Annotated in this window: 63 protein-coding genes and 3 tRNA genes (2 of these 66 cut by a window edge); 6 read left to right on the top strand and 60 right to left on the bottom strand. The window is 37.9% G+C overall.

Annotation, left to right across the window (positions count from 1 at the left end; translation table 11 throughout):
* The 29 genes from DWW68_RS07205 to DWW68_RS07350 all read right to left on the bottom strand — a co-directional run.
* Nucleotides 1-124: the beginning of a VirD4-like conjugal transfer protein, CD1115 family gene (locus DWW68_RS07205; RefSeq protein WP_118589274.1), read on the bottom strand. Its footprint begins 2,072 nt before the window's first position; only the first 124 of its 2,196 coding nucleotides appear in the window; its start codon is at nt 122-124; the stop codon falls past the left edge of the window.
* 6 nt (nt 125-130) lie between these two features.
* A complete protein-coding gene (locus DWW68_RS07210; protein ID WP_004611534.1) occupies nt 131-1,249 on the bottom strand; it encodes a PcfB family protein in 1,119 nt (372 codons plus the stop codon).
* The gene (locus DWW68_RS07215; protein WP_077326142.1) at nt 1,249-1,653 is read right to left on the bottom strand and encodes a hypothetical protein; all 405 of its coding nucleotides are present in this window, start codon (nt 1,651-1,653) and stop codon (nt 1,249-1,251) included. Before DWW68_RS07215 ends, DWW68_RS07210 begins: the two co-directional genes overlap by 1 nt.
* Nucleotides 1,654-1,662: 9 nt before the next feature.
* Nucleotides 1,663-2,847, bottom strand: coding sequence for a hypothetical protein (locus DWW68_RS07220; protein WP_077326144.1), 1,185 nt, complete (start codon nt 2,845-2,847; stop codon nt 1,663-1,665).
* A gap of 30 nt (nt 2,848-2,877) precedes the next feature.
* The gene (locus DWW68_RS07225) at nt 2,878-4,296 is read right to left on the bottom strand and encodes a relaxase/mobilization nuclease domain-containing protein (RefSeq protein ID WP_077327771.1); all 1,419 of its coding nucleotides are present in this window, start codon (nt 4,294-4,296) and stop codon (nt 2,878-2,880) included.
* A 10-nt stretch (nt 4,297-4,306) separates the two neighbouring features.
* The gene (gene mobC / locus DWW68_RS07230; RefSeq protein WP_055262787.1) at nt 4,307-4,639 is read right to left on the bottom strand and encodes a plasmid mobilization relaxosome protein MobC; all 333 of its coding nucleotides are present in this window, start codon (nt 4,637-4,639) and stop codon (nt 4,307-4,309) included.
* Between the two features lie 4 nt (nt 4,640-4,643).
* Complete coding sequence (locus DWW68_RS07235; protein WP_077326146.1) at nt 4,644-5,165, bottom strand: multidrug transporter; 522 nt, start codon at nt 5,163-5,165, stop codon at nt 4,644-4,646.
* A gap of 393 nt (nt 5,166-5,558) precedes the next feature.
* Nucleotides 5,559-6,536 carry a DUF3991 and TOPRIM domain-containing protein gene (locus DWW68_RS07245; RefSeq protein WP_118589273.1) on the bottom strand — a complete coding sequence of 326 codons (978 nt, stop codon included), beginning with the start codon at nt 6,534-6,536 and terminating at the stop codon, nt 5,559-5,561.
* 4 nt (nt 6,537-6,540) lie between these two features.
* Complete coding sequence (locus DWW68_RS07250) at nt 6,541-7,080, bottom strand: JAB domain-containing protein (RefSeq protein WP_004611525.1); 540 nt, start codon at nt 7,078-7,080, stop codon at nt 6,541-6,543.
* 109 nt (nt 7,081-7,189) lie between these two features.
* Nucleotides 7,190-8,185 carry a DUF5688 family protein gene (locus DWW68_RS07255; protein ID WP_008395346.1) on the bottom strand — a complete coding sequence of 332 codons (996 nt, stop codon included), beginning with the start codon at nt 8,183-8,185 and terminating at the stop codon, nt 7,190-7,192.
* A gap of 14 nt (nt 8,186-8,199) precedes the next feature.
* On the bottom strand, nt 8,200-8,547 hold the full coding sequence (locus DWW68_RS07260) for a helix-turn-helix transcriptional regulator (RefSeq protein ID WP_055306798.1): 348 nt from the start codon (nt 8,545-8,547) through the stop codon (nt 8,200-8,202).
* 69 nt (nt 8,548-8,616) lie between these two features.
* On the bottom strand, nt 8,617-13,995 hold the full coding sequence (locus tag DWW68_RS07265; RefSeq protein WP_199641182.1) for a SpaA isopeptide-forming pilin-related protein: 5,379 nt from the start codon (nt 13,993-13,995) through the stop codon (nt 8,617-8,619).
* A gap of 91 nt (nt 13,996-14,086) precedes the next feature.
* Nucleotides 14,087-14,875, bottom strand: coding sequence for a hypothetical protein (locus DWW68_RS07270; protein WP_242950293.1), 789 nt, complete (start codon nt 14,873-14,875; stop codon nt 14,087-14,089).
* 235 nt (nt 14,876-15,110) lie between these two features.
* Complete coding sequence (locus tag DWW68_RS07275) at nt 15,111-15,284, bottom strand: hypothetical protein (protein ID WP_172622380.1); 174 nt, start codon at nt 15,282-15,284, stop codon at nt 15,111-15,113.
* 5 nt (nt 15,285-15,289) lie between these two features.
* Nucleotides 15,290-15,739, bottom strand: coding sequence for a hypothetical protein (locus DWW68_RS07280; protein ID WP_008395352.1), 450 nt, complete (start codon nt 15,737-15,739; stop codon nt 15,290-15,292).
* A gap of 8 nt (nt 15,740-15,747) precedes the next feature.
* Nucleotides 15,748-16,710: a ParM/StbA family protein gene (locus tag DWW68_RS07285; RefSeq protein ID WP_330394027.1), complete on the bottom strand. Its 963-nt coding sequence runs from the start codon at nt 16,708-16,710 to the stop codon at nt 15,748-15,750.
* Nucleotides 16,711-16,719: 9 nt separating this feature from the next.
* A complete protein-coding gene (locus DWW68_RS07290) occupies nt 16,720-16,974 on the bottom strand; it encodes a hypothetical protein (RefSeq protein ID WP_077326156.1) in 255 nt (84 codons plus the stop codon).
* Complete coding sequence (locus DWW68_RS07295; RefSeq protein ID WP_227135588.1) at nt 16,961-17,107, bottom strand: hypothetical protein; 147 nt, start codon at nt 17,105-17,107, stop codon at nt 16,961-16,963. Before DWW68_RS07295 ends, DWW68_RS07290 begins: the two co-directional genes overlap by 14 nt.
* A gap of 549 nt (nt 17,108-17,656) precedes the next feature.
* Nucleotides 17,657-17,941 carry a DUF6462 family protein gene (locus DWW68_RS07300; protein ID WP_005340582.1) on the bottom strand — a complete coding sequence of 95 codons (285 nt, stop codon included), beginning with the start codon at nt 17,939-17,941 and terminating at the stop codon, nt 17,657-17,659.
* A gap of 3 nt (nt 17,942-17,944) precedes the next feature.
* Nucleotides 17,945-18,403 (bottom strand): DUF6462 family protein, encoded by a 459-nt coding sequence (locus DWW68_RS07305; RefSeq protein ID WP_008395356.1) that lies wholly within the window; start codon nt 18,401-18,403, stop codon nt 17,945-17,947.
* A gap of 8 nt (nt 18,404-18,411) precedes the next feature.
* Nucleotides 18,412-18,633, bottom strand: coding sequence for a DUF6462 family protein (locus DWW68_RS07310; RefSeq protein WP_008395358.1), 222 nt, complete (start codon nt 18,631-18,633; stop codon nt 18,412-18,414).
* A gap of 239 nt (nt 18,634-18,872) precedes the next feature.
* Entirely contained in the window at nt 18,873-20,417 is a 1,545-nt protein-coding gene (gene lysS / locus DWW68_RS07315; RefSeq protein ID WP_118589271.1) for a lysine--tRNA ligase, read from the bottom strand.
* 25 nt (nt 20,418-20,442) lie between these two features.
* A complete protein-coding gene (gene greA, locus DWW68_RS07320) occupies nt 20,443-20,928 on the bottom strand; it encodes a transcription elongation factor GreA (RefSeq protein ID WP_021952225.1) in 486 nt (161 codons plus the stop codon).
* 120 nt (nt 20,929-21,048) lie between these two features.
* The gene (dusB, locus tag DWW68_RS07325) at nt 21,049-22,002 is read right to left on the bottom strand and encodes a tRNA dihydrouridine synthase DusB (RefSeq protein ID WP_118589270.1); all 954 of its coding nucleotides are present in this window, start codon (nt 22,000-22,002) and stop codon (nt 21,049-21,051) included.
* Between the two features lies 1 nt (nt 22,003).
* Nucleotides 22,004-22,774 carry a type III pantothenate kinase gene (locus DWW68_RS07330; protein WP_021952223.1) on the bottom strand — a complete coding sequence of 257 codons (771 nt, stop codon included), beginning with the start codon at nt 22,772-22,774 and terminating at the stop codon, nt 22,004-22,006.
* Nucleotides 22,774-23,103, bottom strand: coding sequence for a DUF6145 family protein (locus DWW68_RS07335; RefSeq protein ID WP_021952222.1), 330 nt, complete (start codon nt 23,101-23,103; stop codon nt 22,774-22,776). The genes DWW68_RS07330 and DWW68_RS07335 overlap by 1 nt, the downstream gene beginning before the upstream one ends.
* Nucleotides 23,104-23,115: 12 nt before the next feature.
* Nucleotides 23,116-24,030, bottom strand: coding sequence for an SPFH domain-containing protein (locus DWW68_RS07340; RefSeq protein WP_118589269.1), 915 nt, complete (start codon nt 24,028-24,030; stop codon nt 23,116-23,118).
* 65 nt (nt 24,031-24,095) lie between these two features.
* The gene (locus DWW68_RS07345; protein WP_021952220.1) at nt 24,096-24,521 is read right to left on the bottom strand and encodes an NfeD family protein; all 426 of its coding nucleotides are present in this window, start codon (nt 24,519-24,521) and stop codon (nt 24,096-24,098) included.
* A 261-nt stretch (nt 24,522-24,782) separates the two neighbouring features.
* Nucleotides 24,783-25,304, bottom strand: a complete 522-nt coding sequence (locus DWW68_RS07350) for an SH3 domain-containing protein (RefSeq protein WP_118589268.1) — start codon at nt 25,302-25,304, stop codon at nt 24,783-24,785.
* Between the two features lie 400 nt (nt 25,305-25,704).
* On the opposite strand from DWW68_RS07350, the gene DWW68_RS07355 reads away from it, so the two are divergent.
* Entirely contained in the window at nt 25,705-26,181 is a 477-nt protein-coding gene (locus DWW68_RS07355; protein ID WP_118589267.1) for a DUF6465 family protein, read from the top strand.
* Between the two features lie 66 nt (nt 26,182-26,247).
* Here DWW68_RS07355 and DWW68_RS07360 read toward each other — a convergent pair whose 3' ends face one another.
* The 6 genes from DWW68_RS07360 to DWW68_RS07390 all read right to left on the bottom strand — a co-directional run bounded on the left by DWW68_RS07360 (nt 26,248) and on the right by DWW68_RS07390 (nt 33,835).
* Nucleotides 26,248-26,466, bottom strand: a complete 219-nt coding sequence (locus DWW68_RS07360; RefSeq protein WP_021952217.1) for a DUF1858 domain-containing protein — start codon at nt 26,464-26,466, stop codon at nt 26,248-26,250.
* A 137-nt stretch (nt 26,467-26,603) separates the two neighbouring features.
* Entirely contained in the window at nt 26,604-27,128 is a 525-nt protein-coding gene (locus DWW68_RS07365) for a peptidylprolyl isomerase (RefSeq protein WP_021952216.1), read from the bottom strand.
* A gap of 1,039 nt (nt 27,129-28,167) precedes the next feature.
* Entirely contained in the window at nt 28,168-30,261 is a 2,094-nt protein-coding gene (locus tag DWW68_RS07375) for a glutamine synthetase III (RefSeq protein ID WP_118589265.1), read from the bottom strand.
* Nucleotides 30,262-30,538: 277 nt separating this feature from the next.
* A complete protein-coding gene (locus DWW68_RS07380; RefSeq protein ID WP_118589264.1) occupies nt 30,539-31,414 on the bottom strand; it encodes a class B sortase in 876 nt (291 codons plus the stop codon).
* Nucleotides 31,415-31,542: 128 nt separating this feature from the next.
* Nucleotides 31,543-32,409, bottom strand: coding sequence for a class II fructose-1,6-bisphosphate aldolase (gene fba / locus DWW68_RS07385; RefSeq protein WP_118589263.1), 867 nt, complete (start codon nt 32,407-32,409; stop codon nt 31,543-31,545).
* 82 nt (nt 32,410-32,491) lie between these two features.
* Complete coding sequence (locus DWW68_RS07390) at nt 32,492-33,835, bottom strand: family 16 glycosylhydrolase (RefSeq protein WP_118589262.1); 1,344 nt, start codon at nt 33,833-33,835, stop codon at nt 32,492-32,494.
* A 172-nt stretch (nt 33,836-34,007) separates the two neighbouring features.
* Here DWW68_RS07390 and DWW68_RS13735 point away from each other — a divergent pair, with 172 nt between their 5' ends.
* The 4 genes from DWW68_RS13735 to DWW68_RS07410 all read left to right on the top strand — a co-directional run bounded on the left by DWW68_RS13735 (nt 34,008) and on the right by DWW68_RS07410 (nt 36,711).
* Nucleotides 34,008-34,400 (top strand): spore coat associated protein CotJA, encoded by a 393-nt coding sequence (locus DWW68_RS13735; protein WP_243053053.1) that lies wholly within the window; start codon nt 34,008-34,010, stop codon nt 34,398-34,400.
* Complete coding sequence (locus tag DWW68_RS07400) at nt 34,397-34,657, top strand: spore coat protein CotJB (protein WP_118589261.1); 261 nt, start codon at nt 34,397-34,399, stop codon at nt 34,655-34,657. The genes DWW68_RS13735 and DWW68_RS07400 overlap by 4 nt, the downstream gene beginning before the upstream one ends.
* A complete protein-coding gene (locus DWW68_RS07405) occupies nt 34,657-35,262 on the top strand; it encodes a manganese catalase family protein (protein WP_118589260.1) in 606 nt (201 codons plus the stop codon). The genes DWW68_RS07400 and DWW68_RS07405 overlap by 1 nt, the downstream gene beginning before the upstream one ends.
* 204 nt (nt 35,263-35,466) lie before the next feature.
* On the top strand, nt 35,467-36,711 hold the full coding sequence (locus DWW68_RS07410; RefSeq protein WP_118589259.1) for a 6-phosphofructokinase: 1,245 nt from the start codon (nt 35,467-35,469) through the stop codon (nt 36,709-36,711).
* A 159-nt stretch (nt 36,712-36,870) separates the two neighbouring features.
* On the opposite strand, the gene DWW68_RS07415 is transcribed toward DWW68_RS07410, so the two are convergent.
* The 9 genes from DWW68_RS07415 to DWW68_RS07455 form a co-directional block, all read right to left on the bottom strand.
* Nucleotides 36,871-36,943 (bottom strand) — tRNA-Gln (locus tag DWW68_RS07415).
* Nucleotides 36,944-37,056: 113 nt separating this feature from the next.
* Nucleotides 37,057-37,485 carry a S24/S26 family peptidase gene (locus DWW68_RS07420; RefSeq protein WP_021952204.1) on the bottom strand — a complete coding sequence of 143 codons (429 nt, stop codon included), beginning with the start codon at nt 37,483-37,485 and terminating at the stop codon, nt 37,057-37,059.
* Between the two features lie 17 nt (nt 37,486-37,502).
* Entirely contained in the window at nt 37,503-37,766 is a 264-nt protein-coding gene (locus DWW68_RS07425) for a PqqD family protein (RefSeq protein ID WP_118589258.1), read from the bottom strand.
* A gap of 29 nt (nt 37,767-37,795) precedes the next feature.
* Nucleotides 37,796-38,506, bottom strand: a complete 711-nt coding sequence (locus tag DWW68_RS07430; protein ID WP_118589257.1) for a hypothetical protein — start codon at nt 38,504-38,506, stop codon at nt 37,796-37,798.
* 13 nt (nt 38,507-38,519) lie between these two features.
* Nucleotides 38,520-39,824 (bottom strand): ATP-binding protein, encoded by a 1,305-nt coding sequence (locus DWW68_RS07435; RefSeq protein WP_118589256.1) that lies wholly within the window; start codon nt 39,822-39,824, stop codon nt 38,520-38,522.
* A gap of 155 nt (nt 39,825-39,979) precedes the next feature.
* Entirely contained in the window at nt 39,980-40,222 is a 243-nt protein-coding gene (grcA3, locus tag DWW68_RS07440; protein ID WP_021952200.1) for an autonomous glycyl radical cofactor GrcA3, read from the bottom strand.
* A complete protein-coding gene (pflA, locus tag DWW68_RS07445; RefSeq protein WP_021952199.1) occupies nt 40,197-41,000 on the bottom strand; it encodes a pyruvate formate-lyase-activating protein in 804 nt (267 codons plus the stop codon). Before pflA ends, grcA3 begins: the two co-directional genes overlap by 26 nt.
* A 29-nt stretch (nt 41,001-41,029) precedes the next feature.
* Entirely contained in the window at nt 41,030-43,105 is a 2,076-nt protein-coding gene (gene pflB, locus DWW68_RS07450; protein WP_118589255.1) for a formate C-acetyltransferase, read from the bottom strand.
* 57 nt (nt 43,106-43,162) lie between these two features.
* The gene (locus DWW68_RS07455; protein WP_118589254.1) at nt 43,163-43,699 is read right to left on the bottom strand and encodes a nitroreductase family protein; all 537 of its coding nucleotides are present in this window, start codon (nt 43,697-43,699) and stop codon (nt 43,163-43,165) included.
* 771 nt (nt 43,700-44,470) lie between these two features.
* Here DWW68_RS07455 and DWW68_RS07460 point away from each other — a divergent pair.
* Nucleotides 44,471-45,121 carry a Crp/Fnr family transcriptional regulator gene (locus tag DWW68_RS07460; RefSeq protein ID WP_118589253.1) on the top strand — a complete coding sequence of 217 codons (651 nt, stop codon included), beginning with the start codon at nt 44,471-44,473 and terminating at the stop codon, nt 45,119-45,121.
* 110 nt (nt 45,122-45,231) lie between these two features.
* Here the strand turns inward: DWW68_RS07460 and DWW68_RS07465 are convergent, their stop codons facing one another.
* The 16 genes from DWW68_RS07465 to dltB all read right to left on the bottom strand — a co-directional run.
* The gene (locus tag DWW68_RS07465) at nt 45,232-45,444 is read right to left on the bottom strand and encodes a hypothetical protein (RefSeq protein ID WP_118589252.1); all 213 of its coding nucleotides are present in this window, start codon (nt 45,442-45,444) and stop codon (nt 45,232-45,234) included.
* 331 nt (nt 45,445-45,775) lie between these two features.
* Nucleotides 45,776-47,164, bottom strand: a complete 1,389-nt coding sequence (locus DWW68_RS07470) for a uracil-xanthine permease family protein (RefSeq protein WP_118589251.1) — start codon at nt 47,162-47,164, stop codon at nt 45,776-45,778.
* Between the two features lie 40 nt (nt 47,165-47,204).
* On the bottom strand, nt 47,205-47,696 hold the full coding sequence (gene trmL / locus DWW68_RS07475) for a tRNA (uridine(34)/cytosine(34)/5-carboxymethylaminomethyluridine(34)-2'-O)-methyltransferase TrmL (RefSeq protein ID WP_347497894.1): 492 nt from the start codon (nt 47,694-47,696) through the stop codon (nt 47,205-47,207).
* A gap of 49 nt (nt 47,697-47,745) precedes the next feature.
* The gene (locus DWW68_RS07480; RefSeq protein ID WP_118589249.1) at nt 47,746-48,912 is read right to left on the bottom strand and encodes an aminotransferase class I/II-fold pyridoxal phosphate-dependent enzyme; all 1,167 of its coding nucleotides are present in this window, start codon (nt 48,910-48,912) and stop codon (nt 47,746-47,748) included.
* Nucleotides 48,912-49,394: an Lrp/AsnC family transcriptional regulator gene (locus DWW68_RS07485; RefSeq protein WP_118589248.1), complete on the bottom strand. Its 483-nt coding sequence runs from the start codon at nt 49,392-49,394 to the stop codon at nt 48,912-48,914. The genes DWW68_RS07480 and DWW68_RS07485 overlap by 1 nt, the downstream gene beginning before the upstream one ends.
* Before the next feature lie 41 nt (nt 49,395-49,435).
* Entirely contained in the window at nt 49,436-50,404 is a 969-nt protein-coding gene (locus DWW68_RS07490; protein ID WP_118589247.1) for an AIR synthase-related protein, read from the bottom strand.
* A 12-nt stretch (nt 50,405-50,416) separates the two neighbouring features.
* Nucleotides 50,417-51,868, bottom strand: a complete 1,452-nt coding sequence (locus DWW68_RS07495) for a VanW family protein (protein ID WP_158576832.1) — start codon at nt 51,866-51,868, stop codon at nt 50,417-50,419.
* Nucleotides 51,869-52,117: 249 nt separating this feature from the next.
* A complete protein-coding gene (locus DWW68_RS07500) occupies nt 52,118-52,831 on the bottom strand; it encodes a 3'-5' exonuclease (protein ID WP_118589307.1) in 714 nt (237 codons plus the stop codon).
* 10 nt (nt 52,832-52,841) lie between these two features.
* Nucleotides 52,842-54,596 (bottom strand): B12-binding domain-containing radical SAM protein, encoded by a 1,755-nt coding sequence (locus DWW68_RS07505; RefSeq protein ID WP_118589245.1) that lies wholly within the window; start codon nt 54,594-54,596, stop codon nt 52,842-52,844.
* A gap of 47 nt (nt 54,597-54,643) precedes the next feature.
* Nucleotides 54,644-54,714, bottom strand: a tRNA-Gly gene (locus DWW68_RS07510).
* Nucleotides 54,715-54,722: 8 nt separating this feature from the next.
* Nucleotides 54,723-54,795: transfer RNA gene (locus tag DWW68_RS07515), tRNA-Phe, on the bottom strand.
* Nucleotides 54,796-54,848: 53 nt separating this feature from the next.
* Entirely contained in the window at nt 54,849-55,445 is a 597-nt protein-coding gene (locus DWW68_RS07520) for a CDP-alcohol phosphatidyltransferase family protein (RefSeq protein ID WP_021952185.1), read from the bottom strand.
* Between the two features lie 83 nt (nt 55,446-55,528).
* A complete protein-coding gene (locus DWW68_RS13455; RefSeq protein WP_021952184.1) occupies nt 55,529-55,690 on the bottom strand; it encodes a hypothetical protein in 162 nt (53 codons plus the stop codon).
* Nucleotides 55,650-56,822: a D-alanyl-lipoteichoic acid biosynthesis protein DltD gene (dltD, locus tag DWW68_RS07525; RefSeq protein ID WP_118589244.1), complete on the bottom strand. Its 1,173-nt coding sequence runs from the start codon at nt 56,820-56,822 to the stop codon at nt 55,650-55,652. Before dltD ends, DWW68_RS13455 begins: the two co-directional genes overlap by 41 nt.
* Before the next feature lie 15 nt (nt 56,823-56,837).
* Nucleotides 56,838-57,068: a D-alanine--poly(phosphoribitol) ligase subunit DltC gene (gene dltC / locus DWW68_RS07530; protein WP_021952182.1), complete on the bottom strand. Its 231-nt coding sequence runs from the start codon at nt 57,066-57,068 to the stop codon at nt 56,838-56,840.
* A 40-nt stretch (nt 57,069-57,108) separates the two neighbouring features.
* On the bottom strand, nt 57,109-57,671 hold the 3' end of the coding sequence (dltB, locus tag DWW68_RS07535) for a D-alanyl-lipoteichoic acid biosynthesis protein DltB (protein ID WP_118589243.1). It continues 583 nt past the right edge of the window; 563 of the gene's 1,146 nt are visible here — the last part of the coding sequence; the start codon falls outside the window, past its right edge — the gene reads right to left on this strand; the stop codon is at nt 57,109-57,111.

A 57,671-nucleotide genomic window follows, 5' to 3' on the forward strand; every position in this document is an offset into this window, starting at 1 on the left:
CCATAAATTCATTAAAGGCAATCCCTTCTGCCCACGCACCATTTATCAGATAACCAAGATACCCGGCTAACACTGCACCCACAAGGATGAATATCAGTGACGGCTTTTTCTTTGTTGTCTGCATAGGCTGCTACCTCGCTTTCTTCGTGGTAACAGTTTTCTTCTGTGTGGTCTTTTTCTGCTGCTTCTGTACTTTCTCGTAACGCTCCCTGACAGATGACTCCACCTTGTCGTAGTGAGTATAAAGCTCGGTTCCTTTCTGGGTTGTCACCACACGATTCTGCTCATCGTAAAGCTTATAATCCTTGGTGGAATCAAGGAAAGTAAGCATTGTCTTTCCACCATGAATCTCCATGATGTTTTCCTTACGGAGCCATACATATCTTGCCTCTTCTCCCCATGTGCCGGGAACTCTGGTCTTAACAGCATGGTCATTCTCTTCGATAATCAGCTTCTTGCTGATAGTCACATCTGATAAGTTCGCATTCTTTGATGCTGCAACTGCCCTCATTCTCTCAGCAAGGTCCTGATAGCCTCTAACACGATTGATAAATGCATCCTTGTCCATCATGACTGTATGGGTGCCATCCTCATTTTTCTTTCCAAGCACACCGATTGTCTCTAGCTGTTTGATAACACTTTCAGCCTGCTCACCATTGATACTGAAATTCTCCTTGACCTGATCCACACTGATAGCTTTCTTTTCCATTGCAAACATTCCGACCTTTTCGATCAGTCCGTCAATAGCGGTATTAACCCTATCCCCTTCTATCGTGTGGCTTTTCTCGTTTCCCTGCTGTTTCTTCAAAAAATCCATCAGCTTGCCAAGGGATTTTTCATCTCCATTCTTCAGATAATCGTCAAATGTGGCAATCTTACCAAACTTGAGCTTCTGTATCATCATATTCACACGGGGAACTGCCTCTGTATGAAAGATTACCTCACTCAGTCCATCTTTCCTGTTACAGTCTGGAAGTACCGAATACAGGATTCCATACTTCTTTGCCATCTTTTCAACCTTTTTCATATCTTCGGTATTAAACTGTAACACCTGTAAATCGCCACCTTTTAAGATCAGCTTTCTCATGGATGTCTTGCCAAGTGACTTTTCATAATCAAGCATCCCTTTTAAGAAATCTATTGCCTTCTGCATGGCAGCAATGCCGCCGCTTCCTACCTTCATGGCAATCTCAATGCCATCATAAGCTACACGGATGATCTGCACCGCTTCCTGAATCTCTTCTGCCATTATCGCACCTCCACTTTCTCTCTAACTGTTGTTTTAAGCGTTTCTGTCTCTGTAGTACGGATTTCCTCGGCTGATACATCAATACCATAAGTAGTCAAAATATCTGCCAGATGATTGATTGCTTTCTCCTCCTCGATACGATACATTTCAAGTGCCACAAGCAGGTTTTCCACCTGTTCCACCCATGCAGGCTTCATATCATATTTAGACCTGTATGTGACCATAATCTCGTCCGACTCAGCCTTATCCGCTGAATGTGCCAAAGCTTCAATAAGAGAAATCGTGTCTTCCTTGCTGCCGCTTCTGAATGCGAACTGGACAACAAAGTTTTTCTCTTCCTCTGTAAATTGATGCTCCACACCATTCATCTCTGTTACTGCTTCATTTACTACTGCTAAATTCATAAGTTCCTCCTAATCTGCCATGCTGTTTTCAAGCACAGCAATCTCAATGATCTCCTTCATCTTTTCCGCTGAAATGTTGTTGTTTATAAGCTCTACAAGCTGTGACTCAGTAAGTCCCTTTTCTATTGCACTCTTAATCTGCACAAGCTGCGCCGGAACAAGGTCTCCCGATGCAACCAGCTTTACAATGTCTGCTCTTGACTTTTTCTTAAATGACAGTCTTGCAAAAAGACTTGCCACTCCGCTGTTGCTGCTCTTTCTCACACTTCGCTCAATCGGAAGTCTCTGCACCACATTTCCAGTACCATCAACTACCGGAATCTGATAATAGACCGGAATTCCATTTGCCACAGCCTGCATATTCTGAGGAACTGCAACTGTATCAACCATCTTTTTATCTGCCTGTGATACGGACTGGCTTTCCTGCGGCTCTGCCTTACTTTCTGCCTCTTTCTTATTCTCTGTGGCAACACTTATGATCTTATCTTCCAATGACTCTATTCTGTCTCCCATACGCTTCATCTCCTTATCCTTTTTCTCAATATCATCCCTAAGTCTTGCAATTGTACTGCTTGCCTTATTCAGTTCATTCTGCTGACTGTTGATAAGAGCGTCCTTATCCTGGTTCTCCTTGACCAGACGCTCCCTGACTTCCTCGTCATCTTTGGAAGTTTCTATTTCAGAAAGCTTCTTATTCAGGGCATCATACCTTTCATTCTGATGATTGATCTTTGCAACCACTTCATCCATCTGAGCTACAAGACTTTTCACATACTCTAAATCCTGTGGCATCTGCTCTTTGGCTTTATTAAGCTTTTCTAATACCACATCAAACATCCTGCGCATGTTTACTGCTGTATCATCTTTTTGGACTACCTCTCTGATTGCATCAATCGGCACACCTTTTTCATAGTAATCCAATGCTGTCTGCATCTTAGGTGCTGCCATCCTGCTATCTTTCAGCAGCGTTAACAACTCTTCTGATACACCCTTATGCAGGCATTTTGATAACACCTTCATCTGCTCAATGTCATAACTTTTGTTAAGATACAGACCGATTTCATCATCAGTCAGTCCATATTCATAATCGCTTTTGACAAGAGCAATAACCTCACTGTCCATATGCTTATTACGAAGAATCTGTATCTTTCTCTCAATCGCCATTTCACTTAATGGCTCTCTTTTTTCTTCCATATATGCCTCCTAACCACTAAAAAAAACAGCCTAACGTACCGGCTGTTCTTTTCTGTCTCTTATTGTTTCTTTGTCATACTGCTTCTCTTCTGCCGAAGCTGATACCGTAAGTTCCTTCCATATTGATCTTCCAAGATTAAGTTCCTTTGATACCGCCCGTTCTGCCTTACAGTCCTGTGCATACTTGCTCTCATATTTTTTTCTAAGACTCTCGACCTCTTCCACACTGTATCCCTGTGCCAGAAGCTCAGTGTTAAGCCTTTCCCATGCATTGTGCTCATCTTCAAAAAAGGTATCCCCACTCTGATAACACGATTCCGCATCATCAAGCCCCCGGATCTGTTCAGCCTTGTCAAAAATATCTTTGAATCTCTCCTTAGCCTTATAGGTCTTACTCTTTTCCTTTGATGCTTCTTTTTTCTTATCCGTCAGATTATCAAGTACCGATACAAGTTCTTCCGCACTCTCAATCTTATGCCTTACCAGAAATAGATACTGCTCCTGCAGCTTATGCATCTTTCGGATATCATCCTTATACTTCCATACCTGACTATATGGCTTCTTTTTCAGCTTTCCAATCCGGTAAAGCTTTGCATAATATCTTTTCTGCAAGCCTGACATCTTCGCCCTGCGGTATCTTTTGACATAGCACTTTACTATCGCTGCCTGCCTTTCCTCATTCTGTGACTGGTAAAAGGATAAATCTTCCTTCGCAATACGCTCCACAATAGCTTCCTGTGAATAATTCTCGCCAAGAGTCTTACATCTTCTGAATCTTGTCATCCCCTGTGGTCTGACTGCCAGATACTTTCCCTGCTTGACCTCATATCCTTTTTCCGACAGCAGCTCCAGAAATCCACTAAAATCATTTGCCTGTAAAATGCAGGCATCAAAATCTCTTTTTATCATATCTGCCCACACAAAGCTGCCTTCACGATATTCGCTCCAATCCTTATAATTCTCGTGCTGTTTCTCTTTGCTGCCATCCTCCACATCTATAATGGAAAGACCATACTCCTGACACAGCTTATTGGTAATTGGCTGGATATACTTTGCCCAGTCACCTTTCTCGTAGCGATACTTTTTCCCATCCACAAAGCTTACACTGTTAAATACAATGTGTGAATGAACATGGTCTGTATTATCATGAACCACAAATACCGCTTCATAGGCATCACCAAGATATTCTGCTACAAACTTCTGTGTTATCTCAAAAGCCCTATCCGGTTCCACCTCATCCTCTTTGAAAGAAAGAATGATGTGATACCCCTGTCGCTTGTCTGTTTTTCCAAACTGCTTCTTTGTATCCATCATCTGTTCAAAAGCCATATCTGCCTGGCAGTTTATAGCTCCCACAAGTCTTCCTCCCTGCGTTTTCTCAGGATTCATCACATAATCCAGTGCCCGTTTCAAATGCCTTGCATGAAAAGAATTCCCGCTGTCCTTCATATGAAGTATCTTACTGATTGCCAATCTTTACCACCGCCTCGCTGACAGACTGATTCAGCTTTTTCATATATGCCACAAGCTGTTCCTTATCTTTCTTGGAATACAGCTGTGCATTGCTGTTAAATACAATCTGATTGATGTTAATGCCGATTCGGTTTATCTCATTGATAAGCTCTTTAAGAAGTTTCCTTACTTCCGGATAGTCATTTGGTTTCTGACTGATTAGAAGCCTGATATATTCGGCTTCATTCATTCCATTTGCCTTTGCCTTATCAGAAAGTACCTTCGCTTCCTGTGGCATAAGTCTTAGTGTTTTCCTTATACAATGAACTTTATCAGCCATAGAATCACCTTCCTCTCTTACCCGTACTGTATTCTCTTACTCCTTCTGCTACTGTTACAGCAGCTTTTTCCAGTTCTTTATTACCCAGCTGGGCAATAACCCTGTCTGCAAGCTCTGTAGCAACTTCTATAAGTTCCTTACCATAACTGGTTTTATCAAACAATCTGTCCAGTCTCTTTTCATCTGCTTTCAGACTTTCATACTTGCTCTGATACTCGTTATAGTCGTTAAAATCCTTTGGATCACTCCTGTGTGCTTCCGCATCAAGTATCAGTTCATAGTTCCATTCACAGACAATATCTATAACATCATCAATCAAATATGGTTCTATCTCGCCATTCTCTTCAGCAATATCCTGCCTGTACATCTTCCCATCTGAATCTATGCCAATGGCATAATCATGTCCTTCCATATAGTTAAGCAGAATTGCAGCATCTTCTATCGAAGGGTTTAGTAAGATATCAAATGTGTCTGCCCAAGCAATAAGTTCCTCTGGTTCTGCGATTATTGTAAGTTCTTTATCCATTGCTTTCCTGCACCTCCCTTATCCGTGTTTTGTATATCTCTTCCACCCACACGCCTGTCTGAATCTCTTAGGTTTACGGCTAGATACGCATTAGAGACATCTCTGTCCTAATGCCATCTAGTTAGGGAGAAAATCTCCCTAAAACCCTCTGTTTATGGAAGTGGGGGCGCTTTTTGCCCCCACTTTGCTACTTTGGGGGCGCTTTCTGCCCCCACTTTGTTATTTTGGGGGCGCTTTCTGCCCCCACTTTTATACTGAATTCAATCCGGTTTTTATCGTGTCCGAATTGCGGGGGCGCTTTTTGCCCCCACTTTGACATTTTGGGGGCACTTTCTGCCCCCACTTTGCTGTTTTGGGGGCGCTTTCTGCCCCCACACATCAAAATCCGGTTTCTCATGCCCTGACTGGTTCATCTGCTCGCTTATTCATCCTGTTCAGATTAAGCTTTGCCGCCACAAGCCACTCGTTGTAATCCTTATATCCGGCTGGAGGCGGACAGTCTTCTACCTCATATCCAAGCTCATAATACTTTCTCATAAGTTCAGCTGCTGCTTTTCTCCCCGGCTCATCTCTATCAAGGCAGAACCGGATGGAAGTAATCTGCGGATGTTCCCGAAGAAAAGTCTCAAGTGGTGCATCTGCAAGCATCCCAAGTGCCAGCTTATTTGATTCATAATCCGTGAAGATATCCACATAACTCATAAGGTCGATTGCAGCCTCAAATACTACAAGCTCTGTACTGTTAACATTTACTACATTAAATCCATAGTTTTTATCATTGCCTGTGACATCACACTTGAATGGCTTGCCCTGCTTATCAAACACGCCCCTCATACTTGCAAATCTTGTCACTCCATTTTTATCATTTCCCTTGAAAACAACATTGTGGTAATGCCTGCTCTCATAAATCAGTCCGTCTTTTAAAAAAAGATCTATGACTGCTCTGCTGATTCCTCTCTCCTGATTCAGATATGAAATAAGATAGGAATTATCTCCTGCCGGTTCCGGTAGGACAAACGGCTTTCTCTCCTCTGCCTGCTTCTGCGATACCTGATGAACAAGAGGCTGCTTTACAGGCTTCTCAATTCTTCTGTATCCTGCGAAATCTAAAAGCCAGAACACAGCCTCTTTTACACTCATTCTACAAAATACCCGTAAGAAATCTATCTGTGAGCCGCCATTGTTGCCTTTGTCAAACTGCCTTGACCATCTGTACCAATGGCTTCTGTTATAGATACGGATGGAATCCATCTCCTTTAAAGTGTGGTATTTGCCAATCCTCTTTACCGTATACCCAAGGCTTTCTGCAACTGCACACAGGTCAACACTCTTTGCTATGGCAAGCTCTTCATCCGTAAATCTTCCATCCATGCTTTCACCTTGCCTTTCCCTGCTCTGCTACAAGCGGTGACTTGATATCAAGTGTCCGGTAATCTGTGCTCAGGGTAATCTTAGGATTATCAATCATGCCTTTTTCCCTGAAACTGAAAAATTCACGATTGTCTCCACCGACTATGATATGGTCAATGAGCGGTATTCCCATCAGTTCACACAGCTTGTTCATGCGGTCTGTCATCATCGTGTCTGCCTTGCTTGGGAATACATTTCCGGATGGATGACAATGGATTAACATCATGCTTGCAGCATTGCTTAAGATACTTGATTTAAACAGCTCTCTCGGATGTGCCATTGCCTCATTTAAAGAACCAACACTTGCAAAATGCACATTGATAGGTTTTAAATCTGACCTTAGATTGACCACACACACTACTTCCCTGTCAAACTGGCACATACAGTCTCCCATGACAGCAGCTATATCCGCCGGATTGTTAAAGGTGTGCTCCGAATAAATCGGAGCATCCTTTACAAGTCTTACCGAAACCACATCAAGCTTGAAGTCATTCTTCTTTGGCATCAGACACCGCCTCCTCTCCAAACTCGACACGGATAACAAAGTCACCTTTCTGGCTGTTTATGAGAGCAATGAGTTCTTCCATTGTAAGTTCCTGCTCCATAACTGCCTCCTATCTGGACTTTTCCTTCGCATCATATACAAGGGGAGGTTCTGCAACGATACCATCAAGTCTCTTGTTAGGTGTATCAGTTGCAAGTGTGAGTTTTCTTAAATCCTTATCATAGTGATATACCTGATTGGAAAGTCTCTCGTCCAAAGACACCTCCTGCATATTTACCTCGACTACCATCTGTGCAAGCATCTCAGGGCTTCCCATATCTGAAGATACTGCAATAACCTCATGCACGCTCGAAGGGAGAATATAAAGGTCACTCTCTAAACTCTCTGCCAGCTCATGAAGCTCATTCTCATAAAGCATGGATGCTGCACCATTGATACCCTTTTCATTGGAAATCACCCACATCGTCTGCTCCGGTGGAATCTCAGCTATCATCATCTCTGCGATCTCCTGTGGCATCCCATCCCTTGCGAACATTTCTTTCATAATGTCATTCATGCTACGAACGACAGGTGGGAAGAGTCTTCTTGTGTTTTCCGCTGCACACTTAAAGAGCTGTTCCTCGCTCATTCCAAGTCTTTTTGCAAATTCATTTGTAATTTTTGAACTCTGCACCGCATCCTTATCTGCACTGATTATTACCTTATACACAATAGAAAGATCCTGGAACTCCCTGTGCGGCACCTGTTCCAAAAATGTCTTATTCTGCTCTGTATTGATGAGCTGGAATACAATCTTCTCGTTAGCATCCTTCATAATGCTGTCCACATCAACAACCGGAACCTGCTCATATGCCCTTTCCATAAAGTCACATGCAGCCATAAGTGTTTCCTCAAGATCACCACAGTCCTGATACTTCTTATACATGTCATTGATATAAATCGTAGGCGAAATGTTCCTGCCTTCTTCTCTTAAGATGATGCCATCAAGAGTCACATTCACCTTTTCCACTGGCTCTGCCACAAGCTCCATTCCTTTGAACTTCTCAGGCATATAATCCATAAACTTTTCTTTTACTACTTCCTTAAAAATCTCATAATTCATCATATTACGGTTCCTCCTTAATCTAAATTGTCATACAAAATCCCTTCATCCTCGGGATTTTTGTGTTCTCTGTAACTGTTGTCTTCTTCGATTCCCATATCAAAAGTGGTATGAGATTTTCTTTTCTTTCTGTAATAATTCTTGAGAAACATGCACTTTCTACAGTCCTCACAGAATAATTCTTCCGGCGGAATGCCAAGTGCCTTTGCAATCCTGTTCAACGTTCCCGTCCTTGGAACTCTTGAACCATTTTCGTATTGGGCAATTCTTACATCACCTCTATTTTCAAAACCACTTTTCTCGCCCAGTTCCCTGAGTGTCATTTTTTGTCGTTTTCTGTAATATCTGATTCTTTCTCCTACCACTGTTTGTCCTCCAAATCAAAAAAGCGGAGAACATAAGTCACTGGCTTACATTCCCCGCAAGGTTAATTGTTACTGTTTATTCTTTTTCTTTCTTCCACGAAGTCCGACTCCAACACCTGTAATAAGTGCAAGTGCACCAATTCCAAGATAAAGAAGCGGATTTGCATTGTCGCCTGTCTGTGGAAGCTTAGGCTCTGTCGGTACATTGACAAGCTTAAGAGTTGTTACAACAACATCCGGTGCATTGTCATCATATCGAAGAGTTACATCATGAGCTGTTTCATCAAGGATATATCCGTCAGCTGCTTTAGTCTCAACAACTGTATAATGGATATCTTCTTTGAATGATCCATCCTCGTTGTAAGTACAGATAGGAAGCTCCTTGCTCTCTGCATGACCATTCTTGTCAGTAGTGAGTGTATCAAGCACCTTTCCGTCCTTATCCCTTACTTCAAATACAACACCCTCAATCGGCTTTCCGGTTACTTTGTCAGTTTTCTCAATGACAATCTTACCTACTGCCTGCTCATCCTTCATGGATACCTTCTGAATCTCGGCAGTCTCCTTTACCTCAAAGGTCACATCCTTCGCCACCTTGTATCCATAAGGAGCTGATTCTTCACGAAGTGTGTACTTTCCAACAGGAAGTCTTTCGATCATATAAGTCTTTCCAGCCTCAGATGTCCAGCTTTCTACAAGCTTTCCATCAGCATCAATTACTGAAAGCTTTGCTCCAGGCAACTCTTTCTCTCCTGTGATATCAGTCTTTGAAATTTCTACCTTAATAGGTGCATTTTCAAATGCTGCCTCAAACTCGATAACCTTTACCTTATCTCCCTGATATGAAGCATCCACATCAAAAATCTTATCAGACTTCACATAGCCCTTTGGGGCCTCAATCTCTTTGACATAATACTGTCCAAGCGGAAGGTCAGAGGTAAATGCAGCCTTTCCATCCTTGCCTGTTACTGTTCTCTCAATCTGTGTATCAGCTTTTACGATTACCTTGCCATCTTTGTTCACAATGTCTTCTTTCGCAAATAAACCGAATACTGCTCCCTCAAGTGCTTCCTTAGTCTCTGAATCAGTCTTGGTTACAGTAATCTGCACTTTCTGACGCTCATTTGTCACATCCATTCCTGCAAACACAACCTTTGTATTCTGGTCGATATAGGAAAGGTCTGCTTCAATCGGTGTATCATCTAATACAAATCCATCAATGGTCTTTGTCTCAACAAGATAATATCTGCCAAGTGGAAGGTCATCAATTCTTGCGATACCCTTATCATTTGTCACGATGGTTGCCACCTTGTCTCCTGCCTTATGATATACAGTGTCAAGTCCGTCAGCACTTACGATATCCTCTTTTGCATATACATCAAAAGTTACTCCTGCAAGGCTGTCCTTGAAGAAATTGAAGATAAAGTCGTACCAGTACCCCTTCATAAGAGTGGTATCTGTTACAAATTCGCCGTCCTTATTGATAACGATGGAACCTGTAGGAACTTCATCCTTCATCTCTACATGCTGCACTTTGCCTGTGTCCTCAACTGTAAACTGGATATCTGCTGCCTTGAGATATCCGTAAGGAGCAAATTCCTCACGAAGAGTGTAAATCTCTCCAACTACAAGTCTCTTGATCACATGTGCTTCCTTAGCATCAGATGTCCATGTGTCTACCACATTTCCATCCTTATCAAGTACAGTAAGTGTTGCACCTGTAAGCTCTGCACCGCTTGTGATATCTGTCTTTGTAAACTCAAAGGTTGTAGGAGTGTTCTTATACTCGCTGTTATATACAGCAGTCTTAACATCCTGTCCCTGATATTTTGTATCAAAGTTTACTGCTTCCTCATTTGTCACATATCCGGCAGGCTTTACAAGCTCCCTTGCAACATATTTTGCAAATGGATAATTCTTAACAAAAGCAATCTTTCCATTCTCATCAGATGTTGCCTTCTCAAGAAGTGTGCCTTTCTCGATAATAACTCTGCCATCAGCATTCTTGATATCCTCATCTGCATAAAGACCAAATACTGCACCTGCAATCGGTGTGTTATCTTCTGCATCAAGCTTAGTCACTGACATATCAAGCTTCTGTCTGTCATCTGAGAAAGTAAGGCTTTCCTTGATAACAGGTGTCTTATCATCCACATATGTGAATGTCACTTTCTGCTCATTCGGATTTAATACATATCCGTATGGAGCTTCCACTTCCACAACTCTGTACTGTCCAAGAGGAAGATTCTTTGCTGTTGCCTTTCCATCCTTGCCAGTTGTAAGAGTTGTCACAAGGTCTCCCTTGCTGTAATACTTAATGCGGTTTCCGTCTGCATCCTTCTGGTTGTCTGCTGTGTAAATATCTTCCGCAGCATAAACTTTGAATTTTGCTCCGGCAAGTGAGCCTTCCTTATAAACAAACTCTTTCTCATATGAGCTTGCAAGAAGTCCACCCTTGAATCCGTCAAGTACCTCTCCCTTCTTTTCTACAGTCAGCTCTCCGACTGCAGGGGCATCGGAATATTCCACGGTGATGATTGCATCATTTGTATCACCATCTGTCTCAAATGCTGTATCAGTATCAACCGAGATGTTGACATACTTATCATTTACAACATATCCAAATGGTGCAGACACTTCCTCAATGCGGTAGTTACCGATTTTAAGTGCCTCCGGTAAGATTAAATCTCCGTCCTCATCAGTAAAGAATGAAGTATGCTCTACCTTTGACGGATAAGTTGTGTACTGCTTTACATATTCGTTCTTATCAATATTGAAGATTTTAAACTCTGCATTTGGCACAAGTACTGTCTGCTTTGTATCGGAATCCTTCTTGATTACACGAAGCTTTGCTGTAAACTCTCTGTCCAAGAAAACTCTCCATGTCTGAGGCTCTGTTGGATGATTCTCCTTTATCTTTACCTCAAATGGCTTGATTGTCTTCATGTTATGCGGAGTCTTTGATTCAACTACCACATAAGTTCCATAAGGAATTGCAATGGAAACTGCATGTCCCTTATCATCGGATGTGATTGTTGTTGCTCCGTTTTCCCCGATTACTACCGGAGTTGCCTTGTCAAAGTCATAACTTCCATCTGCCTTTACAGGTAAAGATGATTTCAAATAAGCTGTAAACTCTGCACCTGCAAGCAGTCCTGCTTCAGTATCATCGCCATTGTCAGATACCTTGATAAGCTGGAATGGCTGCTTGATTACCTGCTCTGCTGAAGTTGTACTTCTTGATACCTCTGCTACAAGGTCTCCCTCATAATCACATACCACATCATGTTCCTCTTCGTCTAAGAGATACCCCTCTGATGGAGTGATTTCCTTTACATAATAATTTCCAAGGTAAAGGTTATTGACCTCTGCCTCTCCATTCTTATCTGTTGTAAGTGTTGCTACAAGGTCACCTGCTTTGAATACGACTCCTGTTGCTCCGTCCGGATGCACGATATCGTTTCTTGCATAAAGACCATAAACTGCACCTTCAAGGCTTGCATCTCCCTGGGCAACTGCCTTGCCTGATTCCTTGTCTACCTTGTAGATATGAATCTTTGCTGTCGTTCTGTCATTCACAAATGTATGACTGAATGATGCCTTTGCCTGTGTTTCAGGTAATACATTGAAATTGAAGCTGTAAACATCTTTACTGTTTCTGATATACGCATATGGTGCCTGTGTCTCTGATACATAATATCCGTTAGAGATTGGCAGATCCGCGCTGTAGCTTGCCTTTCCGTCCTCACCTGTAGTTACTGTCTCAAGAGCTGTACCCTTTGTCACAATAACCTGTCCGGCATAGTTTTTGATGTCATTTCCGGCATAAAGTGTGTACTTGCCGCCTTCAAGAGGGTTCTCTGTGTCAGAGTCCTTCTTTACGACAGATACATCCGCTTTCTGTCTTGTATTCTCAATCGTAGTTGATTCATACTGGACTGTCACAGTCTGGTGCTTATACTCAACTGCTACTGTCTGAGGTGTGGTATTGATTGTATATCCGTCAATGCTCTTAATCTCAGTAATCACATAAGTTCCAAGATGAAGGTCAGATAATACCACCTGTCCGTCAGTTCCTGTTGTTAGGCTTTCTGCTACAACATCGCCAGCACTATACACCTTTGTACCATCTGCCTTGTAGATATCTGCCCCGGCAGTTACCTTGAATGCTGCTCCGGAAAGCTTCTTTTTCTCATAGGTGAAATTGCTTCCATTCCATGAGCTAAGCACCTCACCCTCTTTATAGATTGTGATTGCTCCAAGCTGCTCTTTATCTGTTGCAGAGATTCCCGTTGTCTGTCCTGCTTTTACAGTAAGTGTATGAACCTTACCGGAAAGGACATATCCCTTTGGTGCGGTAATTTCTTTTACATAATAAGTGCCTGCAACAAGTGCAGCTGACTTTGCATATCCGTTTCCATCTGTTGTCATGGTCTGTACTCTGTTTGTGCATCCGCTGTCAGAATAGATTCCATAAACTGCACCGGAAAGCTTCACTCCGCTTGACTCATCTGTCTTTGTAAGCTCACCATATCCGATGTTCTCTGTCTTGACCTTGATATAGGCTTTGACAGGATCTGCTGTCGGTCTTTCAGAAATAAACTCCTGATATCCGCTTTTTCCTGTAAGCCAGAATACACAGCTTGATGTTGTCTCAACCTTGCCTGCATTGGATGTGAATGTTCCTGTTGTAGCTGTAGTATTCACACTCGTTGAAGATATGGTAATACTGTTGCCATTCTTATCAACAGAATATCCGCTGATGCCAAAATCAAAATCCGATAAAACACCATTGCTGTCATATAATGTTGTTTCAAATCTCTGACTTCCCTCATTCCACTTCAGCTCATAAGTTGGTGCCTCACTGGTTCTGCGTGATGCAAAACTTGGAAGTGTTGCATTGTAGGAGCTGCTGATATTGTCCCTGAGTCTCTCATAATAACTGTATGAAGAATCAGGACTTGGTGCTGTGTTGCAGAGCTTTCTCGCTGCCGAATCACCACTTCCAGTTCCAAAAATATCTGCTACAATTACCCATACCATTGCCTGAGTTGCGATATACTCATCACACTGGCTGTTGCTTGGTGCCGCCTTTTGTGTACTGTTAAACCCATAATAAAGGCAGTAACTTAAAAGCTTTCTCTGCTGTGCTGACATTGATGTGCTTGCATCATCGTAGCTGTTCATAAGCTGACCGCCATCTGCTCTTAATCCGAAATTCATACAATATGCCGAATTTCCGTCAAGAATTGAATACAGAATCTTGCCATGATTAAATCCGGGCTTTAGCTCACTTACTTCTCCGGAATTTTTGACTGATGCATTCCAGAACGCAATATTTGCCTGCGGACTGGCTGCAAATGCTGTTGTACCATTCGTAAAGAGTGTTCCAACCAGTGTGAGCATAGCCATAAATCCTGCCATAAAACGCTTTAGTTTCTGTTTCATGTGCTCTTTCCTCCTTAATTTACGCATAAAAAAAGAAAGACATAAGTTTATGGCTTACATCTTTCTTCCTTCTGCTTCTATTCGTTTTTATTTATCTGTGACATCGAAACTCGTAATAGTCTGTGCCGCCTGTCGTGTAAACTCCATCATAACTGATGTAGAATACCGGATCTGTTTCCAAAAGTAACATACTTGCAATATATTCTGCGATTGCATCCTCAGATGATAACCGCTGTCCATCAATGGTACTTGCTTTGTTAAGGTCTGTCTCTACAAACACACTATAATAAGAGCCTTCCATACCATCGTAAGGATAATACTCATTGTACTCTTCCTGCGTGATACTGCCATCATTCAAATGGTTCTGTAAATTCTGCTGTGTGGTAATCATTCCTCCTGCCTGACACTTTGCTGTTGCAAGTGACACAACATTCTGTGGACTGTATGCCACGGATGCAGGCTGTGGGTTGCTCACATTGTCTTTCGGACTGTCTGTAGTCTGACCACCATTACCTGCATTACTCTGATTTCCGCCAGCTTCCTCATTATCATTTACAGGAGCTTTCTGTTCCGGCTCGTCATTCTGCTTTGGCTTTTCTTCCTGCTTTGAAGCAGTTTTATTATCTGCGGATCGGTTATCTTCTTTATCAGTCTTCTCTTCTGAATCTTTAGCCTCGGCAATATCTTTCTCTGTCTCATCACTTCCAGCTTCGGTTGTGACCTCTGTGACAGCTTCCGTTGCCATTGCTACTTCTTCAGTTGGCTTTACGCTTTCCGTCTGTTTCTCTGTCTGATTATCAGCCTTTTCCTTACCACCATTACAGGCAGCCATTGAAAAGACCAGTACTGCGGATAATAAGATAATACTTATCTTCTTCATAGTAATCACCCATCCCTTCTCCGCAAGAGGGACGGGCTTTGTGTTCCGTGCCATCCACCCTTGCAGTGAACTATTTATCTGTAATGCACGGGACACATAGGACTGTCCCGTATTCTGTGCATCTTAAACTCCTTTCATTATACCAGCTCTCTTATTTTAAAGAAATACTGCATAAGTCTTCTGTTTTTCTTATAATTTAAGAATAAACCCTTTACCTGCATTCGCTCACCTCCTCTCAGAATGTGCCCATTCTTACGAATGAAAGAAATACCCTTGCCACCATTGCGAATAGAAGAAGAATTATTCTGGCAAGTCCTAAGACCAGCTTCAAAGCTCCAAGAATTATCCTTAATATCCACTTGAGTATCTCTAAAATCACTGTTCCTACGGCTCCCATAACTCTTCTCATAATAATCAGTCTCCTTTCGACATCCATCCCATTGCAAGACCTGCAACATCTGCATCGTCCATAACATCTTCTGTAAGTTCTTGTGCTTCACTATTGGCTGCCTGCATAATTACCGGCTGACCAACATTCATCCCGGATATCACTCCGCCTAACAGCTTTATTACCTCTTTTCTAGCCTCATTGGTTGCTGCTTCAATGACTTCTTCCTTAATGTCATCAATATCTTCTGACCGGATATATTCAGCCCTCTCTTTTTCCTTCTTCTTGATAACAAAGGTTTCTTTTCCATAATTATCAATGTAAAACTGAATCGCATCTATGATGAACTGATTCTTAGATTTGAAAATCTTTGGATCAAGGTTCTGAATCACATCATTGATTTTCACATGCTGAGGATTGCTCATGTTGAGGCGGACAGAAGTTTTTACTTCATATTCAAGTCTTCTTCCCATCATCTGCCTCCTTATGATAATCGCTTAGTGCTTTTAAGTCCCATCGTGGCAAGCTGTTCATATCCTCTTGCATTTGCCTTTACATCAAGGTTATAGGAAATGTTCTTTGCATCGTGACTGCCAAAATTCTTCATCACAACTGCCCCGCCACCGACAAATACAATCGGTGTAGTCTTTAAGTTATATCCAAACTCACGGATTGAGTTATATACCTTATCAACAAAATCCTCTATCTCTGCCTTGATAATGGCAAAGTATTCATCATCAATATCTGACCTGCCATATCGCATGATGTTCTGTATCTCTGACTCGTCTACCTCTCCGTTAAGCTGTCTTACACACTGCTCATTGATAGAACGCATACAGGTAATAAGACCTTTTGGAATCGTCACACACTTTGATTCATCCGGTGACTTGTTGATTACCGGCATAATGTCGATTGTCCAGCTTCCAATATCTACTATCAGTGTTTTCTTTGCCATAGCAGGAATCTTGTCCACTACTGCTGCATAGCACTGAGGAAATACTGCCACATCATCAATTTCAATATGATATGACTCATTCTCATATTTGAAGCTTACACGCTTATTCTTTGTCAGGTACTTGATAAAATCATTCTTCTCTGCTCCAAATCTTGTAAGTGGAAGTCCTACAGCAAGAAATACCTTTGCCTCTGCAAGACCTCTTCTTTTAAGTTCCTTGGCAACTGCTGCAAGAGTGAGAAGATAAAAGCTGTCATCTTCGACCTTTGTATCCTTTACTTCCTGCCTCACAGCTCCAACCTTATAGAACTTTCCTTCATACTCAAGTACATCGCCGAAAAGTGCCGGAGTTGTTGTAATCTCCTTAACACCTGTGACAAATACCTGAGAGATTGTTTTCATCATTGACCATCCATGATCAATGCCGATTACTTCTAACTTGTTATTCATGTGTTTTGCACATCCTTTCTTCTTAAACAGCCACTTGAACATCTTAACCACCTACTTTCCTATCAGCTTTCGCATACAAGGAAAACAATAACCATTCCCTCGATAATATGGACATCCGACACATTCCGTCGGAAGTTTCTGTTCCTTTTTCTTAGATGGTTTACAACATGTTCCATTGGCACATCTGTTGTTATGTCCCCAGAAGAATCTACAATGCATACAATCTTTTAATTCTCTTTCAAGCTTTTCTTCTGGAGATACAAACCTGCGTTTCTTATGCTTATCTCTTTTTTCAACTGTTCCCACCAGAGCTCTCCTCCCTTCCAAGGAGTGATTGCTCTCTTATCTGTTCCATTGTCCTGTCCGACTCTCCTGCCGTCCTAGCTAACGAATACAATACGATAAGAACAATAATTATTAATGCTATGCTAAATCCCATCACCACTTTATCCTCCTTCAAATTAGTTGCCATATAGACAGAATTTGAATTTGGAAGTGATATAGTCTACATGGCTATGCTTAACGCTAAGCATGTAGGTACACGCCAGTCTTCTAGACTCCTATATCGCCCCGTGTACAAAGAGGTGTTCTCACCTCCGGGAGTTACAGACGAGCCACAAAATGTGTTTCACGACGCCCTTCTGAATTATCAGAAGCACTATCTCCTCTTTTAGCCTTTTGAGGATAAGGACGAACTTCTCGCCCTCTGTGGTTAATTATCCTTACGCAACATGCCTATTCCTTTTACCAGATTTCCATCCAGCTTCTCGCCCTTCATCTTTCAATCCATCAGACTACTAATATGATAGCTGTGACTTTCATCCTCCAGGTACATGCCCCGTAATTTTACTACCTACAGATACTCTGCAGTGCAAACTACTTTGCAAATCTGTAACTGATTATTCAATTGTTATGTCCAATCTCTCTTGGACAATTGATATTCTACAATGCACTTTAATTTTACGGAAGTGACACCACTGGTGTATTTTTACGAATTTTCACCAGTTTTTGGTGTATTTGTCATTTCCTTTAATTTGTTCCATGTATGCTTAGGCAGTTCTCTTGCCGGCTCTCTGAATCGTTCAAGATATTTTTCAAATAATTCCGTATTGATTAATGCTGAATTACCGACTTTATAGACTGCTCCTGCCTCTCTCGCAATTACTATGATTCTAGATTTACTTATCCCATAAATAATCGCTCCTTCCTCTGCATTTACAAATTTTTTCATAAAATCCTTTGTATCTGAATAGCACTTATATGAGTAACTCATTCATCAGTCTCCTTTCACATTTGGCAATGGATGTTTCATTTCTGTTGGCGGTTCTCTGAATTGCTCCATATAATCATCAAAAATTTCCAAATTTATTAATATAGTATTTCCCTTAGCTGTTCCAATCTTATATACAGCACCCGCTGCTCTAGCCATTTCAATAAATCTATGATGCCCTATGCTATATGTCATTGAAGCTTCCCCAATTCTTACAAACTTCTTTTCTACGATTTTGTTTGAACTAGGCACTCTTGCAAAATGTTTCATAAATTTCATCAACCTTTCCTTATGTACTAATATAATCTTTGCAAGCTGATATCTTGCTCCAGCAGCTAATGCTATATCCATTGCCTCATCTCGTGTTACATCTAATAAAGCCATTACTTCATCAATACGAATAAATCTTGGTTTTACAATTTCTTTTCTATAGGCACTAACTGAACCACTCAATGTATTTACCATAACATCACCTACTTATAAAACTCAGAATCTGTAATATGAAAAGTTTCAAGATACTTATCCAATATTTCTGTATTAACAAGTACAAGCTGACCAATCTTATAACAAGCCTTGGCATCCTTAGCCACTTCTTGAAATTTTGTCATTCCCATACTGTACATCTTTGCACCATCTGAATATCTTACAAACTTTTTTGCATCCTCATATCTATCTTTTTTCTTTGATTCATCCATTGCTGTGCTCCTTTCACTTTGACTTCATAACAAATGACGTATTTTCTCCATAACGCAAAAAAGAGGACATCTTCTAAATTTCTTTAGAAAATGTCCTCTTAGTAGTTCATATTCGATTGAGTCTTATTCTTTTCAGATTGTGTACTCTTTCATACTGATGTAAATGACTATGCCAAAATACGTCTTTTAATGCGTCCTTTGACGTACTCAAATGCCTCAATCCCGCATAAACACTAGGTTTATTTATCCAAGCTCTTCATTGTCGGGAACAACAGCACGTCCCTAATTGCTGCAGAGTCTGTAAGTAACATTACCATTCTGTCGATACCAAAGCCGATACCGCCTGTAGGTGGCATACCAATTTCAAGGGCATTTAAGAAGTCCTCATCTGTATGTTCTGCCTCATCATCACCTGCTGCAAAAGCCTCTTCCTGTGCTGCGAATCTTTCTCTCTGGTCAATTGGATCGTTAAGCTCTGAATAAGCATTAGCCAATTCCCATCCGTTCATAAAGAACTCAAAACGTTCTACATAATCAGGATTTTCCGGTTTCTTCTTTGTAAGTGGAGAAATCTCAATTGGGTGATCCATAATAAATGTAGGCTGAATCAAATGTTCCTCTACATATTCCTCAAAGAATAAGTTTAGGATGTCACCCTTCTTGTGACGTTCCTCAAATTCCACATGATGCTCTTTAGCAAGCTCTCTTGCCTGTTCTAATGTTTCAACTTCATTCCAGTCAACACCTGCATACTTCTTAACAGCATCTACCATGGTAAGTCTCTCAAACGGCTGACTTAAATCCATCTCAATACCATTGTATGAAATCTTTGCGCTGCCACAAACCGTTTCAGCCAGATGTCTGTAAAGATTTTCTGTTAAATCCATCATACCGTGGTAATCTGTATATGCCTGATATAATTCCATAAGAGTAAATTCCGGATTGTGTCTTGTATCAACACCTTCATTACGAAATACTCTTCCAATTTCATAAACCTTCTCAAGTCCGCCTACAATAAGTCTCTTTAAGTAAAGCTCCAATGAAATACGAAGCTTAACATCTTCATCTAAAGCATTAAAATGTGTCTCAAAAGGACGGGCAGCCGCACCACCTGCATTGTGAACAAGCATAGGTGTTTCAACTTCCATAAATCCCTGTCCGTCTAAGAACTTTCTGATTTCACTTATAATCTTTGATCTCTTAATAAATGTATCCTTTACTTCCGGATTCATAATAAGGTCAAGATATCTCTGACGATATCTTAAGTCTGTGTTTGTAAGACCATGATGCTTTTCCGGAAGAATCTGAAGACTCTTTGATAAAAGTATAACTTCTGTTGCGTGGATACTCTTTTCACCTGTCTTAGTAGTAAATGCGTATCCCTTTACGCCAACGATGTCACCGATATCCATCTTCTTAAAGGCTTTATATTCGTCAAAAGGTTCATCTCCTAATTCATTTCTGGCTACATAAACCTGAATATTTCCTGTTTTATCCTGGACATTACAGAATGATGCCTTACCCATAACACGTTTAAGCATAATACGTCCTGCAATAGAAACAAGTTTAGCATCATCTTTAATGAGCTTTCCTTCCTCGTCATGCTGACATTCAAACTGTTCAAAATTATCCTTAATTTCTGTTGTATGATTTGTAACATCATACTTTGTAATCTGGAAAGGATCCTTTCCCTGTGCCTGCAAATCAGCAAGTTTCTCGCGACGTACCTTTAAAAGCTGATTTACATCCACCTGCTGGTTATTATTCTTATTCTGCTCTGCCATTTTTAACTCCTAATATACAAATATTTTATCTCTCTGTCTTAATTTCAAGAACTTTATATTTTGAAACAGTATCACCCATTTCAACTTCAACTTCCTCACCAACTTCTTTTCCAATAAGTGCTCTTCCAAGAGGTGATTCATTTGAAATAAGTCCCTTTAAGCTGTTAGTCTGTGTTGAACCAACAATGCTGAATTCCAATTCCTCATCATATTCAAAATCATAAATCTTAATATGACAACCAACGTTAATCTTCTTATCATCAATGTCATCTGCACCAACAACTTCAACGTTTTTAAGAATCTTCTCTATTTCTTCAATTCTTGTTTCAATATCTCTCTGCTCATCCTTTGCAGCATCATATTCAGCATTTTCTGATAAGTCTCCCTGCTCTCTTGCTTCCTTAATCTTTGCTGCAACTTCTTTACGTTTATTTACTTTTAAATCTTCTAATTCTGCCTCTAATTTCTGTAATCCTTCATAAGTAAGAATATTTTTCTTTGCTTCTGCCATTTTCTATTCCTCCAATCGGCTACTGGTTCAAAACTTTTACACTTTATAATAGCAAGGTGACTGTTTATTGTCAACCTTAACGCCCTATTTTACTGGGGATTTTGCCAAAATTCCCCCTTGTTATAACCTGGATTCTATAACCTCTTTTAGAGACTCCCAGCTTACTATTTCATTACATCTGCGTCTAAGCTCTGCTGAATGTGGCAGACCCTGTGTGTACCAGGCAATATGTTTCCTCATTTCCCGCACTGCGGTATATTCGCCTTTGTACTCAATAAGCATAGATGCATGTTTTAAAATCATGTTTTTCACCTCTTCTGCCGAAGGCTTCTCAGGCACTATTCCTGTTTTAAGATATTCATTAATTTCCTTAAAAATCCACGGATTTCCTCTGGCAACTCTTCCTACCATAAGTCCGTCGCATCCGGTATATTCCTTCATTGCCTTAGCATCCTGTGGTGAAAAAATATCACCATTTCCTATAACCGGGATTTTCACCGCCTCTTTCACTGCCTTAATAATATCCCAGTCAGCCTTTCCGCCGTAATACTGCTCCCTTGTTCTCCCGTGAACAGCTACAGCTGCCACTCCACAGCTTTCAGCAATCTTTGCAATTTCTACCGCCTGAGATTCCCCATCCTTAAAACCTTTCCTTGTTTTAACAGTTACCGGTTTGTTAATGGCTTTAACCATTTTTGTAAGGATTTCCTCAACTAATTTAGGCTGTGTCAAAAGGTATGAACCCTCATGGTTATTTACAATTTTAGGCACCGGGCATCCCATATTTATATCAATAAAATCACAGTTCCCTTCCGCCACACGGCTACCTATTTCAGCCATTATATCCGGATCGGAGCCAAACAGCTGGATCCCCACAGGATGTTCTCTTTCGTCAATGTTAAGAAGTACATCTGTATTTTTATTTTTGTATAATATAGCCTTGGCACTTACCATTTCCGAATACAATATGCCGCATCCCTGTTCCTTGCAAAGCAGACGAAATGGCAGGTCTGTTACACCTGCCATTGGTCCTAATGCCAAACTATTTTCAATTTCAACATTACCTATTTTCATATTATTTTCTGTTCTTTTCGTAAATTATTCGCATTCCCTGAAGTGTCAGTTCGTTATCATATATATCAATTCTGTCCGTATTTTTATAAATTATACGTCCCATTCCCCCTGTAGCAATTACCTTAAGATTGTCAAGACCGCTTTCTTCCTTTATCTTATCAATAATATACTCCGTCTGTCCGATGTATCCGTATACAATACCTGCCTGCATGCTTGAAATGGTATCCTTTCCTAAAATAGATGACGGCTTTTTGATTTCCACCTCAGGAAGTTTTGCAGTACAATCCCAAAGTGCCTTGGCACAAATCTTTATTCCCGGAGATGTAACCCCCGCTTCAAAAGTTCCGTCCCCTAAAATCAAATCATATGTAGTAGCTGTTCCGAAATCCACCACGATACATGGTCCGCCGTAAAGTTCATAAGCTGCCACTGCGTCAACTATTCTGTCAGAGCCTACCTCCCTAGGGTCGGTTCTATTAATTTTTATACCTGTTTTAGTACCGATACCTACGATTATAGGCTCAATTCCAAAATATTTAATAATTCCACTGTTAAGGGAATACATAACCTTAGGCACAACAGATGAAATAATAACATCTTTTATGCTTTTAATATTAATTCCCTTTCTAACTATCATTTCAGCAATCAATGAACCAAATTCATCTGATGTTCTAACCGCCTGAGTGGTAATTCTGAAAGTAGAATGTATGTCTTTTCCCTCAAACAATCCCAGTGTAATATTTGTATTTCCTACATCAACTGTCAACAGCATTACGCATCTTCTCCTAAAACAAATACTTTATAATACATTTCCAAAGATTCCAGCAATTCAGCCTTTTCCAGCTGTATCTGTCTGATTTTCAGTCCGCTTCCGATATCATCATATAATATGTCTCCTTCGTCTGCTTCCGTAATCAGTCTGAGACTTCCGTCCTCCTGAAACTCCAGTAAAAAAATTCCTCCTACGTCTTCCGTGAACAACACACACATTATTTGTAATTCCTGCTTAATCTGTTCCGGGAGATTAGAAAACTGTTCATTTAAATAATATTTCTTCTCATATGCACTAGCGCCACACAAGACCATCTTTTCATTAAACATTTCCAAGTACCTTTAATCTTTAATAACTTCTGCTAACGCTTTCACTGAACCGGCAATTCCCTGAATTTCAGATGGAATAATAATCTTTGTTGCCTGACCGTCAGCTGCTGCGGCAAATGCTTCAAGGCTCTTAAGTGTTATAACCTTATCATCAGCACCTGCTTCTTTAATAGCTCTGATACCATCAGCTGTTGCCTGCTGAACCTTAAGAATAGCTTCAGCCTCACCGTCTGCCTCAAGAATTTTCTTCTGCTTATCAGCTTCTGCCTTTAAGATAGCTGACTGCTTATCAGCTTCTGCATTAAGAATGGCTGCTTCTTTCTTACCTTCTGCAATAAGAACTGCTGATTTCTTTTCACCTTCTGCTCTAAGAATCTGTTCACGTTTTTCACGTTCAGCTCTCATCTGCTTTTCCATTGCTTCCTGAATATCTCTTGGTGGAATAATATTCTTAAGTTCAACTCTGTTAACCTTAATTCCCCATGGGTCAGTTGCAACATTAAGCTCTGTTCTCATTCTTGCATTTATTGTTTCTCTTGAAGTAAGTGTTTCATCAAGCTCTAAATCACCAACAATATTTCTAAGAGTTGTTGCTGTAAGGTTTTTAATGGCAACAATAGGATTTTCAACACCGTATGCATAAAGCTTAGGGTCTGTAATCTGGTAGAAAATAATTGTATCAATCTGCATTGTTACATTATCTCTTGTGATAACAGGCTGAGGTTCAAAATCAGCTACCTGCTCTTTTAAATTAACTCTTCTTGAAATTCTATCAAGAAATGGCACTTTAAAGTGAATACCCACAGACCATGTCTGCTTATAAACACCTAATCTTTCAATAACACATGCATGTGCCTGCGGCACAATTTTTACACATGTAGACACTAATAAAATTGCCAATACTATTACGATTAAAAATGGAATCATACTTAATCCTCCTAAAAATTATTATTTATGATAAAACAGTGGTTCTCTCCAACTGCCAACCAACATTATACCTGCTTTACAATAGCCTTTACCCCTTCTATGGCAACAACCTCCACTAAAGCATCCTTTTTGATTTCACTTCCGTCTTCACTTCTTGCAGTCCATTCCATACCGTCAATGGATACCTGTCCCTTTGCATTTAAGTTATCAATATCCTCAAGGACCCTGGCTTTCTTCCCAATAAGTGAATCTACATTAGTTTTTTCAGCCTTATTATTTATATACTTAACAGCTATAGGTCTTAAGAAAACCAAAACCACTACCGTTACTATTATAAACACTATTGACTGAATAATCCAATTATCCGTAATAAGCGCCGTAATACAACCTGCTAATGCTCCCACTGCGAACCATATGCATGTAAGACCTAATGATATAAGCTCAAGCACTGCAAATACTACAAATAAAATAAGCCATCCTATATAATTCATAGCTCTAACCTCCTTATATAATATGTATCTCCTGTAGTCAAAGGCATTTCACAGGGAACATTTTTGAAGGGACTTTCCTTCATCCGTTTCCCTCTGAGATAGTAAAAAACATTATAACATATACTTTACATTTTAACTAGTAATTCCCGAAATGTCAGGAATTTTTACAGGTGTACGTTTTTATAACCGTCATTGGCTTCTGCATAACCTCTATTATTTAGACAAAAAGAAACCCATATATGCGTGGATTTCTTTTATTAATTACTGTACATTATTTACATTTTCAACATATTCAGATTTTACAAATCCGTTATTTCCATTATAGTTAATTTCCACCCAATCTCCCTGCTGTGATATTACCTCAAAGACTTCGTCCTGATCTACCATTCCCAAAACCTCTGCGTCTTCATTGGCCTGATCACGTACGTTAAGAGTATCAGCAATAACCTTAACCTGTGTAGCTGGCACCGGCTCCGTAGCCACTTCTGTAGTTGCTGCCTCAGTTTGTGCTTCCGTAGTTTCCTCCTGAGTCTGTGCATTATCTTCTGTCACTGTTTCAGTAGTTGATTTTCCCGCTGCCACCTTTTGTGCGTCTTTATTATTAAAAGCCACTGATTCATTTACCATAGCCTGACTTTCATCTATATGGATAATATCATCCGTTCTGTTAACAGCTGCTGCTATGGTAATTATAGAAGCTACTGTAAAAATACATACATATGTCAATGCATTTACATGTCTGTAAAGACCTGTTTTTATTTTTCTCTTTTCAAATCTATTCATTATTTATCATTCCAATTACAAATATTTGTCTGTTATTAACCTATATACCTACTATTGCTTGTGAATTTTAGCAAAATTTCGACTTAAAGTCAAATTTTTCGACCACACGCATAATGTAATTTTGCTATATTTTCAGTTATTTTTCAACCCCTAATTGTGATTTTTTACTAATATTATTTTTATTTTATTTTTTAGCAAGTAGTTTTTATTATTATTTTTGGCTAACTACTGTGGATTTTGTCTGTTTTTCATAAACTTTTTTCAACTCATTGCATAATTTAAAATGTAGTTGTATTATAAAATCTGTGAAAGAGATACATATAACACTATTGGGTTGATATTACGAACTTAATTTTATAGACTTGAATCGACCTACTTATTTTTAAGGAGGATTAAAATTATGGCAAGTAAGAAAGTAACAGCAACATCAACTGTGAAAAAGGTTGAACCGGTTGCTAAAGCTACAGAAAAAAAGGTTGAAGTTAAACCTGCTGCTAAGGTTGCTGAAAAGAAGGTTGAAGCTAAAACGGCTGCTAAGGTTGCTGAAAAGAAGGTTGAAGCTAAACCTGTTGAGAAAAAAGTTGAAGTTAAAGCTACTGAAAAGAAAGCTGAAGCTGAAGTTGCTAAAAAGAAGGCTGAAACAAAACCTGCTGCTAAGAAAACTACAGCAAAAAAAGCTACAAAGAAAGAAAATAACGTTTATGTACAGTTCCAGGGAATGGAATTTGACACAGCTGCAATTGAAGCTGCTGTAAAGGCTGACTACACAGCAAAGAACGGTAAGAAGACAATGTCATCAGTTTCTATTTATATTAAACCTGAAGACATGAAAGCATATTATGTAATCGATGGAATCATCGGTGACGTTGCTTTATAAGACATAATCTTATATGAGAAAAAGCTGCCATGAATTTGGCAGCTTTTTCTATATTTCAGGATTCTTCTATGCTTCTTTTGCTTCAACGCTTTCAACAAAGTCGTTTAACTTCTTTGCTAATGCATCAGCATCGATTCCATGAACCATACATGCTTCTTCAAGAGATTCTCCCTGTGAAGCAGGACATCCTATACAATGCATTCCTTCATTTAATAAAATAGGAACACATCCCATATTTATTTTAATGATATCACCGATAATCATATCTTTAGTTATCTTTGCCATAACTATTCCTCCTATTTCCTAGCTTTCTACAGTGAATTAATCACTACAGTATTTTATACAACGAATTTGTAATTTTGTAAATAGTATAAATTCTCCCAAAAGTTACAAATATGCACTTTATAATATTCTCCGTAAAATTAGCATTTTTCCGGTTCCGGATAATCCACCCCAAATGTTTCAACCGTAACCTTCTTCATAACCTGTGGTTCTAACGGTTTATCCATATAGTCTGTGGCACACTCAGCTATTTTATTCACTATATCCAAACCTTCGCAAATTTTTCCAAATGCCGCATACTGTCCGTCAAGATGTGGTGATGTTTCATGCATAATGAAGAACTGTGAGCCTGCTGAATCCGGCATCATTGTTCTTGCCATTGAAAGTACACCTGGCGTATGCTTTAAATCATTGGCGAAACCGTTTCCTGAAAACTCACCTTTAATTGAGTATCCCGGTCCGCCAACACCTGTTCCCTGAGGATCTCCACCCTGAATCATAAATCCTCTTATTACTCTGTGGAAAATTACTCCATCATAAAATCCCTTGTTTACAAGACTTATAAAGTTGTTTACTGTATTAGGTGCAATTTCCGGATAAAGCTCCGCTTTCATAATATCTCCATTATTCATTTCAATTGTTACTATTGGATTCTTTTCTGCCATTTTATTTCTCCTTTAACCATTTTATCAGGCATTACCTAAAAAGTACGGATATGCCTTATTTTTTTGTATACTATACAACGTTATTCCACTTTTTTCAATGACTTTTATAGGGTTTGCCTTTTTATATCATTTTTTCCAAAATGCTCCTATTGATTAAATGTTACAAAATTGTTACACTTGTTTCATGTTCAGCTGATACAAATATTCGAGAGAATAAGGAGGACAAAACTATGTGTTTTAATTTCAATAGCTGTTCCGAGTTATTTAACGCATTTTGCAAAATTTTTAAATTCGGTTGTTAGTATTTATAAGGTTGCCCCTTTGACTGTTTAATGTCACAGGGGCAACCCTTTTTTCTCCTTTTGCTCTAAATGATGCACCTCTACCACCATAATTACTTACTAACATATTTTCTACAAACTGCCTTATCCGAATCAAATAAACTTTATAGGAGATGAAAAACGTATGCCATACGTTAGCTTTGTTGGGAACTGAACACCTACCACACGACACAAGATACACATTTGCAACATTAATGCACAATGCAAAGGCAGATGATATTACCCCTAAAAAAATTATGGGGCACAAAATAGATGATATTACCAAAGGTGTATATACACAGATAGCTCTAAAAAATGCTACTAGAAATATCTAAAATCGACCATTAATTTATATTCTACGAGCGTTATTTTTTACGTTTTTTCATAATTTTTAAAAATAAAAATCCCCATAAGCACTGGATTTATGAGGAACTAAATTTTACATCACGTTCATAAATTATTTACAAGGAAAACACTCTTTTTTCACGATTTTCTTTTATCATAATAACATAAACAAAAGTTATTACTTTTTTGTTTATGTTTTTTCATAATTTTTTTAGAATCGGATAAATCCGATTCCCTCCCTTTTTTATTATTAGAATATATTTGCGGAAAGGATGCAGACATGCATCCTTTTTGTGTTGTGTAGTCATTTAAAAAGGACTGCCACCATACAGTGGCAATCCTTTCATTAATAATCAATTAATTATCTATGTTCTTTACAGTTCAAAAACAAGATCTCCATATGTTGGCATTGGCCATAATTCCTTAGGCATTATAAGTTCAAGTTCGTCAGCCGGCTTTCTAAGCTCTGCCATAGCTGCCATAACATCATCCTTATATTCTTCTGCTTTGCACTTTATACATTCAGCATCTGCTGCCTTAGCAGTAACTTCCTCTAATGCCTTAACAGCTGTTTTCATTTCAGCTAATTTTCCTGAAACTTCTGATAACATATCTGCCTGTACTGAAGCATCTGCTCCTGCTTCTTTTACTGCAATTACAGTATCTGCAAGCTTCTTAGTATACTTAACTGCTGCAGGAATAATCATCTTGTTAGCCATTTCAATCATTGTTAATGCTTCAATGTTTCTAACACCTGCATACTGTTCAAATAAAATATCCTCTCTTGCTTCAAGTTCAGCCTTTGAAAGGACGTTAAACTTCTCATACATTTCAACTGTAGTGTCATCAACTAATGCAGGAATTGCATCAACAATTGACTTGCAGTTTGGAAGTCCTCTCTTTTCTGCTTCAACAGGCCACTCCTCTGAATATCCGTTACCGTTAAATACGATTCTTTCATGTTCTCTCATTAACTTAGCTGTATATTCTTCTACTGCCTTGTTAAAGTCTTCTGCTCCCTCTAATGCATCACATGCATTGCTGAAAGCTTCAGCCATCATTGTATTAAGTACTGTATTTGTATCACCAATTGAATTAGATGAAGCAACCATTCTGAACTCAAATCTGTTGCCTGTAAATGCAAATGGTGATGTTCTGTTTCTATCTGTAGGGTCTTTTTCAAGTACAGGAAGCTTCTTGATACCAAAATCAAGTGTTCCTGATGAAAGACTTGATGTAGCCTTACCATTCTTAATTATCTGGTCAACAATATCACCAACCTGATCTCCAAGATACATTGAAATAATAGCAGGAGGTGCCTCGTTTGCTCCTAATCTGTGGTCGTTACCTGTATTAGATGCAGCAAGTCTTAAAAGAACTGCATGTCTGTCAACAGCTGCCATTGTACAAGCTAACACTAACTGGAATAACTTGTTGTTTTCAGGTTCCTTTCCCGGCTTAAACAAATTGATTCCGTCATCAGTTGTAAGTGACCAGTTGTTATGCTTACCTGAACCGTTAATTCCATCAAAAGGCTTCTCATGTAATAAGCATACAAATCCATGCTTTCTTGCTGTTTTCTTTAAAATATCCATTACTAAAAGGTTGTTATCAAGGGCAACATTTGAAACTGAAAAAATTGGGGCAATTTCGTGCTGTCCCGGCGCAACCTCACGATGCTGTGTTTTTGCTGTAATACCTAATTTCCAAAGCTTAACATTTAAATCTTCCATAAATGCCTTTACATTTGGAGCAATTGAGCCAAAATACTGGTCATCCATTTCCTGTCCCTTAGGAGGCATAGCACCGAAAAGTGTACGTCCCGTGTAAATAAGGTCAGGTCTCTTCATATATTTATCTTCATCCACAAGGAAATATTCCTGTTCCGGTCCAACGTATGAGAAAATTCTCTGAGTCTTTTCATCACCAAATAATCTCATAAGTCTTACACCCTGCTTACTTACTGCATGCATTGCTTTAAGTAATGGAGTCTTTGTATCCAATGACTCACCTGTGTATGAGCAGAATGCTGTAGGTATGCAAAGAGTTCCTTCCTTAATGTAAACAGGTGATGTGATATCCCATGCTGTATATCCTCTTGCACTACATGTAGCTCTAAGTCCACCTGATGGGAATGAAGATGCATCAGGTTCACCCATAAGTAAATCTTTTCCTGTAAATGTATTCTCAATCTTTCCGTCTGTTACAGTTGAAGAAAATGAATCATGTTTTTCAGCTCCTACTGAAATAACATATGGCTGGAATACATGTGTAAAATGTGTAGCACCCTTTTCCAATGCCCATTCTTTCATAGCCTGTGCAACCACATCAGCTAACTCCTCTGTAATTTCTCCACCCTGGTACATAAGGCTCTTAACCTTCTCATAATCGCTTTTTGGTAAACGGACTTTCATGACTGCATCATCAAAAACATCTTCACCAAAAACTTTCTCAATATTTACTCCCATAGTTTCTGTTCCTTTCTTCTACTAACATATTTTTCCGCCAATTTCTTATGGAGCTACCATAAAAAAAAGGACACTTCTCCAAATATACTGTTTTGAAGAACGCCCTTGTCCTTAATCTCATTTAGCGGTGAGGTACTACCTCATTCGCCCTATAATCTACATCATTTCTTTATAAAAATCAATAGCTACCAGGTATTTATCTAATTTTTTAAACCTTTTTCTTAATAAAATTAAGTTTAAGGCTTATTTTTGTAATTTTTTGTATTTTTTTGGCATTTTAATCCACTACTTCCTCACCTCTGTAGAGACAAACAATCTGTCTGTTTCCATAGTCGTCCACGCATGTTGAACACATTATAATTTTGTCGGAAGTGTCAGGTTTTCTAACTCCAAAATTGTATCTGCTTCTGGAAGATACAGTATTTATCCAGTTCTGAAACTCCCCGTCATTGGCAAATCCATATTTATATATATTTTCATTATCATCCTTATCTGAAAACACGGAAAATACATAATATATATAATGCCTATACCCTACATATATATCAAACGTAGGATGTTTCCTGCAAAAATCATCATCCCTAAAGTTCATCAGTTCCTTAAACATAGAGCCGTCTAACATATTGTGACCATATAAAATGCACATTTTTCCATCCAGTCCGGCAGTTCTGTAGTCCAAAAAGATGGCTCCTGCTCCATTGTAGACCTTGTCAGAGCCTCTCTTTAAATAAAAATCATTGTCACTATGCTCCACTATAGGATACTGTATTCTGGTTCCGTTAAGCTTTATATAGCCCTTAGCCTCGTCATTATATTGAAGCATTTCTTTATAATCCCATTTCCATGTGGGAACAGATTTCGTGTATCTTATGGACTTATTGTTCTGACTTTTTTCAGTGGTTTTCTCTTCGTTGTCCTTAATAAACATCTGATTTATCTGGGCATATTTTTTCTCGTCCTCTTTGTAATTCAAGTAGGATTCCGTGAGGTTATATGAGGCATAAATAAGTATCCCTCCTGCAAATAATATGGCAAACACTCGCACTACATTATATATTGCATTAGGGATTTTTTTATGTTTTTTCCCGGTGATTTCGTTATTTAATTGTTCCTGTTTGCTATCCTTTGCCTTGTCCACTTTGTTACCTGCCACACTTTTTTTCTAAACATAATTATAAAATTATTTCCCTTAAAAATCAACAAAAAGAAGGCTACTACCTAAAGTAACAGCCTTCTCTTGTTACAACGCCCCATTAAGAGCATTATACAAATATTATTTAATTATTCAGCTTTTCCAACTGAACCGAAAAGTTCCATCTTTTCTTTTACTGTAGCCTTAATAGCTTCAGCACCAGGAGCAAGAAGTTTTCTAGGGTCAAATCCCTTTCCTTCTAAGTCCTTTCCGGCTTCAATGTATTTTCTTGTTGCGTCAGCAAATGATAACTGACATTCTGTATTAACGTTAATCTTTGATACGCCAAGGTCAATAGCCTTCTTAATCATATCTTCAGGAATACCTGTACCACCGTGAAGAACTAATGGCATAACTCCTGTCTTCTGCTGAATAGCATCTAATGTTTCAAAGCTAAGTCCTTCCCAGTTTGCAGGATATTTTCCATGGATGTTACCAATACCTGCTGCAAGCATATCTACACCAAGATCTGCTACTGCCTTACATTCGTCAGGATCTGCGCACTCGCCTCTTCCGATAACGCCATCTTCCTCACCACCAATTGAACCAACTTCTGCTTCAATTGACATGTCCATGTTATGTGCTACTGAAACTAATTCCTTAGTCTTTGCAATATTTTCTTCGATAGGATAATGTGAACCATCAAACATAATTGATGTGAATCCAGCTTTAATACACTTATAGCATCCTTCATATGTTCCATGATCTAAGTGAAGTGCTACAGGAACAGTGATTCCCAATTCTTCATCCATAGCCTTTACCATAGCTGCTACTGTTTTAAATCCTGTCATATACTTTCCGGCACCTTCTGATACTCCTAAAATAACCGGGCTCTTTAATTCCTGTGCTGTTAAAAGGATTGACTTTGTCCATTCAAGATTGTTGATGTTGAACTGTCCAACAGCATAATGTCCTGCTTTTGCCTTTTCCAACATTTCCTTAGCTGATACTAACATAATGTACCTCCATAAAATTCATTAATTGTTATATTCTAAACAACCGTAATTAGTATACTCCATTTTACTTAAAATGCCAATACTATTTTATGGTAATTTTTGCGGTTTTACTCCATTTTCCGAAAATTTTCTTACCCCTTGAATCAATGGAATAGGCACGTACTTTTACCTTGTAAGTTTTCCCGGAAACAAATTTTCCAAAAGTTACGATTTTAGATTCTGAATATTTTGTTTTTTTGCCTACTTTTATCTGATAGCCGTCAACCTTACCCTTTACTTTGTACTTAACTGTCGCCATTTTTCTGTAAATCTGCTTAGTTGAAGTGATTTTTGTCTGCTTAACTGAGATTTTCTGCCATTTAGCTTTGGCAGTTATATCTGACTTTATCATTGTTGATTCAGTTAATTTTTTATCTCCATTATACCAACCTAAAAATTTGTATCCCTTACGTTTAACATTTGGCAGAATTATTGTTTCCCCTGCTAATACCTTTTGCTGATTTACCACCTTGGTAATGTTACTAAACTTCACTGAATAAACCGGTACGCTGCTTTTTTCAGATTCTTCCCATACACCGTCATATGAACCGTTATCACATTTTCTCTGATAAACTCTCACATAATCAACCATCATTTTTTCAGATACAAAATCGTCTTCCGGTGGGAAATAAGGTAAATTGCCTCCCACTGCCAAATTAAGAATAATGTAAAACGGCTTTTTTAATTCTGATTTGTGGCTTTCTTTTAAGCTAAATGTTTTGTAAACCTTTCCGTCTACCGTCCATTGCATTTGTTTCGGAGTCCAGATAAGACCATATGTATGCCATGCTGTTTTATCCTTGAAATTTTTAGTGCTGGAAGCCTCATAAGTATCTCTTCCCGGTCTGTCTTTTTCATTTTCCCAGTGAATTGTGCCCTGAGCAAACTGATAGCTGTTCCATGTTTCAAGAATATCTATTTCTCCGCAGTACGGCCAGCCTTTGTCATTGTATCCCAACATCCAAAATGCCGGCCACATTCCTGTAACTGCCGGCACTTTCATACGTGCCTCAATTTTTCCATATTTAAAGGACTGCAAATTTGATGTTTTAATTCTTCCTGATGTATACTTTGTAGCCTTTTTCATTCCCGGACCTTTATAATTATCCGCTCTGGCTGTTATAACAAGGGAACCGTTTTCCACCTTTACATTATCTTTCCTGTCCGTATAATACTCCAGTTCATTGTTTCCCCAGCCGAAATTTGCGCCACCATTTCCTATATCATAAGTCCAATTTTTTAAATTAAGTTTTGTGCCGTTAAATTCGTCGCTCCAAACCATTTTGTACTGTGTGGATTTTGTAGCTGCATTAATATTTTTAACACCAAAACCTAACAATGTGCCTATTAATGTTATCATAAATATCCTTTCTGCTATTTTTCCCATATTTCCTCCTTTAAAATATTTTACCACTTATGTTAAGTTTATAAAAAAATGTCACTGCTATAAAGGTGTCTTTTTTTTAATTGGTGCATTTTTTATAGCAAATATATTCAGAACCATACGTTTTTTTTAGCATACATTAATAATGTAAATCATAAAGGAAAAGGTATGTTAAATGGCTTGTAATATGAATAACAATATGGGAAATTCCCCTATAAACAGTCGTGGCTGTTTAAACTCAAGGTGTGGAAATACCCGCAATATGAACTGCAACATGAATACAATGCATAATGGCACCAGTTGTGGTATGAATCGTAGCTTCAATGCCGGTAACAGGCAGATGCCTCCGTCCCACCGTGATTCTGATAATTCCACACATGAATGTGGATGTAAAAGGAATGAAGGTTGCGACCGCGGCAATGAACCTGTAGATTCCATGGTTCCTGCTATGTCATATGTTCCGTGGCAGATTTGGAGAAATATTTACTGTATAGAAGAAGGACTGGAAAAAGGCACCATTTTTGAAGATATGGATAAACCTTATATTGGGAGGTGTGGTAAAAAATGAAAAACATGTGCAAAGAAGATTTAATGAAAATTATTACTCAGGCAAGCTTTGCCATGGATGATACCCGATTGTTTTTAGACACTCATCCCAATTGCACTGAAGCTATTGCGTTCCATCAGAAGATGGAGAAGGTGCGCCAGGAGGCATGGGATGAGTATACTAAGAGATTTGGGCCGCTAAGATTTTATGAAACCGATAATTGCGATTATTGGGAGTGGAATAAAGGTCCTATGCCTTGGGAAGGAGGTAATTGCTAATGTATGTTTATGAAAAAAGACTCCAGTACCCGGTAAATATTAAATGCAGGAATCCTAAAATGGCACAGGTGATTATAAGCCAGTATGGTGGACCCGATGGCGAAGCTAGTGCTGCCATGCGTTATATGTCTCAAAAATATGCCATGAAAAATTCCCGTGTTGCCGGATTGTTGAACGATATCGCAACTGAAGAAATGTCACACCTCGAAATCGTCGGAACCATAGTTTCCCAGTTGGTTAAAGATCTTCCATGTGATGAAGTAGATGTGGCAGGCTTTGAGAAATACTATGTTGACCATACTTTAGGAGTGTGGCCACAGGCGGCAAGCGGAGTTCCTTTTACAGCTACTGAATTTCAGTCTTCCGGTGACCCTATTGCAGACTTAGTGGAGGATATGGCTGCGGAACAGAAAGCCAGAAAGACTTACGATAACATTTTAAGTCTTGTAAAAGATAACAAAGTAGCAGATCCAATACGATTCCTGCGTAAACGGGAAATTGTTCATTTCCAGCGTTTCGGTGAAGCTTTAAGACTTATTAACGAAGATTTGGATAAAAAGAATTTCTATGCTTTCAATCCAAGCTCCTGCGTAAAAAACTGCTAATTTAAAATCCGGGCAGATTTTCAATTAAAAACTTGAATGTCTGCCGGATGATTACATAATTGTTATAAATTCCGTTAAAATAATATACACTTGATTTCCGGATTTCCATTACAAATTCTCTGTTGGTTTTTACTCTAATCTGGGGTATACTGTACGTATATTCATTTTTTAAATTTAAAAATTTTTACAGCGAGAGGAGAAATTATGAAGAATTGTCTAGTTGCCCAGTCAGGCGGGCCTACCGTAGCCATTAATGCCAGTCTTGCCGGTGTTATACAAGGGGCTATTGATAGCAAACAATTTGACAAAATATATGGTTCTTTAAACGGAGTTCAGGGGCTTTTAAACGGGAGGCTAATGGACTTGTCCCAAAAATTTGAAGACACCCCTATGTTTATTGAGCTTTTAAAAAAATCGCCTTCCATGTATTTAGGTTCATGCCGTTATCAGCTTCCTGATTACTCAGAAGATGATGCGCCATATGCCTACATTTTTAACAAATTTGAACAGTATGACATTGATGCCTTTTTCTATATTGGTGGAAATGATTCAATGGATACGGTGGACAAGCTTAGCACCTATGCCAAAGCTATTGACAGGGACATAAAGATTATTGGAATTCCAAAAACAATTGACAATGATTTATGTATTACCGACCACACCCCGGGATATGGTTCTGCGGCAAAATATGTGGCGTCTACTCTTTTGGAAATCGGTCATGATACCTCAATTTATCCTATTAACAGTGTAACTATTGTGGAAATAATGGGACGTGATGCCGGATGGCTTACAGGGGCTTCAGTTTTAGCAAGAAATAAGTACAATTTTGCACCGCATCTTATTTACCTTCCAGAGGTCGCTTTTGACGAAAAGCAGTTTATCAAAGATGTTCGTACTGCAATGGACAGATATAATAATGTTGTTATTGCAGTATCCGAGGGAATAAAGAATGCAAAGGGACAATATATAAGTGCTACTTCTGCCGTGGAGGATACATTCGGTCATAGTCAGCTTAGTGGTACGGGAAAATGCCTTGAATATATTATCAAGCAAAATATTCAGGTAAAAGTTCGTTCCGTGGAAATCAACATTCTCCAAAGATGTGCAGCTCATATGTCCTCAATTACCGACATTGGTGAGGCGTTTCGTCTTGGCAGGCATGCTGTTGAAGTTGCACTTCAAGGTAAGACTGCTGTTATGGTTACTGCCATCAGGAAATCAAATTCTCCATATTCCGTAGATATGGGAGATACTGATGTTAAAAATGTTGCAGGTCTTGTAAAACATGTACCAAGGGAATGGATTAATGATATGGGCAATGATGTTACCCAGGAGTTTATTGATTATGTATATCCGTTGATTTTAGGTGAGCCTGTTGTAAAATACCAGCGTGGTATTCCTGATTATCTGGATATTTCGCATTTATTTCCAAATAAAATAGGTGAATAAATATGTTTAAAGGAGTAGGATATTGCTTTCTACTCCTTTTTATTACAGTGATATTTTCCCAATAATATCTATATATCACCATAGTATTTTTTCAAGATTTTAATTCCAGATGCTATTGTATGCAACAAAAAAACAGTACCGGAAACCGATACTGTTTAGCTGGCCCACAAGGATTCGAACCTTGAAAATGCTGGAGTCAGAGTCCAGTGCCTTACCATTTGGCGATGGGCCATCGTCTTGCGACAGAGAATATTCTATCACACCCCATTTTATATTGCAAGTGTTTTTTTAATTATTTTAAGGTATTTTCTGTTTTTTCACCTTTTCCAATATAAATATTGCCATTTACCTGTTTTTTATACATAATTTGCATTTTTTAATAATATGCTTAACTCTGCGAATCCAGTATTTTCTGCAGGTTTTCTTCACATATGCCACATATTCCCGGTTGTCAGCAGTAATTTCCTTTTGATCCCTGTAAATCAAATCCGTAACTCCTATTATCCAGTCAAAGGGAACTTTTTCCCTCCATCCCCTATTGTCACCACTTATAACATAATGGTCTTTTTTTACCTTAACTATTCTGTGAAGCACATATTTTCCGTCAGGTCTTTTGTATAATGGTAAATCATATTTTTTCAATCTGCCACTAACAGGAATAATCTTAACGGTATCCCTTCTGTTTCTTAAAAGTGGCATCATGCTATCACCTACAATGGTTGAAAGATAAAACCCATTCTCTTTAATAGCATTTTCTATTGTGGTCTTTTCCATAATACCTCTCAAATAATTTATTCTATAATTCCGGGAGTCTTTAATGAAGTAATAAAATTATCAACATCCTTTGTTGCTAATTCAATATCTACATCATATTTTTCCAAAAGTGAATTTATTAAATCATTTCTACTTGCTCCATCAGAAATTTTTCCCCAAAGATATTCACCGGTTTCATTTAATTTAACCATACCGTTAAATACTTTACTGGCGGAACCAATTGAAACAACTACAGCCTGTCCTCCCATGTTTCTTAACACAAATCCTTCTTTTATTTTCATTGTCTTCCTCCATATTATTGTATATTTGCTTATTCATTTTTCATGGCATCATATGCCATTTGTGCAGCCTCTTTTGAAATGTTACATCCCATGGAATACATTGGAACTTCTTTTAATAACATATCTCCATAGTCTAAGGTTTTTAAGATAGCCTTAGCATCCTGAGGTCTGTATATCTGGTTCATTAACAATTCAACAGATTTGTCCGCACCTATCCTTTCAATATGGTTCGTTTCTGCCTGATACAAAAAACATATTCCTGCAAGTTTTGCACACCTGTTAGTAGAAAGGCAATGTTTTCCATCCCAGGGTGTTCCATAAGCATACACTCCATCCTCTTTAAACTTCAAAAGTGGCTTGTCATCATTTATCATAATAACGTCTTCGCCAAAATTTTCCCGCCAAAGTCTTGCATGGGTGGACTTACCGGTTCCACTTGGTGCCGTAAACATATACGCGTTGCCTTTATATTCTACCACACTTCCATGGCATAACACCACCCCATAATCTAAAACTTTTTCGCAAAACTTTCTATATATGGCAATGTACTCCAAATAATCCTGAGGATATCTTGTATTATCTTCTGCATGTTCCTGCTCATACATCAAATCCTGCAAATTAACTGAAATACAAAATTTTGGCGTTTCACCATCAGCTAAATACTCCTTGCTCTTCTTTTCAAAGTATTTCCCCCTAAACTCGATACCCACCGGCACCTCTGCGAATTTGTATACGTTCATATTATTCTCCATTTTATAATTGCTGTCCCGCTAAATAATTAGCAAACTGTTGAGCTGTTCTTCCTGATATTCCACCATGGCTAAGCTCCCATTTGTTTGCCTCTGCCTTTATTTCATCATCAGACAATTTAACACCCAGTCTTCTACACAATTCAACGGCAATTTCAAAATACTCTTTTTGCGTTGGTTTAGAATAGTTAATTGTAACACCAAATCTATGTACCAATGAAAGTTTCTCTTCCATTGTATCTGACTTATGCATACCGTTTTCAACCTGAACATCACTTCTGTCATTCCATGTTTCCTTTATCAAATGACGTCTGTTGGATGTAGCATAAATTAATATGTTTTCCGGCTTTGTTTCCACGCCGCCTTCAATAACTGCCTTTAAAAACTTATACTCTATTTCAAAATCTTCAAATGACAAATCATCCATATATATAATAAATTTATAATTTCTGTTTTTAATAGCTGCTATTACGTTAGAAAGATCCTTAAACTGATGCTTGTATATTTCTATCATTCTAAGTCCCTGCTCGTAATATTCATTGACTATCGCCTTAATACTTGTAGATTTTCCTGTACCGCTATCGCCAAAAAGAAGACAGTTATTTGCCTTTCTTCCCTGAACAAAGGCTTCTGTATTGTCCACCAATTTCTTCTTCTGTATCTCATATCCAACAAGATCATCTAAAACTACCTTGTCCATATTATTAATTGCGTGAAATTCTAAAGGACCGTCTCCATCCTTAATTCTGAAGGCTTTATTAAGTCCAAACATTCCTACGCCATATTGCTTATAAAATTCAGTAACATAATCAAAGAATTCATTTTCATCCTTTGCATTTTCCAGCTTTAAGCTCAAACTCTGTACCTTTTCGCTTACATTTTTGTTGTACATTAATTCAGTCTTACCAATTGCCTTATAATTCTGGAGCCTTTCAAAACAATCTATTCCTAATTCTTCCTCCATTGGTTTAAAATCATAATCAAACAATTTCATAAACTGTTTAAAGTCATTTTTGGCAAAATAGTTTACACTACCATCATTTGCCCCAACTTTCTCGCATGTAAGACTAAATGGATTTTCATTTGTAATCAGAAGATATGTAAGATAATTATGCCATAAATTTCTATCAAAACCGTAATCTGTTGATACTTCCAATATTCTCTTTACCTGATGATAAATTCTCGTGATAATCTCGTCTTTTTTATAATTTTCACCTTTAAATTCTCTTATTATACTGCTTAATTCCATTAATATAGAATCTTTAGGCATATCACCATATATTAATAACTTTGATACTATGTTATGCATGTTCTTTCTCCTGACCATTAATTATTTCATATTTTATGTACATTAAATATGAGTTTTTGTTACAAAAGCAACCACTAATGGTTGTTACACCAATAGTGGTTGCCTTTTAATTTATATATTTAAATTAAGAATTAACAATATCCGTTAATTTCGTCTTACAGATTAGCGTGGAATGTTCTGTGAATAACATCATCCTGCTGTTCTTTTGTTAACTTGATGAAGTTTACAGCATATCCTGATACACGAATTGTAAGCTGTGGATATTTTTCAGGGTGCTTCTGAGCGTCAAGTAATGTATCTCTTACTAATACGTTAACGTTAAGATGATATCCGCCTTCCTCTGCATATCCATCTATTAATGAAACTAAATTGTCAATCTGTTTTGCACTTGCTGCCATCTTTATTACCTCCTGTTTTTTCTTTTAATAACTCGATTCTGGATTCCTTAAATCCCTGCAACACAATCTTTTTTGCTGCTATTGCCATCTCTTTCGTGGCCGGCTGAATATCCTTTAACGGATAATCTATACCAAGCTCAGCATATTTAGGCTTTGCCATATCATGATACGGAAGAATGTCCAGCGCTTTTACCATCTCTAACTTGCCAATAAAAAGTCCTAATTTGTAAAGATACTCTTTATTTAATGTTATGTGAGGCACAACCACGTGTCTTATCCACATCTTTATACCTTTTTTGTTAAGATACCTGGCAAATGCCAAAATATTATCATTTGGCTGCTTGCATAACTTCATGTGTTCTATTGGATCAATATGTTTAATATCCAGCATAACTAAATCAGTTACTTCAAGTAATTTATCAGTTTTCTTCAAATACTCCGGATCATCAGGTCTAAAAGTTACACCTGATGTATCCAGACAAGTATTAATACCTCTATTGTGAGCTGCTGTGAACAGTTCTGTAAGGAAATCTATTTGAACCATTGGTTCTCCACCAGTGGCAGTGATTCCTCCGGTCTTATAGAACGGTGCTTTCTTATCATATTCCTCAAGGAGTTCCTGAACAGTCATTTCCGTTCCTCCGGCCATAGTCCAGGTATCCGGGTTATGACAATATGCACATCTCATCGGACATCCCTTAAAAAATATTACGAACCTTACACCAGGACCATCTACAGTACCACAGCTTTCAGTTGAATGAATAATTCCAGTCGACATCCTAATCTTTCCTTCTCTCTAATTTCTAATTATGACTGCTGTAATTTAATAAGCTCGTCAATGTCAATTCCAAGTTCGTCAGCATCAAGGTCACCTGTAAATACTTCACAGTCTTTTCCAAGTGCGTCAGGAATAACTGTAAATGTATCTGAGATACCATCTCTTGCATTTTCAAATGGAATCTTAGCTACTGATGCAAGTGATGAAACTGCACCGTGAGTATCTCTACCATGAAGTGGGTTAGCACCTGGTGCGAAAGGCTCACCTGTCTTTCTTCCGTCAGGTGTGTTACCTGTGTTCTTACCATATGTTACGTTTGATGTAATAGTAAGAATTGACTGTGTAGGAATACTTTCTCTGTATGTGAAGTGCTGTCTTAAGTAACCCATAAACTTGTCAACGATCATTACTGCAAGGCTGTCAACTCTGTCATCATCGTTACCATACTTAGGGAACTCTCCCTCTGTCTCATAATCAACAACAATTCCGTCTTCGTCTCTGATAGCTTTAACCTTAGCATACTTAATAGCTGAAAGTGAGTCAGCTACTACTGAAAGTCCTGCAACACCTGTTGCGAACCATCTCTTAACGTGTGCATCATGTAATGCCATCTGGATTCTTTCGTATGAATATTTATCATGCATATAATGAATGATGTTAAGAGCATTTACATATACTCCTGCTAACCATTTCATCATATCTTCATATCTTTCCATAACCTCATCATAATCAAGATATTCTGATGTGATTGGTCTGTACTTAGGTCCTACCTGTACCTTTGTCTTTTCATCAACACCACCGTTAATAGCGTAAAGAAGACATTTAGCAAGGTTTGCTCTAGCTCCGAAGAACTGCATTTCTTTACCGATTCTCATTGAAGATACACAACAAGCGATTCCGTAGTCATCACCATTGTATACTCTCATAAGGTCATCGTTCTCATACTGCATTGATGAGTATTCGATTGAAAGCTTAGCACAGTATCTCTTAAATGCTTCAGGTAATCTTGTTGACCAAAGAACTGTAAGGTTTGGCTCTGGAGCTGCACCAAGGTTCTCTAATGTATGAAGATATCTGAATGTTGTCTTTGTAACCATGTGACGTCCGTCAATACCAACACCACCAAGTGATTCTGTTACCCAAACAGGGTCACCAGCGAAAATCTGGTTGTATTCAGGTGTTCTTGCGAACTTAACGCATCTTAACTTCATAATGAAGTGATCAACGAATTCCTGAATCTGCTCTTCTGTAAATGTTCCGTTTGCTAAGTCTCTCTGAGCATAAATATCAATAAATGTAGATGTACGTCCAAGTGACATTGCAGCACCGTTCTGTTCCTTAACAGCTGCTAAGTATCCTAAGTACATCCACTGAATAGCTTCCTGTACGTTCTTAGCCGGTCTTGAAATATCAAATCCGTAAATCTTTCCTAATTCCTTTAATTCCTTAAGAGCTCTAATCTGTTCTGAATATTCTTCTCTATCACGGATAACTTCAGGTCTCATTTCTGTAGGTGTAGCTGCCTTCTGAGCTTCCTTATCTATGATAAGTGTATCAACACCGTATAATGCAACTCTTCTGTAGTCACCAATGATACGTCCACGTCCGTAAGCATCAGGAAGACCTGTTACGATGTGGTTTGTTCTACATGTTCTGATTTCAGGTGTGTAAGCGTCAAATACACCTGCGTTATGTGTCTTTCTGTAGTTTGTGTAGAAATCTACTACTTCAGGATCAACTTCATATCCGTTGTCGCTACAAGCCTTCATAGCCATACGGATACCACCGTTTACCTGTAAACCTCTCTTGAAAGGCTTATCTGTCTGGAAACCAACGATTGTTTCCTTATCCTTATTTAAGTAGCCTGCTCCATGTGATGTAATTGTCTGAACAACCTTTGTGTCCATATCAAGAACACCGCCTGCTTCTCTTTCCTTCTTCTGAAGGTCAAGCACCTGGTTCCATAAATCTGTTGTGTTCTGTGTAGGTCCTGCTAAGAAACTCTCATCACCATCATATGGTGTGTAGTTTTTCTGGATGAAATCTCTAACGTTGACTTCTTTTGCCCAAGCGCCATTGTTAAAACCTGTCCATTCTTCTCTCATCTCTGTCTTTCCTCCTAAAAATAAATGTAAAGCTTAAAAATATATTTAGTGAATGACCTAACTAAACTTTAGTAAATCTTCGACTGTCTTTTTCTTAGGAACCGCCGGATCCTCATCTGGATACCCTATGGCAATCAAAGCCATAAGAAGCTGTCCTTCAGGCACATCTAAGATTTCTGCTGCCTTGTCAATGTCATACATTCCCATGATAACTGTTCCTAAACCTTTTTCATGCGCTGCCAGACAAAATGTCTGGGTTGCCACTCCATTGTCAAAGGCCTGCCAATTGTCTTCCCGGGAAGTGGTATAACTACCATCCCTTTCAAATCCTGAACGCTTGTCCACAATAATTGTGGCTACCAACATAGGTGCACCATCAATAATTTCCTGATTGTGTGCCCCACAGCATTCCTTTGAGATTCTATCTTTAATCTCCGGATCTGTTATGGCAATATAGCGGGTAGTCTGAGTGTTCTTCCAAGACGGAGCATATGAAGCAGTAAGTACAATGTCTTTTATGATTTCCGGGGAAACCTTATCGCTCTTAAACTTTCTGATGCTTCTTCTTGTTTTTATGCATGTAATCGCATCCATAATAGCACCTCCATAAAATAATAATTAATTCAGTTATGAAATTCTGCAATATGAATGTTCGTCAAAAGACGCACTACCACGCATAAAACGTCATTTTCACTAACTGTGAATAATATAACACTTTATCTTTTTTTTTGCAACGGTGATAAAGAAATATTTTATTATGTAGAAACACTCATTTTTTCACTATACAAGGTGAAAACCCATCAATGGAATGTATTTCCCTTTACATTTTAAATTGTAATACCATATATTACATTTTTCTGTTGCAAATGCAACAAATAGAGCTATAATGATATACAAGGAACACAAAATACAGTTTTTTCTGCTTGCAGAAAAAAACTAGTGTTTTGGTGTTCCGCCCCCACATGAGGAAGTAGCAATTTTTCTGAAAGAAAAATTCGCGGATTCCGAATGTGGGGAGAATTGCGAAAGTTGCGAAGCAACGCAGCAATTCGTATATCATTATATATACTACAGGGAAACAGATTTGCAGAATTGCGAAAGTTGCGAAGCAACGCAGCAATTCGTATATCATTATATACTACAGGGAAACAGATTTGCAGAATTGCGAAAGTTGCGAAGCAACGCAGCAATTCGTATATCATTATATACTACAGGGAAACAGATTTGCAGAATTGCGAAAGTTGCGAAGCAACGCAGCAATTCGTATATCATTATTACACTACAGGGAAACAAATTTGCAGAATTGCGAAAATTGCGAAGCAATGAAGCAATTCGTATATCATTATATACATCGGGAGGGTTTATATGAACACTACAAAGCATGATTTATTTTATGGAATAAAAGAATCGGAACAGTCAGAAATGCTGAAATGTTTTAATTCTTACACAAGAAGCTATTCCGCCGGTAAGGTTATCTGCTTTTTTGATGAGCCGGATGCCGGTATTGGAATTGTGGAGGAAGGAGAAGCCTGCATAATACATAGTCTTTCCAACGGTTCCCAAACCATTTTAGAGCATTTAAAACCCGGGGACTTGTTTGGTCAGATGTTTTATTATCATGCCAACCGCGAAAATATAACTCTTGAAGCATCAAAAAAATGTACCATTAGATACATCGATTATCAGCATATTGTCAAAAGATGCATTAAATCATGTCAGCATCACAGCCAGCTTGTAAGCAATATATTAATGATGGTTTCAGATAAAACAAAAGATATTTGTGAACATCTTGAAGCCGTAAGCCAGCGTTCAATAAGGGATAAACTAATGACCTATTTTGAAACCCTCTCTTCAAAAAATAATAGTAACACCTTTACCATACCATTTACCATGAGTTCTCTGGCTGACTATCTTTCCATTGATAGAAGTGCCATGAGCAGGGAACTTGGCAAAATGAAAGACGAAGGTCTTATTTATATTGAGAAAAGAGAAGTAACAATAAACAGATTTAAATAACTACATAAAATACAAAAAGGCAACTGCCATTGCTGACAGATGCCTTTTTTACTGTTGCACAGTCGAAGTATTTCACATAGCTTTCATCAGTATTATTTCTGTATTAAGAGCTATTCCATAAACTTCATTGTTGCAATCGTTATAACTGTAATTCCAACTCCTACAAATAGTATTATTCCTAAAATCATTATTGTCGATAAAGGCTTAAATTTATTTTCTGACATAATACCTTTTTTCTTTAGAAAAAATATTATGCAGATAATCATGCATATTAAAAATATATACTTACCATATACACCGTACTTATTGATTATTTCTATCATGATTTTCCTCCTCATGTTTATTGCTTACTTACAGTAAATATGCCAACCCATATTAAATTGATTATAATACCTCTAGAACTATTTTACACCAATTCGCGTAGTAATCAATCCAAAGTACCCGGCTCCGACCACCGTGAGTCCGCTTATGGATGCTGACACTGTAGCTACTCCATTACGCTTGTTACTATATTTCTTTACCATTATAAATTCAATAGATTTTACATAAACGTCAAAAAAATTCAACTTATTCCGTATTTTTTTTACGGAATAAGTTGAATCCTATTTTTTGTTATTAAATATTGTCCCTACAAGGGTTGTTAAACATTTATATTTATTGTATTCCTTTAACCTCATCTTTGTCAGGGAATATTGCATTTAATATAATTCCAACTAAAGCTGCAATAGCAAGACCTGAAAGGCTGATTGTAACACTTCCTACATTTAATGCTACTGCTCCGTCAATGCCGCTTAATACATCGGCACCCATTCCTGAGCTAAACTTAATACCAAGGGCACATACAACTATAACAGCTGCAACAATTACATTTCTGCTCTTCTTAAAGTCAACCTGAGCTTCAACCATGTTTCTAACACCGATTGCTGAAATCATTCCATAAAGCATAAATGAAATACCACCAACGATTCCTGCCGGCATAGCTGAAATAATAGCTGCGAATTTAGGTGAGAATGAGAAAAGAATTGCAAGATATGCTGCTATTCTTACCACTCTTGGATCATATACTCTTGAAAGAGCAAGAACACCCGTGTTTTCACCATATGTTGTATTAGCAGGTCCACCAAATAATGCTGATAATGATGTAGCAAGTCCATCACCCATTAATGTTCTGTGCAATCCCGGTTCATTAATGAAGTCTTCTTCACATGTAGCTCCAATTGCACATATATCACCAATATGTTCCATCATTGTAGCAATGGCAATAGGCATCATTGTAGTGATTGCAAAAATAATTGCTGCTGTATTTCCAAAATCAACTCCACCGAAAACTGTCTGTTTTACATGAATTGGCCATCCAAACCATGCTGCATCGGCAATTGCCTTTGTGTCGACCGGTGAAATCCAGCTTAATCCTGCTGCATTACCAAGGATAAGTGCAATAATGTATGAACCTACAACACCTAACAATATAGGAACAATCTTTGTCATTCCCTTTCCCCAGATATTGAAGAAAATAACAATTGCAAGGGCAATTATGGCAAGTGGCCAGCATGTTGCGCAATTGTTTAACGCTGATGGTGCAAGACATAATCCGATGGCAATAATAATTGGTCCTGTTACTACCGGTGGGAAGAATTTCATTACTCGTTTTACGCCTACTAACTTAATGACAAGAGCCAGTACCAGATACAATAACCCGGCAAATGTAACACCGAGACATGCATATGGAAGCATATCTGCCGGAGTATCAACTCCGTAGGCTTTATTTGCACCTGTTACAGCTGAATAACCACCTAAAAATGCAAAGGATGAACCAAGGAATGCCGGTACCTTAAGTTTTGTAAATACGTGGAATAATAAAGTTCCAAGTCCTGCCATAAGCAATGTTGTCTGCATGTTAAGTCCTGTAAGGATAGGAACTAAAACAGTAGCTCCAAACATGGCAAACATATGCTGGAAACCTAAAAGTAACATTCTTCCGTTTCCAAGTTTCTTGGCATCATACACCGGTTCAACACCGATGTTTGTTTTTTCGTTTGACATCGTCAAATCCTCCCTCTTTTCTTTTGATATATATGGTAAACTACATCCACTTTAGTCTATGTAGCTCTCCCTCCATCTGCATACCTGCAAAATCGTTTTGTCTCAGTGCCTCATACAGCACAATCGACACTGAATTTGCAAGATTAAGAGAACGTATATCCGGATTCATAGGTATCCTTATACATCCCTCTTTATTATCTACTAATATTTCTTCAGGTATACCTGCGCTTTCCTTCCCAAACATTATATAATCATCCGTCCCAAACTCCACGTCCGTATAACGCTTTGGTGCTTTAGTTGTAGCATACCACATTTTTGCATTAGGATTTTGTTCTAGAAAATCATTATAGCTGTCATATATTGTAACATCTAAATTTTCCCAGTAATCCATTCCTGCACGTTTAAGTGACTTTTCGTTTATGCGGAATCCCATTGGTTCTATAAGATGCAGTTTTGTACCTGTAGCACAACATGTTCTTCCTATATTTCCCGTATTCTGTGGAATTTCCGGTTCTAACAAAACAACATTCATTATTTTAGCCTCTTTTCCTTATTAATCTTTAACAATTATGTCTGTATGTTTATTCAGCTGAAATTCTTATTACAAATTTTTCCAATCTGCCTAGTGCTTCCTTTAAATCTTCCAAGGAATATGCATAGGAAATTCTTAAAAAGCCCTCACCACAGTCTCCGAAAGCAATTCCCGGAACTACAGCCACCTTTTCTTCCTTAAGAAGTCTTGTAGCAAATTCATCGGAAGTCATCCCGAATTTCTTTATGCTTGGGAAGGCATAAAATGCCCCAAACGGCTCAAAACAGTCAAGCCCCATTTCTTTAAATCTATGTAGCACAAATCTTCTTCTCTGGTTATAGGACTCGCACATACGCTTTACGTCCTCGTCACCATTTTTCATTGCTTCAATTGCCGCATACTGACTGGTAGTAGGTGCAGACATAATGGCAAACTGATGAATTTTTATCATTTGCTTCATAATTACTGCAGGCGCTGCAGCATATCCTAATCTCCAGCCTGTCATGGCATAAGCCTTTGAAAAGCCATTAATCAGCACCGTTCTTTCCCTCATTCCCGGTATACACGCTATGGAAACATGTTCGCCGTTATATGTAAGTTCTGAATATATTTCATCTGAAAGCACAAAAATATCTTTATCAATACATACCTCTGCAATTTCCTCTAAGTCTTTCCTGTCTAACGTTGCACCTGTAGGATTATTTGGGAAAGGTAAAACAAGTAGCTTAGTTTTATCCGTGATTTTTTCCAAAATCTCATCCTTAGTAAGCTTAAAATTATTTTCTTCTTTTAATTCAATAGGTACCGGCTTTCCATATGCCAATTGAACACATGGAATATATGAAACAAAACTTGGCTGTGGCACAAGAACCTCATCACCGGGATCTATCATTGCCCTTATAGCCAAATCTATTGCCTCGCTTCCACCTACAGTTACTATGATTTCATCATTAAAATAATACTCAAGTCCTAATCTTCTTTGCAGATAATTACAAATCTCTACACGGAGTTCCTTAAGTCCCGCATTAGATGTGTAAAATGTACGTCCCTTTTCAAGACTGTATATTCCCTCTTCTCTTATATGCCATGGTGTATCAAAATCCGGTTCTCCAACTCCTAAGGATATGGCATCCTTCATTTCGCTGACAACATCAAAAAACTTTCTAATACCTGATGGCTTAATCTCTTTTACTGTATTTGACAACGGATCTCTCATTACAGTGTCACCAACATCCTTTCATCTTTTTCTTTTTCATTTAAAACCATTCCATAATCCTTATATTTTTTAAGGACAAAATGTGTTGCCGTATTAAGAATGGCATCAAGGGTTGAAAGTTTGCTGGACACAAACTGTGCAATTTCCTTCATGGTCTTTTCTTCTACTATAACAGTAAAGTCAAATCCCCCTGACATAAGGTAAACTGCCTTTACCTCATCATATTTGTAGATTCTCTCTGCTGTTTCATCAAATCCGCTGCCTCTTTGTGGCGTAGCCTTTACTTCAATAAGGGCAGTAACTCTTTCATCACTGGTTTTTTCCCAGTCAATTAAAGTGTAATAACCGCAAATAACTTTTTCCTTTTCCATATCTGCAATTTCATTTGCCACTTCTCCTTCGCTGACACCTAACAAAACTGCAATTTCATGAATATCAATTTTACTGTTTTTTTCTATTAATCTTAATATTTCTTCCCTCATATATTCTCCTCTCCATAAATCATATATTTTTATAAATTAATTTACAGATACTTATAAATTTCATCACCCCGTGATGGTTCTAAATATCTTCGCTCTTCTTTATTTATTACAACCCTGTCTTTTCCGTCTGTTAACTGTCCAATAATTTCGGCAGTTATTCCATTGGCATTAAGTTCCTGCACGATGTTTTCACCTTCATTGCATATTATAAGAAGTGCTCCTGTTCCGTCTAACATATATGGGTTATATCCGAAAAGTTCCGCCACCTCAATTGTCTCCTGCATAACAGGTATTTTTTTAATATAAGCTTCAATGCCAATATCTGCTGAAGATGCTAATTCCCATAATGCCGAAAAAACTCCCCCATCCGAAACCGCATGTAAAGTTATTGTATCATTTTTCGGAATGATTTTCATTACTTTTTCAATATCTGTATATTTTTTTAATTCAACACACCTTTGCACAAAGCCCGGATTGAATTTTTTAAGAAGTTCATCCTTTTTAAGTGAGGATATAACTGCTGTTCCTCCCACTGCTATGGTTCCTGCCATAACTACCTGCATTCCCGGTTTTACCAGTCTTCTATCCATCAGTTTAATATCATTATTTCTGTTTCCCAAAACTGTTATGTGAGCTACAACATCATCCACTACACCTTTATACACTCTACAGTATGCAATATTTATATTCTTAGCCTTAGATGCATCATCAAAATTTTTAATGATTTTTCCTAACTTTTTTTCCTCATATTCCAAAGGAATATTAATCTCTAACTGTAAATACTCAGGATGTCCACCTTTTTCGTATAACATATTTACGGTCTTTTGAAGATAATATTCCTCACAGCCTGAAAACCACTTCAATATACAATTAGAAGACACCACGACCGTAGTGTCTTCTAATAATAATTCTGCGGCATCAACTCCTAAAGCTGTTCCCTCCAAATCAGATGACAGTTTCTTCTTCACTGAACGTTTATACGTTATTTCAGAAACTTTTCCCATTTGCATAATTTACCGCCTTTATTCATCACTTTTCTTTGTTTTCGTCTTTTTTTTGTCTGTTGACTTTTTTGTCTCCGGTTCATCCGACGCCTTTGAGTCGCCACCCTTAGTACCAATTATGGTAACTGAAGGAGACATGGCATATGTACTAGTGTGAAGTAATTCCTTGCTTACTTCCTTTCCGTTTTCATATGTTATTTTCCAAAGCTTTGCAACATATCCTGTATGTCCTGACTTGGTTTCAGTATATCCTGCAGGCTGTGTCGGATCCTTTCTTTCCTCTGTCTTAATCGGCGTAGTGCTAACTAATTCACTTTCGTATTTAACCGAATGACTTGCCTTCCTTGTGTCATGTCCGTAAATATTAAAGGTTATGGAACCACTTGAACTGTATACACCCTGAATATATATAGGTGCGTCAGTATCATTTTCAAACACCAAATCCTTGTAGTCTCCGGCCAAAGCCGCATCTGCTGCCAAATCAACATATGAAACTGCCATTGAATGGGAGAAACGCTTAGTTACCTTTATTTCCGCCCTAAGTAATGCATTATACAATGTACTTGATACCTGACAGATTCCACCTCCAAGGCTGTCTGCGACGCCACCGTCTACATATGTCCCTGCCGGATACCATCCGTTATCCTCAGTCCATGGAACAAGGTGCTCATTACATGAAAAGCTTTCTCCCGGATATAAAACATTCCCGTTTAACTTTTCAGCACCGTTTTTAATGTTCATGTTTCTGTTGTCATAGGAAGCGCCGGTTGTAAAATATGTAGTCCAACTGCCCATTGGTTCGTTAGAAACCTTCTTGCAATCCTCTGTTGTATACCCCGGTTTTGAAACCTGTGTTACAGTATCAAACGTAATGTCAGACTTTTTATCCCATTTTTTCATTACAAAATCATAAAGATTATTTGTTGACTTATCATAGTCAACTACACATCCTTCCTTTTCAGGAATAATCTTAAAGCCATGACCTGTAGCCTCTAAGGATGCATTTTTCGCCTTTATGTTATATGGGTCACACTCTGTTTTCAACTTCTTTTTAAGACTTTCTTTCTTAAAGTCCATATTAAGAGTGTACTTCATTCCCTTATTCTTTAAATCAAGTTCGTCCTTATATCTCTTTATAACGTTTCCGGACTTACCTAATCCTGCTGCTTCATCAAGAACCTCACTGTTAGACCACTTATATCCTAACTCCTTAAGAGTTGTTTCAATTGTGTTCTTGTTTACGTTAAGAGTTACCTTAACATCTGAGAGTTCCTTAACTCTATCCTGAATTTTCTTTTTGGCTTCCTTATATGTTAATTTTCCAACATTAACATCGCCAATGAAGATACCTTCTTTTATAACTTCGTCATCTTTAGCTTCCGTGCTTTGTGAAGCAGCAAATATCTGCACCGAACCTGTTAATAACACTAAAGTTATCAGCAATAAACTTAATTGCTTAATCCACTTCATTTTTCCCTCCGAAATGTTTTCCATTAATACCTGCCTTCTGCTACATACTAGAAACTTAAAACTGTTGTTACTATCATAGCTGCCACTAAAAGAACTGCAATTGTGCCAGCTATTATTCTCTGATTTCTTTTGTTATTAAAAAATCCCATCTTAATTTCTCCTTTTAGATTTCACCGCAAAACTTACTATTATTCTATAGATTCACCTACCTGTACAATTAATGAGTATATCACAAGTGATTATTTTCTCCTAGTATAAAATTTTGCCTTTTTCCGATATAATTTTGTCTATTTTTTTAGATGCTTCACTCTTTGTAAGACTATCAATATTAAAATCCGGCTGTATGTTATGATATTTCATTAAATCCGTAAGATATTTCTTTTGTTTGTCCGTTATAGGCTGTATTTTTTTTACCTTAAACTTGAAATCAAAAGGTTCAAACATCTCCGGATATTTTTCCCCATACTGCTCCATAAGTATTTCAAACAGTTTTGCCGTCACCTCTGCATCATTAAAGGCACGATGATGATTTTCATCCCTTATGCCATAATATGTACAAAGATAATCAAGAGCCCTGCTTTCTAAATCCGGTAAAACCTTTCTGGCAATTTTCAGCGTATCCATTCCCTTTTTATCAAAATCCAGTTTAAGGTCAATGGCACCCTGTTTTAAAAAGCTGTAATCAAATCTTACATTATGTCCTAACAAAATGTCGTCCCCGGCAAAATCAATGAATTCAGGAAGTATTTCCTCTATTCCTCTTTTGCCATACACCATATCATTGGTTATTCCCGTCAGGTCAGTAATATATCCCGGCACCGGAATTTCAGGGTTAATAAGCTCCGAAAAAACATCAGTTTTTTTGCCGTTTCTCACTTTGACGGCACCTATTTCCAAAATTTTTGAATATCCTACGTTAGTTCCGGTAGTTTCTATATCCACACATACATAATCTCTTATCATCAGTTCATCCTTATAAATCAATTATTTGCAGTTTTGCCTCTTTACTTAATGCATTTCTGTTTTCATAATCAAACAGCACATATATATTTTTCCCACATAGGCTAAATACTTCCATGTGGGTCATTCTCTCTAGCTGCCTGCTGTCATAATCTTCGTATCCGGGAAGCTTCTCCCTTGCCATTTCAGACTTATAAAAGTCCTTTATAATATTTTTATACTTTGAATTATCCTGAGAAAACGGCGGTCTGTTTTTTGCATTTTCCCTTAAATAAAAATCCAGGGTTAAAAGCTGGGAAAATGACAGTTCATCTGTCCACATACCCAATTTTTTACCGGTATTTTTACGGTATTGGTTAATAAATTCAAGAAGTATTTCGTATCTGGCAACTCTTGAATGCTTCTCACCATTACTGCTTTTTTCATTATAAAACATTCCCAGTTTAAAAAACATATCAAAGGCACTTTCAAAACAGCTTTCCAAGTATTTAATGGTATTTGAAAACTGAAAACTGTTGTAGTATATTTCCACAACACTTTCCACTGCCTTTAATTTTAAAATCTCATCAAATCCAATCCATTTAGTTTTTAGAACCTCATAAGGTGGTTTGTCACTGTAAACAATCCCAAACTCTGATGCCCTCATCTCCATCTCCGAGCCGTGAAGAACCTTAAGGAAACCTAACTGTAGTTGGTCGGGCTTCATGGCATAAACTACATTAAAAGAATGCTTAAAAGATTCATAATCTTCATAAGGAAGTCCTGCTATTAAATCAAGATGTTGATGTATATTACCATAGGACTTTATCTTTTTTGTAACATCCGCAATTTTTTGTATTGCTGTTTTCCTGTTTATTGCGGACAATGTATCTAAATTAACTGACTGAACTCCGATTTCTAACTGAATAAGTCCCTGACGCATAGTTGAAATAAGTTCTATTTCCTCTTTTGTCATAATGTCCGCTGCAATTTCAAAATGAAAATTGGTAATGCCGTTGTCATTTTCCTGAATAAATTTCCATATTTCCATGGCATGACTATGATTACAGTTAAAAGTCCTGTCAACAAATTTAACTTGCTTTGTATTATTATCTATAAAAAACTTAAGTTCCTTTTTTACAATGTCAATGTCCCTGAATCTTAATTTCTTCTCAACTGAGGACAAACAATAACTACAGGAAAACGGGCATCCCCTGCTGGTTTCATAATAAATTATTTTATTTTCAAACTCCTTCATATCATTATATGTAAAAGGAATAGAGGACATGTCAATAAGTGGCATAGGAGAATTAATTATAATGTTTCCATCCTGTCTGTACGCCAGACCTTTTATATCGGAGAGGCTCTCTTCTAAGGAATTACGGCTATATGCCTCTATTACCTCCTTAAATATTTTTTCCCCCTCGCCATACATTACATAATCAATACTTCCATTATCTCTAAGTACCTGTTCCATATTGTAGGAAACTTCCGGTCCTCCTACCCATATTTTCACATTAGGGCAGATTTTCTTAAAATCCTTTATAACATCTTTAATTAAAACTATGTTCCATATATAGCAGGAAAAACCTATGATATCAGGTTTTCTCATATATATGTCTCTTATTATCTCTTCTTTGTATTGGTTTATGGTGTACTCTGCAATTTCGATTTCTACATTGTCTCTCCCCCGGGATAATCCGTATTTTTCACCGTAGGTTTTAAGACTGTATACTGCAAGATTTGAATGTATGTATTTGGCATTAACTGCCACTAATAAATATTTCATAGCCGGCTCCTAGCGTTAATAAAGGTTTTATTTTTGGGTACAAAAAAAGCGGGTGATGGGAATCGAACCCACATATCCAGCTTGGAAGGCTGGTGTTCTACCACTGAACTACACCCGCATATTCACTGCCTGGTTCCGGAATCGAACCAGAGACACGAGGATTTTCAGTCCTCTGCTCTACCAACTGAGCTAACCAGGCTTGTGATACCTCGCATCACGCAAAAATAATCCTACACTAAAACTTCATGTTTGTCAAGAAAAAGTTTCCATATTTCCGTTAGTTTCCACATGGAAGCTTTTGAAAATCCTGTGATAATAAAAAATATAATTAACTAATGTAAATACCATTATAACCATATTTACAAAAACCAATATATTTACAAAAGTAAGTTTGAGATTTGGAAACAGCAATAATGTTATAAGTATTACATATGTTCCGAAAGTACAAACCTTACCATACCACATGGCTCCCTCTATTTTGTTACCTTTTTTAATGGATACAATACCGGCAACTGCCATAAAGCCTTCTTTTATAATATATAAAACAACCATAGCCACAACTATTTTATATTTAAAAGAAAGACTTAAAATAATGGCACCTAAGGTAATTTTATCGGCAATGGGGTCAAGCATTTTGCCCCAATCCGTAACCATATTAAATCTTCTTGCTATTTTTCCGTCAAAAAAATCTGTAATTCCTGACAGCACGATAGTAAGAATAACCGGTATATATGGGCCTCCTGATAGAGAATTATAAAATAAAACCATATATACCGCCACTAATACAATTCTAAAATATCCCATTATATTAGGTATTGAAAAATATTCATGCCAAAAATTCTTTCCCATTTTACTCACCTCACAGGAGATAGTATACACCAAATTTTACTATTTTAAAACCTGAAGGCAAATATACTCACGGCATTTAACAATTAAAATTCTTCATATATAAATGCCGGTGCCGATGAATCCTGAGATAAAATGAAATATCCCCAGATTATCATAAATATGGCATAGAAAAATATTATTTTTCCCACAAACATTGCCTTGTCATTATTTTTTATCCTGCTTATAAAAGTTGTAAATCTGCTCATTAAAATATACCAGTCCTTTCAATGCCAGATGACTATCATCCTCAAACATATAATCATCATATTCCATGGATGTTAAATCAGCTAATTTCACATTATTATTTTTTGCAAAATTCCGTACTGCACCATAAAGTTCATCTCTCTTTGCCTTAGGGAAATTAGTGTAATCTGCCCACTTGGCATTAAGGGGCTGCATAACCATCATTACATCTATATTTTCCTGTCTGCAAATATCTATAAAACATTTAAGGTCGTCAAATTCCATGGAATCTGACGTATACTGCAGGTCTTTAAATGCTTTCTTTTTTACCTTCTCTTTGTAATTTTTATTGTAAATCCTGTCACTCATTCCAAAACGGTTATGACCTGATTTCTTCTCACCACGCTTTACCGCCTTTTTGTATAATTTATTCCAATGGGTTATCCGGTCTTTTCCACCCTCATTGGTGTCATTATTGTACCCCTTTACAACAGATGCAATGTATAGCTTTGTATCTGCCTTGTAATTAGCCAGTGCACTGTGAACATTTTTTCTTACTGTATCAATAACATTTCCGTTATTATCCCTGTACCATTTTATGTCCTGCCTAATGTTTTTCCACATTGTAGGATTTTCGTCTGTCAGTTCCTTTATTCTCTTAATGACGTAGTCCTTTGTTTCGTCACTAATTTCTTTATTTTTAAGAAATGCTATCATATTGGTTTCTGAATACATTGAGCCAAAGGCATCCTTTCTGAAACCATATGACTTAAACCATTGAGGTGATACACTTATTACCACCTTTTTTCCTTTAAGTTCCTGACCTATGGAGCCTAGAATTATGGCATGTCCTAAGCTTTGAAAACCGCCCTTTCCAATAAACACCGGCTTTATGTCACTGTTTTTATAAATGCTGTCGGCATGGAAACCTGAGCGTTGACAGTGTTTTAATTCCGACGAACCAAAAACAGCAAAAACATTATCGTTATCTACTAATTTTTTCATTCCGTCATTGCACCCAAATTTTGTGGTGCTAATCCATGTCCCATATCTTATGTTGTAGGCAGGTATGCCGTTTTTTGTGGCAATTCCTACCCCGGTTATGGTAACTAAAAACATAATAAATGCAATTCCCATTGCCTTAATGTTTTTCATTGTAATCTACCTCTGTTATTTCTTTTCTTCTACTAAAGCAATAATTTTGTTTGCTGTATTTACCTGACTTCTTACTACCTCTGATGGAGATATTACTACCCCAAGTTCATCTTCAATCATAGCTAACAACTCAGCAAATGCTAATGAATCCATAAGTTCTTCCTCAAATAAATCCATATCTAAATCTTCTCTTACTACATCATCGTCACATACTTCTTCTAATAAATCTAAAACTTTCTCTTTCATTTCACATGTCCTTTCTAACTCTAAAACTTTTTATTTATATTTATATAAGATGTCCTGAGAATATCAGGAATCCAAACATCACAAGATTAATTGTCACTGCCCATGACAGAACACAATACCATTTTTTCTTTTTATTTCTCTTATAGAATTTTGATTTCTTCTGATAAATTTCCGTCAGTGCCAAAAGTATTCCATGGTACAAACCATATACTATGTAACACAGGCTAAGTCCGTGCCACACACCCATAACAAACATATTTATAATGAAGCCCACTGAGGCTGTTGTCAGTCTGGTTTTAAAACGCTTTTTCTTTGTGGATGAAATAATAAATCTGGTAAATATAAAATCCCTGAACCACTCTGACAAAGATATATGCCACCTTGCCCAGAAATCCTTCATATCCTTACTTATAAAAGGCTTGTTAAAGTTGTCCGGCACCTTAACTCCCAGCATATATCCGCATCCCACTGCCATAAGGCTGTAGCCTGCGAAATCAAAAAACATATATATTCCATAGGTGTATGCATAAGCAATTTCATTTAATACCGTAGGCTCTACCACCTGCATCATAACCTTGTAAGCCAGGTCTGCCAACACAAATT

This window comes from Eubacterium sp. AF16-48 (genome assembly GCF_003479405.1).
GTDB classification, from domain to species: domain Bacteria; phylum Bacillota; class Clostridia; order Lachnospirales; family Lachnospiraceae; genus Eubacterium_G; species Eubacterium_G segne.

What these genes read in the sequence shown, in the direction of transcription:
- DWW68_RS07250 (WP_004611525.1), bottom strand. Translation starts at nt 7,080, where the DNA reads ATGCCAAAGAAGAATGACTTCAAGCTTGATGTGGTTTCGGTAAGACTT.
- DWW68_RS07235 (WP_077326146.1), bottom strand. Translation starts at nt 5,165, where the DNA reads ATGGATAAAGAACTTACAATAATCGCAGAACCAGAGGAACTTATTGCT.
- mobC (WP_055262787.1), bottom strand. Translation starts at nt 4,639, where the DNA reads ATGGCTGATAAAGTTCATTGTATAAGGAAAACACTAAGACTTATGCCA.
- DWW68_RS07300 (WP_005340582.1), bottom strand. Translation starts at nt 17,941, where the DNA reads ATGAGTTACTCATATAAGTGCTATTCAGATACAAAGGATTTTATGAAA.
- dusB (WP_118589270.1), bottom strand. Translation starts at nt 22,002, where the DNA reads ATGAAAATAGGTAATGTTGAAATTGAAAATAGTTTGGCATTAGGACCA.
- DWW68_RS07375 (WP_118589265.1), bottom strand. Translation starts at nt 30,261, where the DNA reads ATGGGAGTAAATATTGAGAAAGTTTTTGGTGAAGATGTTTTTGATGAT.
- DWW68_RS07400 (WP_118589261.1), top strand. Translation starts at nt 34,397, where the DNA reads ATGAAAAACATGTGCAAAGAAGATTTAATGAAAATTATTACTCAGGCA.
- DWW68_RS07360 (WP_021952217.1), bottom strand. Translation starts at nt 26,466, where the DNA reads ATGGCAAAGATAACTAAAGATATGATTATCGGTGATATCATTAAAATA.
- DWW68_RS07355 (WP_118589267.1), top strand. Translation starts at nt 25,705, where the DNA reads ATGGCAAGTAAGAAAGTAACAGCAACATCAACTGTGAAAAAGGTTGAA.
- DWW68_RS07455 (WP_118589254.1), bottom strand. Translation starts at nt 43,699, where the DNA reads ATGGATGCGATTACATGCATAAAAACAAGAAGAAGCATCAGAAAGTTT.
- DWW68_RS07220 (WP_077326144.1), bottom strand. Translation starts at nt 2,847, where the DNA reads ATGGAAGAAAAAAGAGAGCCATTAAGTGAAATGGCGATTGAGAGAAAG.
- DWW68_RS07470 (WP_118589251.1), bottom strand. Translation starts at nt 47,164, where the DNA reads ATGTCAAACGAAAAAACAAACATCGGTGTTGAACCGGTGTATGATGCC.
- DWW68_RS07435 (WP_118589256.1), bottom strand. Translation starts at nt 39,824, where the DNA reads ATGCATAACATAGTATCAAAGTTATTAATATATGGTGATATGCCTAAA.
- DWW68_RS07500 (WP_118589307.1), bottom strand. Translation starts at nt 52,831, where the DNA reads ATGATAAGAGATTATGTATGTGTGGATATAGAAACTACCGGAACTAAC.
- DWW68_RS07405 (WP_118589260.1), top strand. Translation starts at nt 34,657, where the DNA reads ATGTATGTTTATGAAAAAAGACTCCAGTACCCGGTAAATATTAAATGC.
- DWW68_RS07495 (WP_158576832.1), bottom strand. Translation starts at nt 51,868, where the DNA reads ATGAAGTGGATTAAGCAATTAAGTTTATTGCTGATAACTTTAGTGTTA.
- lysS (WP_118589271.1), bottom strand. Translation starts at nt 20,417, where the DNA reads ATGGCAGAGCAGAATAAGAATAATAACCAGCAGGTGGATGTAAATCAG.
- pflA (WP_021952199.1), bottom strand. Translation starts at nt 41,000, where the DNA reads ATGTCGACTGGAATTATTCATTCAACTGAAAGCTGTGGTACTGTAGAT.
- DWW68_RS07330 (WP_021952223.1), bottom strand. Translation starts at nt 22,774, where the DNA reads ATGCTGTTGACAGTTGATGTAGGAAATACAAATATTACACTGGGATTG.
- DWW68_RS07425 (WP_118589258.1), bottom strand. Translation starts at nt 37,766, where the DNA reads ATGAAAATAAAAGAAGGATTTGTGTTAAGAAACATGGGAGGACAGGCT.
- fba (WP_118589263.1), bottom strand. Translation starts at nt 32,409, where the DNA reads ATGTTAGTATCAGCTAAGGAAATGTTGGAAAAGGCAAAAGCAGGACAT.
- DWW68_RS07465 (WP_118589252.1), bottom strand. Translation starts at nt 45,444, where the DNA reads ATGATAGAAATAATCAATAAGTACGGTGTATATGGTAAGTATATATTT.
- greA (WP_021952225.1), bottom strand. Translation starts at nt 20,928, where the DNA reads ATGGCAGAAGCAAAGAAAAATATTCTTACTTATGAAGGATTACAGAAA.
- DWW68_RS07485 (WP_118589248.1), bottom strand. Translation starts at nt 49,394, where the DNA reads ATGAGGGAAGAAATATTAAGATTAATAGAAAAAAACAGTAAAATTGAT.
- DWW68_RS07295 (WP_227135588.1), bottom strand. Translation starts at nt 17,107, where the DNA reads ATGGGATTTAGCATAGCATTAATAATTATTGTTCTTATCGTATTGTAT.
- DWW68_RS07420 (WP_021952204.1), bottom strand. Translation starts at nt 37,485, where the DNA reads ATGGAAAAGACCACAATAGAAAATGCTATTAAAGAGAATGGGTTTTAT.
- DWW68_RS07280 (WP_008395352.1), bottom strand. Translation starts at nt 15,739, where the DNA reads ATGATGGGAAGAAGACTTGAATATGAAGTAAAAACTTCTGTCCGCCTC.
- DWW68_RS07345 (WP_021952220.1), bottom strand. Translation starts at nt 24,521, where the DNA reads ATGAATTATATAGGATGGCTTATTTTATTTGTAGTATTTGCAGTGCTT.
- DWW68_RS07245 (WP_118589273.1), bottom strand. Translation starts at nt 6,536, where the DNA reads ATGGATGGAAGATTTACGGATGAAGAGCTTGCCATAGCAAAGAGTGTT.
- DWW68_RS07340 (WP_118589269.1), bottom strand. Translation starts at nt 24,030, where the DNA reads ATGATTCCATTTTTAATCGTAATAGTATTGGCAATTTTATTAGTGTCT.
- DWW68_RS07460 (WP_118589253.1), top strand. Translation starts at nt 44,471, where the DNA reads ATGAACACTACAAAGCATGATTTATTTTATGGAATAAAAGAATCGGAA.
- DWW68_RS07255 (WP_008395346.1), bottom strand. Translation starts at nt 8,185, where the DNA reads ATGATGAATTATGAGATTTTTAAGGAAGTAGTAAAAGAAAAGTTTATG.
- dltD (WP_118589244.1), bottom strand. Translation starts at nt 56,822, where the DNA reads ATGAAAAACATTAAGGCAATGGGAATTGCATTTATTATGTTTTTAGTT.
- DWW68_RS07310 (WP_008395358.1), bottom strand. Translation starts at nt 18,633, where the DNA reads ATGGATGAATCAAAGAAAAAAGATAGATATGAGGATGCAAAAAAGTTT.
- DWW68_RS07520 (WP_021952185.1), bottom strand. Translation starts at nt 55,445, where the DNA reads ATGGGAAAGAATTTTTGGCATGAATATTTTTCAATACCTAATATAATG.
- DWW68_RS07365 (WP_021952216.1), bottom strand. Translation starts at nt 27,128, where the DNA reads ATGGCAGAAAAGAATCCAATAGTAACAATTGAAATGAATAATGGAGAT.
- DWW68_RS07285 (WP_330394027.1), bottom strand. Translation starts at nt 16,710, where the DNA reads ATGTTCAAGTGGCTGTTTAAGAAGAAAGGATGTGCAAAACACATGAAT.
- DWW68_RS07270 (WP_242950293.1), bottom strand. Translation starts at nt 14,875, where the DNA reads ATGAAGAAGATAAGTATTATCTTATTATCCGCAGTACTGGTCTTTTCA.
- DWW68_RS07275 (WP_172622380.1), bottom strand. Translation starts at nt 15,284, where the DNA reads ATGAGAAGAGTTATGGGAGCCGTAGGAACAGTGATTTTAGAGATACTC.
- DWW68_RS13455 (WP_021952184.1), bottom strand. Translation starts at nt 55,690, where the DNA reads ATGAGCAGATTTACAACTTTTATAAGCAGGATAAAAAATAATGACAAG.
- DWW68_RS07430 (WP_118589257.1), bottom strand. Translation starts at nt 38,506, where the DNA reads ATGAACGTATACAAATTCGCAGAGGTGCCGGTGGGTATCGAGTTTAGG.
- DWW68_RS07350 (WP_118589268.1), bottom strand. Translation starts at nt 25,304, where the DNA reads ATGAATAGATTTGAAAAGAGAAAAATAAAAACAGGTCTTTACAGACAT.
- DWW68_RS07215 (WP_077326142.1), bottom strand. Translation starts at nt 1,653, where the DNA reads ATGAATTTAGCAGTAGTAAATGAAGCAGTAACAGAGATGAATGGTGTG.
- grcA3 (WP_021952200.1), bottom strand. Translation starts at nt 40,222, where the DNA reads ATGGCAGCAAGTGCAAAACAGATTGACAATTTAGTTTCATTAATAGAT.
- DWW68_RS07265 (WP_199641182.1), bottom strand. Translation starts at nt 13,995, where the DNA reads ATGAAACAGAAACTAAAGCGTTTTATGGCAGGATTTATGGCTATGCTC.
- trmL (WP_347497894.1), bottom strand. Translation starts at nt 47,696, where the DNA reads ATGAATGTTGTTTTGTTAGAACCGGAAATTCCACAGAATACGGGAAAT.
- DWW68_RS07225 (WP_077327771.1), bottom strand. Translation starts at nt 4,296, where the DNA reads ATGAAGGACAGCGGGAATTCTTTTCATGCAAGGCATTTGAAACGGGCA.
- DWW68_RS07505 (WP_118589245.1), bottom strand. Translation starts at nt 54,596, where the DNA reads ATGAAATATTTATTAGTGGCAGTTAATGCCAAATACATACATTCAAAT.
- DWW68_RS07210 (WP_004611534.1), bottom strand. Translation starts at nt 1,249, where the DNA reads ATGGCAGAAGAGATTCAGGAAGCGGTGCAGATCATCCGTGTAGCTTAT.
- pflB (WP_118589255.1), bottom strand. Translation starts at nt 43,105, where the DNA reads ATGAGAGAAGAATGGACAGGTTTTAACAATGGCGCTTGGGCAAAAGAA.
- DWW68_RS07335 (WP_021952222.1), bottom strand. Translation starts at nt 23,103, where the DNA reads ATGTTTAATGAAAAGATGGTCTTGTGTGGCGCTAGTGCATATGAGAAG.
- DWW68_RS07490 (WP_118589247.1), bottom strand. Translation starts at nt 50,404, where the DNA reads ATGCAAATGGGAAAAGTTTCTGAAATAACGTATAAACGTTCAGTGAAG.
- DWW68_RS07410 (WP_118589259.1), top strand. Translation starts at nt 35,467, where the DNA reads ATGAAGAATTGTCTAGTTGCCCAGTCAGGCGGGCCTACCGTAGCCATT.
- DWW68_RS07305 (WP_008395356.1), bottom strand. Translation starts at nt 18,403, where the DNA reads ATGGTAAATACATTGAGTGGTTCAGTTAGTGCCTATAGAAAAGAAATT.
- dltC (WP_021952182.1), bottom strand. Translation starts at nt 57,068, where the DNA reads ATGAAAGAGAAAGTTTTAGATTTATTAGAAGAAGTATGTGACGATGAT.
- DWW68_RS13735 (WP_243053053.1), top strand. Translation starts at nt 34,008, where the DNA reads ATGGCTTGTAATATGAATAACAATATGGGAAATTCCCCTATAAACAGT.
- DWW68_RS07480 (WP_118589249.1), bottom strand. Translation starts at nt 48,912, where the DNA reads ATGAGAGATCCGTTGTCAAATACAGTAAAAGAGATTAAGCCATCAGGT.
- DWW68_RS07390 (WP_118589262.1), bottom strand. Translation starts at nt 33,835, where the DNA reads ATGGGAAAAATAGCAGAAAGGATATTTATGATAACATTAATAGGCACA.